Annotated in this window: 52 protein-coding genes, 3 pseudogenes and 1 riboswitch (1 of these 56 running past the window's edge); of the genes and pseudogenes, 16 read left to right on the forward strand and 39 right to left on the reverse strand. The window is 63.9% G+C overall.

Translation table 11 applies throughout. From position 1 onward, the window contains the following. Positions 1-285 precede the first annotated feature (285 nt). Together ompA and OKC41_RS06820 are read left to right on the forward strand one after the other, a co-directional pair. Positions 286-1,287 carry a porin OmpA gene (gene ompA / locus OKC41_RS06815; protein ID WP_039039303.1) on the forward strand — a complete coding sequence of 334 codons (1,002 nt, stop codon included), beginning with the start codon at positions 286-288 and terminating at the stop codon, positions 1,285-1,287. A gap of 219 nt (positions 1,288-1,506) precedes the next feature. Beyond that, complete coding sequence (locus tag OKC41_RS06820; protein WP_270671818.1) at positions 1,507-2,565, forward strand: OmpA family protein; 1,059 nt, start codon at positions 1,507-1,509, stop codon at positions 2,563-2,565. A 74-nt stretch (positions 2,566-2,639) separates the two neighbouring features. Here OKC41_RS06820 and OKC41_RS06825 read toward each other — a convergent pair whose 3' ends face one another. Both OKC41_RS06825 and OKC41_RS06830 read right to left on the reverse strand, forming a co-directional pair. After that, entirely contained in the window at positions 2,640-4,334 is a 1,695-nt protein-coding gene (locus tag OKC41_RS06825; protein ID WP_039039301.1) for an NAD-dependent malic enzyme, read from the reverse strand. Positions 4,335-4,389: 55 nt separating this feature from the next. After that, the gene (locus OKC41_RS06830) at positions 4,390-5,247 is read right to left on the reverse strand and encodes an AraC family transcriptional regulator (protein WP_270671819.1); all 858 of its coding nucleotides are present in this window, start codon (positions 5,245-5,247) and stop codon (positions 4,390-4,392) included. 120 nt (positions 5,248-5,367) lie between these two features. On the opposite strand from OKC41_RS06830, the gene OKC41_RS06835 reads away from it, so the two are divergent. Beyond that, on the forward strand, positions 5,368-6,747 hold the full coding sequence (locus OKC41_RS06835; RefSeq protein ID WP_143237886.1) for an MATE family efflux transporter: 1,380 nt from the start codon (positions 5,368-5,370) through the stop codon (positions 6,745-6,747). Between the two features lie 151 nt (positions 6,748-6,898). Beyond that, positions 6,899-7,147, forward strand: a complete 249-nt coding sequence (locus OKC41_RS06840) for a YciN family protein (protein WP_010673495.1) — start codon at positions 6,899-6,901, stop codon at positions 7,145-7,147. Positions 7,148-7,177: 30 nt separating this feature from the next. On the opposite strand, the gene OKC41_RS06845 is transcribed toward OKC41_RS06840, so the two are convergent. Then, a complete protein-coding gene (locus OKC41_RS06845; RefSeq protein WP_010673494.1) occupies positions 7,178-8,317 on the reverse strand; it encodes a diguanylate cyclase in 1,140 nt (379 codons plus the stop codon). Between the two features lie 243 nt (positions 8,318-8,560). Here OKC41_RS06845 and OKC41_RS06850 point away from each other — a divergent pair, with 243 nt between their 5' ends. Continuing rightward, the gene (locus tag OKC41_RS06850; RefSeq protein ID WP_270671820.1) at positions 8,561-9,958 is read left to right on the forward strand and encodes a nucleobase:cation symporter-2 family protein; all 1,398 of its coding nucleotides are present in this window, start codon (positions 8,561-8,563) and stop codon (positions 9,956-9,958) included. A 100-nt stretch (positions 9,959-10,058) separates the two neighbouring features. After that, positions 10,059-10,772, forward strand: coding sequence for a protein ligase (locus tag OKC41_RS06855; RefSeq protein ID WP_201894441.1), 714 nt, complete (start codon positions 10,059-10,061; stop codon positions 10,770-10,772). 201 nt (positions 10,773-10,973) lie between these two features. Here the strand turns inward: OKC41_RS06855 and OKC41_RS06860 are convergent, their stop codons facing one another. After that, positions 10,974-12,350: a sodium:alanine symporter family protein gene (locus OKC41_RS06860; RefSeq protein ID WP_043152385.1), complete on the reverse strand. Its 1,377-nt coding sequence runs from the start codon at positions 12,348-12,350 to the stop codon at positions 10,974-10,976. A gap of 250 nt (positions 12,351-12,600) precedes the next feature. After that, positions 12,601-12,711: riboswitch (glycine riboswitch) on the reverse strand. Positions 12,712-13,217: 506 nt separating this feature from the next. Here OKC41_RS06860 and OKC41_RS06865 point away from each other — a divergent pair. Further along, the gene (locus OKC41_RS06865) at positions 13,218-14,366 is read left to right on the forward strand and encodes a type III PLP-dependent enzyme (protein WP_010673490.1); all 1,149 of its coding nucleotides are present in this window, start codon (positions 13,218-13,220) and stop codon (positions 14,364-14,366) included. Positions 14,367-14,431: 65 nt separating this feature from the next. Here the strand turns inward: OKC41_RS06865 and OKC41_RS06870 are convergent, their stop codons facing one another. The 3 genes from OKC41_RS06870 to yfcD form a co-directional block, all read right to left on the reverse strand. Beyond that, positions 14,432-15,400, reverse strand: a complete 969-nt coding sequence (locus OKC41_RS06870) for a calcium/sodium antiporter (RefSeq protein ID WP_010673489.1) — start codon at positions 15,398-15,400, stop codon at positions 14,432-14,434. A gap of 124 nt (positions 15,401-15,524) precedes the next feature. Next, a complete protein-coding gene (locus tag OKC41_RS06875) occupies positions 15,525-15,995 on the reverse strand; it encodes a peroxiredoxin (protein ID WP_201894442.1) in 471 nt (156 codons plus the stop codon). A 111-nt stretch (positions 15,996-16,106) separates the two neighbouring features. Then, entirely contained in the window at positions 16,107-16,637 is a 531-nt protein-coding gene (gene yfcD / locus OKC41_RS06880; protein ID WP_080767893.1) for an NUDIX hydrolase YfcD, read from the reverse strand. A gap of 177 nt (positions 16,638-16,814) precedes the next feature. On the opposite strand from yfcD, the gene OKC41_RS06885 reads away from it, so the two are divergent. Then, positions 16,815-17,030, forward strand: coding sequence for a DUF1107 family protein (locus OKC41_RS06885; protein WP_010673486.1), 216 nt, complete (start codon positions 16,815-16,817; stop codon positions 17,028-17,030). A gap of 96 nt (positions 17,031-17,126) precedes the next feature. Here the strand turns inward: OKC41_RS06885 and OKC41_RS06890 are convergent, their stop codons facing one another. The 20 genes and pseudogenes from OKC41_RS06890 to OKC41_RS06985 all read right to left on the reverse strand — a co-directional run bounded on the left by OKC41_RS06890 (position 17,127) and on the right by OKC41_RS06985 (position 35,567). Continuing rightward, entirely contained in the window at positions 17,127-17,870 is a 744-nt protein-coding gene (locus OKC41_RS06890; protein ID WP_010673485.1) for an amino acid ABC transporter ATP-binding protein, read from the reverse strand. Positions 17,871-17,883: 13 nt separating this feature from the next. After that, positions 17,884-18,978: an amino acid ABC transporter permease gene (locus OKC41_RS06895; RefSeq protein ID WP_010673484.1), complete on the reverse strand. Its 1,095-nt coding sequence runs from the start codon at positions 18,976-18,978 to the stop codon at positions 17,884-17,886. A 9-nt stretch (positions 18,979-18,987) separates the two neighbouring features. After that, positions 18,988-20,175: an amino acid ABC transporter permease gene (locus tag OKC41_RS06900; RefSeq protein WP_048208147.1), complete on the reverse strand. Its 1,188-nt coding sequence runs from the start codon at positions 20,173-20,175 to the stop codon at positions 18,988-18,990. Between the two features lie 62 nt (positions 20,176-20,237). Beyond that, a complete protein-coding gene (locus OKC41_RS06905) occupies positions 20,238-21,257 on the reverse strand; it encodes an amino acid ABC transporter substrate-binding protein (RefSeq protein WP_010673482.1) in 1,020 nt (339 codons plus the stop codon). 460 nt (positions 21,258-21,717) lie between these two features. Beyond that, positions 21,718-22,029 (reverse strand): DUF2845 domain-containing protein, encoded by a 312-nt coding sequence (locus OKC41_RS06910; protein WP_029313965.1) that lies wholly within the window; start codon positions 22,027-22,029, stop codon positions 21,718-21,720. Further along, entirely contained in the window at positions 22,014-23,027 is a 1,014-nt protein-coding gene (locus OKC41_RS06915; protein ID WP_201894443.1) for an ABC transporter permease, read from the reverse strand. Before OKC41_RS06915 ends, OKC41_RS06910 begins: the two co-directional genes overlap by 16 nt. Before the next feature lie 79 nt (positions 23,028-23,106). Next, positions 23,107-23,988 (reverse strand): ABC transporter ATP-binding protein, encoded by an 882-nt coding sequence (locus tag OKC41_RS06920; protein WP_042015023.1) that lies wholly within the window; start codon positions 23,986-23,988, stop codon positions 23,107-23,109. A 137-nt stretch (positions 23,989-24,125) separates the two neighbouring features. Beyond that, positions 24,126-24,737, reverse strand: a complete 612-nt coding sequence (locus tag OKC41_RS06925; RefSeq protein ID WP_010673478.1) for an FKBP-type peptidyl-prolyl cis-trans isomerase — start codon at positions 24,735-24,737, stop codon at positions 24,126-24,128. A 199-nt stretch (positions 24,738-24,936) separates the two neighbouring features. Next, positions 24,937-25,026: pseudogene (locus tag OKC41_RS06930) on the reverse strand (copper homeostasis protein CutC); the annotation flags it as partial. Positions 25,027-25,064: 38 nt separating this feature from the next. Beyond that, positions 25,065-25,154 (reverse strand): annotated as a pseudogene (locus OKC41_RS06935) (copper homeostasis protein CutC); the annotation flags it as partial. A gap of 38 nt (positions 25,155-25,192) precedes the next feature. Next, positions 25,193-25,918, reverse strand: coding sequence for a copper homeostasis protein CutC (locus OKC41_RS06940; RefSeq protein ID WP_201894444.1), 726 nt, complete (start codon positions 25,916-25,918; stop codon positions 25,193-25,195). Between the two features lie 41 nt (positions 25,919-25,959). Beyond that, positions 25,960-26,862, reverse strand: a complete 903-nt coding sequence (locus OKC41_RS06945; protein ID WP_201894445.1) for an ROK family protein — start codon at positions 26,860-26,862, stop codon at positions 25,960-25,962. 109 nt (positions 26,863-26,971) lie between these two features. Beyond that, positions 26,972-27,478 carry a GNAT family N-acetyltransferase gene (locus tag OKC41_RS06950; protein WP_201894446.1) on the reverse strand — a complete coding sequence of 169 codons (507 nt, stop codon included), beginning with the start codon at positions 27,476-27,478 and terminating at the stop codon, positions 26,972-26,974. Then, a complete protein-coding gene (locus OKC41_RS06955) occupies positions 27,466-28,281 on the reverse strand; it encodes a M48 family metallopeptidase (protein WP_010673474.1) in 816 nt (271 codons plus the stop codon). The genes OKC41_RS06950 and OKC41_RS06955 overlap by 13 nt, the downstream gene beginning before the upstream one ends. 152 nt (positions 28,282-28,433) lie before the next feature. Continuing rightward, on the reverse strand, positions 28,434-29,408 hold the full coding sequence (locus OKC41_RS06960) for a PstS family phosphate ABC transporter substrate-binding protein (protein WP_039039286.1): 975 nt from the start codon (positions 29,406-29,408) through the stop codon (positions 28,434-28,436). 273 nt (positions 29,409-29,681) lie between these two features. Then, entirely contained in the window at positions 29,682-30,977 is a 1,296-nt protein-coding gene (gene phoR, locus OKC41_RS06965; RefSeq protein ID WP_010673472.1) for a phosphate regulon sensor histidine kinase PhoR, read from the reverse strand. 72 nt (positions 30,978-31,049) lie between these two features. Then, on the reverse strand, positions 31,050-31,739 hold the full coding sequence (phoB, locus tag OKC41_RS06970; protein WP_010673471.1) for a phosphate regulon transcriptional regulator PhoB: 690 nt from the start codon (positions 31,737-31,739) through the stop codon (positions 31,050-31,052). 102 nt (positions 31,740-31,841) lie between these two features. Then, entirely contained in the window at positions 31,842-32,252 is a 411-nt protein-coding gene (locus OKC41_RS06975; protein ID WP_049636300.1) for a VOC family protein, read from the reverse strand. Positions 32,253-32,320: 68 nt separating this feature from the next. Then, entirely contained in the window at positions 32,321-33,607 is a 1,287-nt protein-coding gene (locus OKC41_RS06980) for a diguanylate cyclase (protein WP_201894447.1), read from the reverse strand. A 283-nt stretch (positions 33,608-33,890) separates the two neighbouring features. Continuing rightward, on the reverse strand, positions 33,891-35,567 hold the full coding sequence (locus tag OKC41_RS06985) for a sigma-54-dependent Fis family transcriptional regulator (protein ID WP_201894448.1): 1,677 nt from the start codon (positions 35,565-35,567) through the stop codon (positions 33,891-33,893). A gap of 290 nt (positions 35,568-35,857) precedes the next feature. Between OKC41_RS06985 and OKC41_RS06990 the strand changes: the two genes are divergently transcribed. Continuing rightward, positions 35,858-37,375 (forward strand): aldehyde dehydrogenase family protein, encoded by a 1,518-nt coding sequence (locus tag OKC41_RS06990; protein ID WP_039039283.1) that lies wholly within the window; start codon positions 35,858-35,860, stop codon positions 37,373-37,375. Between the two features lie 51 nt (positions 37,376-37,426). On the opposite strand, the gene OKC41_RS06995 is transcribed toward OKC41_RS06990, so the two are convergent. Beyond that, positions 37,427-38,221 carry a helix-turn-helix transcriptional regulator gene (locus OKC41_RS06995; protein WP_010673466.1) on the reverse strand — a complete coding sequence of 265 codons (795 nt, stop codon included), beginning with the start codon at positions 38,219-38,221 and terminating at the stop codon, positions 37,427-37,429. A gap of 96 nt (positions 38,222-38,317) precedes the next feature. Between OKC41_RS06995 and OKC41_RS07000 the strand changes: the two genes are divergently transcribed. Then, positions 38,318-39,205, forward strand: coding sequence for a DMT family transporter (locus OKC41_RS07000; protein ID WP_201894555.1), 888 nt, complete (start codon positions 38,318-38,320; stop codon positions 39,203-39,205). Positions 39,206-39,403: 198 nt separating this feature from the next. On the opposite strand, the pseudogene OKC41_RS07005 reads toward OKC41_RS07000, so the two are convergent. After that, positions 39,404-39,703, reverse strand: a pseudogene (locus OKC41_RS07005) (carboxymuconolactone decarboxylase family protein); the annotation flags it as partial. After that, the gene (locus tag OKC41_RS07010) at positions 39,700-40,683 is read right to left on the reverse strand and encodes an aldo/keto reductase (protein ID WP_201894449.1); all 984 of its coding nucleotides are present in this window, start codon (positions 40,681-40,683) and stop codon (positions 39,700-39,702) included. The gene OKC41_RS07010 and the pseudogene OKC41_RS07005, both read right to left, overlap by 4 nt. Positions 40,684-40,782: 99 nt before the next feature. Between OKC41_RS07010 and OKC41_RS07015 the strand changes: the two genes are divergently transcribed. Further along, positions 40,783-41,691, forward strand: a complete 909-nt coding sequence (locus tag OKC41_RS07015) for a LysR family transcriptional regulator (RefSeq protein ID WP_201894450.1) — start codon at positions 40,783-40,785, stop codon at positions 41,689-41,691. Between the two features lie 114 nt (positions 41,692-41,805). Here the strand turns inward: OKC41_RS07015 and OKC41_RS07020 are convergent, their stop codons facing one another. Then, positions 41,806-42,498, reverse strand: a complete 693-nt coding sequence (locus tag OKC41_RS07020; RefSeq protein WP_201894451.1) for a response regulator — start codon at positions 42,496-42,498, stop codon at positions 41,806-41,808. A 3-nt stretch (positions 42,499-42,501) separates the two neighbouring features. After that, positions 42,502-44,067, reverse strand: coding sequence for a sensor histidine kinase (locus OKC41_RS07025; protein ID WP_010673460.1), 1,566 nt, complete (start codon positions 44,065-44,067; stop codon positions 42,502-42,504). Positions 44,068-44,325: 258 nt separating this feature from the next. On the opposite strand from OKC41_RS07025, the gene slyA reads away from it, so the two are divergent. The 4 genes from slyA to OKC41_RS07045 all read left to right on the forward strand — a co-directional run bounded on the left by slyA (position 44,326) and on the right by OKC41_RS07045 (position 47,438). Next, positions 44,326-44,799, forward strand: coding sequence for a transcriptional regulator SlyA (gene slyA / locus OKC41_RS07030; protein WP_010673459.1), 474 nt, complete (start codon positions 44,326-44,328; stop codon positions 44,797-44,799). A gap of 1 nt (position 44,800) precedes the next feature. Beyond that, positions 44,801-45,856 (forward strand): HlyD family secretion protein, encoded by a 1,056-nt coding sequence (locus OKC41_RS07035; protein WP_103260631.1) that lies wholly within the window; start codon positions 44,801-44,803, stop codon positions 45,854-45,856. Positions 45,857-45,866: 10 nt separating this feature from the next. Continuing rightward, positions 45,867-46,895 (forward strand): DUF2955 domain-containing protein, encoded by a 1,029-nt coding sequence (locus OKC41_RS07040; RefSeq protein WP_201894452.1) that lies wholly within the window; start codon positions 45,867-45,869, stop codon positions 46,893-46,895. Between the two features lie 183 nt (positions 46,896-47,078). After that, on the forward strand, positions 47,079-47,438 hold the full coding sequence (locus tag OKC41_RS07045) for an MliC family protein (RefSeq protein WP_201894453.1): 360 nt from the start codon (positions 47,079-47,081) through the stop codon (positions 47,436-47,438). A gap of 58 nt (positions 47,439-47,496) precedes the next feature. Here the strand turns inward: OKC41_RS07045 and OKC41_RS07050 are convergent, their stop codons facing one another. The 4 genes from OKC41_RS07050 to nrdD all read right to left on the reverse strand — a co-directional run bounded on the left by OKC41_RS07050 (position 47,497) and on the right by nrdD (position 50,989). Beyond that, positions 47,497-47,889 (reverse strand): energy transducer TonB, encoded by a 393-nt coding sequence (locus OKC41_RS07050; protein WP_234922260.1) that lies wholly within the window; start codon positions 47,887-47,889, stop codon positions 47,497-47,499. Between the two features lie 135 nt (positions 47,890-48,024). Next, positions 48,025-48,195 (reverse strand): YqaE/Pmp3 family membrane protein, encoded by a 171-nt coding sequence (locus OKC41_RS07055; RefSeq protein WP_010673454.1) that lies wholly within the window; start codon positions 48,193-48,195, stop codon positions 48,025-48,027. A gap of 57 nt (positions 48,196-48,252) precedes the next feature. Next, entirely contained in the window at positions 48,253-48,762 is a 510-nt protein-coding gene (gene nrdG, locus OKC41_RS07060; RefSeq protein ID WP_042882681.1) for an anaerobic ribonucleoside-triphosphate reductase-activating protein, read from the reverse strand. A 109-nt stretch (positions 48,763-48,871) separates the two neighbouring features. Beyond that, entirely contained in the window at positions 48,872-50,989 is a 2,118-nt protein-coding gene (gene nrdD / locus OKC41_RS07065; protein ID WP_042864245.1) for an anaerobic ribonucleoside-triphosphate reductase, read from the reverse strand. Positions 50,990-51,429: 440 nt separating this feature from the next. Between nrdD and OKC41_RS07070 the strand changes: the two genes are divergently transcribed. After that, positions 51,430-52,398 carry an ABC transporter substrate-binding protein gene (locus tag OKC41_RS07070; protein WP_201894454.1) on the forward strand — a complete coding sequence of 323 codons (969 nt, stop codon included), beginning with the start codon at positions 51,430-51,432 and terminating at the stop codon, positions 52,396-52,398. A 57-nt stretch (positions 52,399-52,455) separates the two neighbouring features. Here the strand turns inward: OKC41_RS07070 and ligA are convergent, their stop codons facing one another. The 3 genes from ligA to OKC41_RS07085 all read right to left on the reverse strand — a co-directional run. Continuing rightward, a complete protein-coding gene (gene ligA / locus OKC41_RS07075) occupies positions 52,456-54,462 on the reverse strand; it encodes an NAD-dependent DNA ligase LigA (RefSeq protein ID WP_270671821.1) in 2,007 nt (668 codons plus the stop codon). 99 nt (positions 54,463-54,561) lie between these two features. Further along, complete coding sequence (zipA, locus tag OKC41_RS07080) at positions 54,562-55,692, reverse strand: cell division protein ZipA (protein ID WP_039039273.1); 1,131 nt, start codon at positions 55,690-55,692, stop codon at positions 54,562-54,564. A gap of 15 nt (positions 55,693-55,707) precedes the next feature. Then, positions 55,708-56,192: the end of an AAA family ATPase gene (locus tag OKC41_RS07085; RefSeq protein ID WP_139700605.1), read on the reverse strand. Its footprint extends 2,890 nt past the window's final position; the window shows 485 of its 3,375 coding nt (coding positions 2,891-3,375); the start codon falls outside the window, past its right edge — the gene reads right to left on this strand; its stop codon occupies positions 55,708-55,710.

Raw genomic sequence — 56,192 nt, forward strand, 5'->3', positions numbered from 1 at the left:
TGCCGATGTGGAGCGGGTGATGTCACTTTGTAGCCGAGATTGGATAAAACTGACCTAATGTTTAATCCGATTGGTATAAGACATTGGATGAACTATTAAAAGTGCTCAGTGCCCGGTTAGTTGTCCATGGAGAAACAGCTTCATGAGAATCCAGGTTTCCATCCATTTTTTATTCAAGCCGTCCGTGATCCGCTCACGGTGTCGCACATGAAGTGTCATCTGCGACCGGTATAACAAAGAGTGCGCAGTACGCCCATAGCACGGCAACTCAACGAGGATAAAACGATGAAAATGAAAATGGCACCAACCCTGATTGCTCTGGCCATTGCAGCCATGGGAACCACCACCGCTCAGGCGGCCGACGACTGGTACACGGGTATGGGTGCAGGTTGGGCCTATGGCCACGACCTGGATACCTTCGGCCAGGATGCTGACAAGGACGCCACCGCGCTCTCCCTGTTCGGCGGTTACAACTTCACCGAGAACTTTGCAGCCGAGCTCGGCTATCTCTATGCCGGCAAGGCTGGCGTCGATGGCGTCGACTTCAAGACCCAGGGTGCCACCCTGTCCGGTATCGCACGCCTGCCCATGAATGACATCTTCTCCGTCTTCGCCGAAGGGGGTGCCTACTTCAACCACGTCAACGGCAATGGCCAGAGCGACAACGGGACCTCGCCGCTGGCGGGTCTGGGTCTGACTGCCAAGCTCTCCGACCTTATCGACCTGCAGGCCCGCTACCGCTACATGTGGGATCTGGGTGACGATCAGAAAACCTGGAAAACCGACATGAGCGTCGCCACCCTGGAACTGGTGATGCACCCGAACCGCACCACCTATGTGGCACCGGCCCCGGCACCGGCTCCCGAGCCGGTTCCCGAACCCGTCATGGTCGACAAGAACTTCTCCCTGAGCTCGGACGTGCTGTTTGCCTTCGGCAAATCCACCCTGAAGCCGGAAGGGGCTGCTGCGCTCAACACCCTGTATCAGCAGATCGTCGACGTCCAGCCGAAAGATGGCAGCGCCGTGGTGGTGGGTTACACCGACCGCATCGGCTCCGATGCCTACAACCTGAAGCTGTCTGAAGCCCGTGCCCGCACCGTGGCCGACTTCCTGGTTGGCAAGGGTCTGCCGGCTGGCAAGGTATCCATCGAAGGTCGTGGTGAAGCCAACCCGGTCACTGGTACCCAGTGTGACGGCATCAAGGCCAAGGCTCAGCTGATCGCCTGCCTGGCACCGGATCGCCGCGTCGAAGTGCGCGTCACCGGCGTACAGGAAGTGCAGCAATAAGAGGTTGACCACCTGTTGCAAAAAGGGGCCATTCCGGCCCCTTTTTTAATGCCCGCACGGCACCACCAACGCGGGCTGCCCACCTGCCTGCCCCACCGATTCTCCATACAGATGCGTCACTTAAATGGTTAAAGCGCTCACATCGCCTATACATAATGTTGGCTATACATAGCAAAGGGCTGGGAGCCCTATAACACCCAACATCGACGAGGATACGCGATGAACATAAGACTGAAACCTGTGTGGATTGCATTGGCACTGGCGACGAGTGCCGCCCAGGCGGCACCTGTTCACGACTGGTATGTGGGGGCTGGGGGTGGTTGGGCCTTTGCCCATGACATCGATGATTTCAGCCAGGACGTCGGCAAGGACGCAACCGCCATCAACGCCTTTGTCGGCTACAACTACAACGAGAATCTGGGGGCAGAGCTCGGCTACCTCTCCACCGGTGACTGGGATATTGCCGGCCAGGACTTCAACAGCAAGGGGGCCACCCTTTCGGTCATTGGCCGTTTGCCCCTGGGGGACATCTTCTCTGTCTTTGCCGAAGGGGGCGGTTATCTCTATCACGTCGACTCCGTCAACGGGGGAGATGACAATCTTGCTCCCCTGGCGGGTCTGGGCCTGACCGCCAGACTGAGCGACTGGGTAGACATCCAGACCCGCTACCGCTACATGGTGCGAGTCGGGGACGATCCTGACAACGACAAGGTGGGCAGCGGTACCAAACGCTGGGTCAACGACATCAGTACCGCCACCATCGAGCTGGTGCTTCACCCCAATCGCACCGTCGCCGCAGTGCCGGTGGCCGCGCCTCTGGTCGTGGCACCGCCGCCCCCGGCTCCCGAGCCGGTGGATCAGACCTTCAACCTGAGTTCGGATGTGCTGTTTGCCTTTGGCAAGGCGGAGCTCAAACCGGAGGGGATGCAGGCACTCGACGCCCTCTACCAGCAGATCGTCGACGTCAAACCCAAGGATGGCAACGCCATGGTGATGGGCTACACCGACCGCATCGGCTCGGATGCCAACAACCAGGCACTGTCGGAGGCCCGTGCAAGCACGGTCGCCAACTTCCTGATTGGCAAGGGGCTGCCCGCAGACAAGGTGAGCATCCAGGGCAATGGCGAGAGCAACCCGGTCACCGGCACCCAGTGTGATGCCATCAAGGCCAGGGCTGCCCTCATCGACTGCCTGGCCCCGGATCGCCGGGTCGAAATCCGGGTCACCGGTGTCAGCAATCCCGCCGAGCCCGCCCCCGCCGAGCAACCGGCACAATAACCTCCTCTTCCTTCACAGCCGTGCACAAAAAAGGGATGCCGAGGCATCCCTTCTGCATGTCTGTCCCCTTGGGATCAGAAGGAAGTACGACGATAGCGGCGGTACTCGGGGCGCCAGAAGTTCGCCTCGATGGCCTGATCGATCACATCATCGGGGGTCTGCACCGCCTTGCCCTGCAACATGGCGGTCTTGGCCACCATCTTGGCGATGTAGCGGGAGACCTGATGGATGTCCGCCAGATCCGGCAGCAAGGAGCCCTCTTCCCCCTTCACCAGGGGTGAACAATCCGCCAGGGCGCGGCTGGCCGACATCAGCATGGCATCGGTCACCCGGTTGGCACCGGAGGCGATCACCCCAAGGCCGATCCCCGGGAAGATGAAGGAGTTGTTGCACTGGGCGATGACGTAACGCTTGCCCTTGTACTCCACCGGTGCGAACGGGCTGCCGGTGGCGACCAGCACCTGGCCGTCGGTCCAGCGAATGAGATCAGCAGGTGTCGCCTCGACCCGGGAGGTGGGGTTGGAGAGCGGGAAGATGATGGGACGGGCACAGTGCTTGTGCATGGTCTTGACCACCTCTTCGGTAAACAGACCCGGCTGGCCGGAGACCCCGATCAGGATGTCCGGGCGACCGTGCTCCATCACCTCCAGCAGAGAGATGTTGTCCCCCACCGGCCACTCCTTGATCCGCTCGACCGGCTGGGAGAGCTTGCGCTGGAAGTCGAGCTGGTTGGGGATCTTGTCGGTGATGAGACCGAATCGGTCCACCATGAAGACCCGGCCCCGCGCCTCGGCGTCGGTCAGCCCTTCGGCCTTCATCTGCGCCACGATCTGCTCGGCGATGCCGCACCCGGCACTGCCCGCCCCGAGGAAGGCGACCCGCTTCTCGGAGAGTTTGGCACCGGAGGCCTTGCAGGCGGCGATGAGGCTGCCCAGGGTCACCGCGGCGGTCCCCTGAATGTCATCGTTGAAGCAGCACAGCTCATCCTTGTAGCGGTTGAGCAGCGGGGTGGCATTGCCCTGGGCGAAATCCTCGAACTGCAGCAGGATGTCCGGCCAGCGGCGCTTGACCGCCTGGATGAAGGCATCGACGAACTCGTCGTACTCTTCGCCGGAGATGCGCGGATGGCGCCACCCCATGTAGAAGGGGTCGTTCAGCAGCTGCTGGTTGTTGGTGCCCACATCCAGCACCACCGGCAGGCAGTAGGCCGGGGAGATGCCGCCACAGGCGGTGTAGAGGGAGAGCTTGCCGATGGGAATGCCCATGCCGCCGATGCCCTGATCCCCGAGGCCCAGGATGCGTTCGCCGTCGGTGACCACGATCACCTTGACGTTCTGCTTGGTGGCGTTTTGCAGCATGTCATCGATCCTGTCCTTGTCCGGATAGGAGATGAAGAGGCCGCGAGCACGACGATAGATGTTGGAGAACTCCTCGCACGCCTTGCCGACCGTCGGGGTGTAGATGACCGGCAGCATTTCGGTGAGGTGGTTGTTCAGCAGGCGGTAGAACAACGTTTCGTTGGTATCCTGGATGTTACGCAAATAGATGTGCTTGTCCATGTCGTTGCCAAACGCCATGAACTGGCGATAGGCACGCTCTGCCTGCTCTTCGATGGTTTCGATGTTCTGGGGCAGCAGACCCTCCAGATTGAAGCTGCTGCGTTCTTCGCTGGTGAAGGCGCTGCCCTTGTTGAGCAACGGCGTCTCCAGCAGGGCTGGACCTGCGTAGGGAATGTAGAGGGGACGTTTCTGATTATTATCTTCAAACATGGATCTGTACCTTGACTGTGTGGCTCGTCGATCCTATGGGCTTGAGCCAACAATTTCAAAGGGTTTGCACCTCCCTTGCGAAAGGTTTGCGACCCAGTCGACGAAAGGCCCCCGGAGTCTGACCCGTCAGACGTCGAAAACGGTTGGCAAAGTTGGCGCCGTCGCTGTATCCGACCCGGGCCGCCAGCTCGGCCAGCGGCCAGTTGGTGTAGAGCAGCAACTGGCGCGCCTTGTTCATGCGAAGCCCGGTGAGCCAGGCCATGGGGCCCATGCCGAACACCTGCTGGCAGAGCCGGTGCAGATGGGGCACCGAGCAGGCCATCTGGTCGGCCAGCAGGGCCACGCTCCAGGGCTCGTCCAGACGTGCCTCCACCCGCCGAAACAGCGCCTGTAGCCGCAACTCCGGCGTGCCGCGCACCTCCCCCTGCAGGGTCCGCTCCAAGAGTGCCAGCAGCAGGCTCAGCAGCTGGGGCTGAAGCGGCGAACGAATTCCCTCCCCCTGCATCAGGTTGAGCAGGTGGTAGAGCTGCTCCCCCTCCTCCCCCTGCCAGATGCGATGGCCAAGCCGGTGCAGATGCTGCCAGCGCGGCACGTCGTCCAGCAGGATCCAGCTGGTATGCCAGGCTTCCCCCACCAGCCTGAGGCCCCCCGGCACGGCGGCCGGGAGAAAGACCAGGGCTCCCGCCGGGATGGGCTGCTCCCCGCCATCGGTGAGCAGGGCGCCCCCCTCGTCATGGCTCACCATCAGGATGTGAAACTCCGGTCGGTTGCGGCGGATAAGGTAGTGCTCCCGTATCGTCGAGAGGCCGGTCAGGAAGACGCCCGCCTCCCCAAGCAGGGGCAGCCCTTCGCGTCCCAGCATCCGCTCTTCGCAGGCCGGGGCGATTTCCAGACACTCGCTGATAAATGGCATAGCACCTCAACAGGATAGTTTTGCACAAGAAAGCCGAGAGAGGCTCACAGTGAAGCCTCCCGATATCACCCCTATCATACCCACGACAAACCCTGATTTTTACCAACCCGGTTAACATAAATGAATTATTGGCAAGCGATTTTAAAACAAACCACCGATCGCGAGTTCATGACGCGACTGTGGCGACTGGCCCTGCCGGTTTCGCTGCAATCCATGATGTTCTCCCTGCTCGGCCTCATCGACATCATGATGGTGAGCCAGCTCGGCACCACGGCTGTGGCGGCGGTCGGCTTGGGCAACCGGGTCTTCTTCTTCAATCTGCTGGTGATAGCGGGGCTCTCGGGCGGGGTCTCGGTGTTGGCAGCACAATATTTCGGCCGTGGCGAGATGGCCGGGGTGCGCCGCTCCCTGGCCCTGGCCCTGGTGGGCGCCCTGGCGGTGAGCCTGCCCTTTGCCCTCGTCTATGTGCTCTCACCGGGCAGCGTGCTCGGCTTTGCCAGCCAGGAGCCTGCGCTGCGCGAGCTGGCCGACGAGTTCCTGATGATCACCGGCGCCACCATCCTCTGCACCGCCGTGGTGGTGCCCCTGGAGTCGGCCCTGCGCTCGGTGGGCAATGCCGCGGCGCCGACCCGTATCGGCATCATCGCCATCATCGCCAACGTCATCCTCAACTATGCCCTCATCTTCGGCCATTTCGGCGCCGAGGCCATGGGAGTAGCCGGTTCCGCCTGGGGCACCACCCTTTCGCGCCTGCTGCAGACCGCGCTGCTGCTTGCCTATGTGTGGCGTACCGAGCCCCGTCTCATCCCGCGCAAGCAAGACTGGCTCGCCGCCTTCAGGCGCAAGGAGGTGGTGCGCTTCACCCTGATCGCCCTGCCGCTGTTGCTGCACGACGGGCTCTGGGCCTTCGGCATGCTGCTCTACGGCTTCCTCTACGCGCACCTCGGCACCGACGCCCTGGCCATCATGACCACCCTCGGCACGCTGGAGAGCATCCTCATCTCCCTCTTCTTCGGGCTGGCGGTGGCCTGCTCCACCCTGCTCGGTCACCGGCTCGGGGCAGAGGAGTATGACGAAGCCTGGCAGCACTCCCAGCTCTTCCTGCTGCTGGCCCCCGTAGGCGCCCTGCTGGTGGGGACCGCCGTCTGGCTGATGCAGGGCAGCCTGCTGCAATGGGTCGGCAACCTGCCGGGCGAGCTGATGACTGAGGCCGGCCAGGTGCTCGCCATCCTGTGCCTCGGCATGCTGCTCAAGGTGTTCAACATGGTGGGGATCGTCGGGGTGCTGCGCTCGGGGGGGGACGTCAACTACAGCATCTTCATCGACATCGTCGGCATGTGGTGCATCGGCCTGCCGCTGGCCTGGGTGGCGGTCAGCCTGCTGGGCTGGCCCCTCTCCTGGGTGGTGGCGGTGGTCCTGCTGGAGGAGCTCTCCAAGGTGCTGCTGGTGCAGCGCCGCATTCGCCAGCGGCGCTGGCTGCGCAATCTGGTGCTGGGATAAGGGAAGAGCGCAAAGCGGGAAAATGCGGGGTCATATCAATGACAGAAAATCCCGCTTTGCAGTATGCTGGCCCCCTCTTCAATCAGAGGCGGGGTGCGCCGGCCATGCCGACCCTTGTGCCCCTGCCCAGTAGTCGTTTAAGGAGACGAGCATGCAACCACAAAAAGAGCGGATCACCGAGACTGCCCTGCTGGAGATGGCCAACAAGATCATTCGTGAACACGAGGACTTCATCCACGGCATGCGCGCCGACTCGGTGGAGCAGAAGGGGGACATTCTGGTGTTCAAGGGGGAGTTCTTCCTGGCTGAAGACGGCACCCCGACCGGCAAGACCATGGCGGTGTTCAACATGTTCAAGCTGCTGGCCCAGCAGCTCTCCGGCAAATACACCCTGGCCTGACGCCAGCCCCGTCATCACCGGATGCCGCCCTCAGGCGGCATCCGTTTTTGTGCGCCCTGCATCGCCCGCGGGTTTGCCGGCCTCGGCCACCACGCAGTTGCGACCCGCCATCTTGGCCATGTAGAGGCACTCGTCCGCCCGGTTGAGCAGATCCTCCACCCCCTCGCCACGCTGGGCCAGGGTCAGACCGATGCTCACCGTCACCTCCAGCAGCTCGTCGGAGGTGGGGCTTTTCACCAACCTCGCCTCCACCGCGACCCGCAGCCGCTCCGCCACCCGCTTGGCTTGTGCCAGATCCGTGCAACCGGGCAACAGGATGGCAAACTCCTCCCCGCCGTAACGCCCGAGCACCATGCCAGGCTCCAGTTGTTCCGACAGGGTGGCCGCCACCTCCTTGAGCACCGCATCCCCCGCCAGATGGCCGAAGGTGTCGTTGATGCGCTTGAAGCGGTCCAGATCCAGCAGCAGCACCGCGAAGGGAGCCTGTTTGCGGATCATGGCGGCCCTCGCCTTCTCGAGCTGCTTCATCAGCAGGCGGCGGTTCATCATGCCGGTCAGCTCGTCCGTGGTGGATTCCCGATAGAGTTGCAGCAGCATGTTGAGCTGGCCGCACTGCACCCAGGCGCTGGCGATGGCAAAGAGCCCCAGCAGCCAGACCTGGTTGAGGGTCTGCACGCTCCAGAGGGGTTGGCCCACCAGCAACCAGTTGCCCGCCAGCATGGTGGCCAGGATCCCCCCCGCCAGCTGCAGGCTGAGGGAGAGGGGAATGGGGAAGATGGCGAACAGGCTGATGAGCAGATAGGGGAAGGCCATGTAGCCCGCCTGCATCTCCTGATCCGCGCCGAAGCTGTGCAGGCAGATGAGGGAGAAGAGCATCATCACCGCCATCAGGTAGCCCAGCGCCAGCTTCATGCGCTCGCGCTTGAAGTGGATGAGATAGGAGAGGGGGATGAGGGGCGAGAGGGCCAGCAGGCAGAAGATCCTGACCTGGAACAGCGCCTCGAACTGGATGGCTGGCAGGGTCAGCCAGTCCACCAGGGCCCAGCTCGGGAGCCCCGCCATCAGCAGACAGGTGAGCAGCCGCAGCCGCACCGTCATGAAGCCCATCCGGGTCAGGGTAAAATCTTCGGAGTGGGCGCGGGCACTCCAGAACTCCGACAGCTTCAGCATCCAGAGTCTCCATCTTCGAACCGAGGGCTCATTCTACACCGTCCCCATCCTGATGCATCAGCCTCCCTCCCCTTTGTGAGGGATCGGTCTCACACAAACCGGCGGATCTTAATCGCCACAGGAAAACGTTTCAACCCATCAGGAAATAAACGAGTTTGCGCTCAATTAGCGCTGGAAAGCGCGATACCAATCACTAAAATAGCGCCCAATTTTCTCCCATCCCCCCACACATTCGAGGTATTTATGGAACAGGCTGCCGCCCCAAGCGCCATCCGAGAGGCCCATCCCCCCAGGCGAGCCCACAGCGAACTGGTCTACGGCATCGAGGATGTCCCCCCCCTGCCCCAGACCCTGTTCGCCGCCCTGCAGCATATGCTCGCCATGTTTGTCGCCATCATCACCCCGCCCCTCATCATCGCCAACGCCCTCGGCCTCCCTGCCGATGACACCCGCTACATCGTCTCCATGTCCCTGGTCATGTCCGGCATCGCCTCCTTCATCCAGACCCGCCGTTTCGGCCCCCTCGGTTCCGGCCTGCTCTCGGTACAGGGCACCAGCTTCAACTTCCTCGGTCCCATCATCGCCTCCGGCCTCGCCCTCAAGCAGGCGGCCATGCCCACCGACGATCTGCTGGGCACCCTGTTCGGCACCATGCTGGCAGCGGCCCTCACCATCGTCGTCATGAGCCGCTTCCTGCACCTGGTCAAACGGATCATCACCCCGCTGGTGACCGGCATCGTGGTATTGCTCATCGGCCTGACCCTCATCAAGGTAGGGCTCATCAGCATGGGGGGCGGCTACGGCGCCCTGGCGGACGGCAGCTTCGCCAGTCACACCAACCTCTTTCTCTCCCTGCTGGTGCTCGGCCTCATCGTGCTGATGCAGCGCAGTCGCAACCCCTGGCTGCGCCTCTCCGCCATCATGATCGCCATGCTGGCGGGCTATGCGGTGGCGCTGCTGCTGGGCAAGGTGGCAGCCCCCACCTTCGACGGCCCCCTGCTGATGGTGCCTGTTCCGCTCCACTACGGGCTCGGCTTTGACTGGCAGTTGTTCGTGCCGCTCGCCATCATCTTCGTGGTGACGGCGCTGGAGGCCATCGGCGACATGACCGCCACCTCCGACATCTCCGGCGAGCCGCTGGAAGGGCCGGTCTACATGGCGCGGATCAAGGGGGGCGTGCTGGCCGACGGCGCCAACTCCATGCTGGCGGCGGTCTTCTCCACCTTCCCCATGTCCACCTTCGCCCAGAACAACGGCGTCATCCAGCTGACCGGGGTGGCCAGCCGCCACGTCGGCCTCTTCATCGCCGCCATGCTGGCCCTGCTCGGCCTGTTCCCGGCGGTGGCGAGCCTGGTGCAACAAATACCTGAACCCGTGCTCGGCGGCGCCACCATCGTCATGTTCGGGACCATCGCCGCCGCCGGGGTGCGCATCATCTCCCGGGAGGAGCTGGACCGCCGTGCCCTGATGATCCTGGCGGTGTCGCTCGCCATGGGTCTCGGAGTGGCCCAGGTGCCCGAGGTGCTGCAACACCTGCCGGAGCTGGCCAGGAGCGTGCTCTCCTACGGCGTCGCCACCGGCGGCCTCACCGCCATCATCTTGAACCTGCTGCTGCCCAAGCGCACCGCCGTACAGGCCTGACCCTCCGCCATCCTTGCACCAAAGCCCCGCCATGCGGGGCTTTACCTTGTTTGCCCCCGCGCGTACTGTGCTTGGCAGCCTCTGCCAAAGGATGCCTCTCATGCCTTATACCCTGCTGCCCCCGCCGCTCGCCCACCAGACACCCGACCAGATCCTGGCCGAGGAGCAGCGCTGGCTGCGGGAGTGCGCCGGTGACGGCGAGCCCAGAGCCCTCCTCTGGCAGGGCCCCCAATGCCTCATCGTCACCCGCAAGGACACCCGTTTGCCCCGCTACCAGGCCGCCTGCGAGCAGTTGGCCGCCGAGGGCTGGCCGGTGTTCGTGCGCGACAGCGGCGGCACCGCCGTGCCCCACGGCGCCGGCATCCTCAACCTCTCCCTCATGCTGCCCCGCACCACCACGGATCTGGCCCACTACTACCGGCTGCTGGGGGCGCCCCTGCTCGCCCTGCTGGAGGAATACGGTCTTGCGGGCAGCTACGACTTCGTGCCCGGCTCGTTTTGCGACGGCCAGTACAACCTGGTGATCGGGGGGCGCAAGGTGACCGGCACCGCCCAGCGCTGGCTGGCGCCGGGCCGGGATCACGACGGCGCCGTGCTGGCCCAGGCCATGCTGCTGGTGGCCGGCGACGTGGACGAGGGCACCCGGATGGCGAGCCGCTTCTACGAACTGGCCGGGGGCGAGCTGCGCTTTGCTCGGGGCACCTCCACCACCCTGGCCCACGCCATTGGCTGGCAGGGGGATGAGGCGGCCCTGGTGAGCCGGGTGAGCAGGGCGCTGGCGCAGCGGCTTTCCGGAGATATTCCCTCCCCCTGACCCCCTGGGGGCAACAAGCGTCGCCATTCATTGCGTAAAATGCAAAAAAGCCACGATGAGCGTCGTGGCTTTTGCGTATTTCGCACAGATATTGTCAGAAGATCCGGGATCAAGCCCCGGGTTTTGCCATCCCAGCCCGGATCCCGGTTGACGCCATGGACAGGGACCCGGTGACAGGACTTCCCGCAGGCCCGCTTCTCATCAGGCCGTCTGCGGCTCGGGCTCGGATTCCGTATCCCGGTCGCGGCTGAAGTAGGCGCGGGTCTCGGCAATCACCACGTGGCGCAGGCCGATGAGGCCGATGAGGTTGGGCACCGCCATCAGGCCGTTGACGATGTCCGCCAAGAGCCAGATCAGGTCCAGATGGAGGAAGGCACCGCTCGCCACCAGCACCAGATAGATGAGGCGGTAGGGTTTGATCGCCTTCACCCCGAACAGGTACTCGGTGCAGCGCTCGCCGTAGTAGTTCCAGCCAAGGATGGTGGTAAAGGCGAAGAACAGGAGGCCGATGCTCACCAGATACTGGCCCACATGGGCATCCAGCCCCTGGGCAAAGGCCAGACTGGTCATGGCCGCACCGCTCGCATCGCCGCTCCACACCCCGGTCACCACCAGCGTCAGGCCGGTCATGGTGCAGATGATGAGAGTGTCGATGAAGGTGCCGGTCATGGAGACCAGCCCCTGCTCCACGCAGGAATCGGTCTTGGCCGCCGCCGCCGCGATGGGGGCCGAGCCCAGTCCCGACTCGTTGGAGAAGACCCCGCGCGCCACCCCGGACTGGATCGCCAGCATGATGCCGGCGCCGACGAAGCCGCCGGTGGCCGCATGGCCGGTGAAGGCGCTTCCGATCACCAGCATGACCGCATCGGGCAGGGCGCCTGCATTGTTCACCAGCACCCCGGCACAGGCGACGATGTAGAAGATGGCCATGAAGGGCACCACCTTGCTCGACACGCTGGAGATGGACTGAATACCCCCCAGGGTCACCAGCGCCACGATCAGGGTCAGCACCACGGCGGTCACTTCACGAGGTACCGAGAAGGAGAGGCTCATGGCATCACTGATGGCGTTGACCTGGGGGAAGGTACCGATGCCGAAAAAGGCGACGCCGATGCCGAACAGGGCAAACAGCTTGGCGAGCGGCCTGGAGCCGAGCCCCTTCTCCAGATAGTACATGGGGCCACCCGCCATCTGGCCGTTGGCGTCCTGCTGGCGATATTTCACCGCCAGCAGGCACTCGGCGTACTTGGTGGCCATGCCGAACAGGGCAGCCATCCACATCCAGAACAGGGCGCCGGGGCCGCCCAGCTTGATGGCGGTGGCGACCCCGACGATGTTGCCGGTGCCTATGGTGGCGGAGAGGGCGGTGCACAGGGCACCAAAGCTGGAAACATCCCCCTGCTTGCCCTGCCCCTGATCGCGGCCAAAGACCAGCTTGAGGGCCAGCGGCAAACGGACGATCTGAAGCAGACCCAGACGCAGGGTGAGATAGATACCGGTCCCGACCAGCAGGATCAGCAGGGGGGGACCCCAGATAAAGCTATCGATGGCGGCGAGCGCCGATTGAATTGATGACATGCATCCTCCTTAAAAAACAACGATTAAGGAGGAGAAGGATGATCTTCCCATAGGTGTCGCGATCGGCCAGAGGCGATCGGATGCGGGCCAAAAACGTGTTCACACTCTTGCTGCGAGGCCGTGATCAAGGCTCATGCGCTGCTCGAAAGCCTCATGTATTTACATACACTCCGGTTCCTGCGCTGCTCTTTACCTTGCTGACGACCTCTCGTTACAGACCGTGAACAGTTTCAAGCTCAGGTACAACCATCCCATCCCCTCTGTCCTTTTGCCTGAGAGTTTCCGGCGCCAGATTGCGATGCAATCACGGTGCCTTGCTCCTTCGGCGCCCGATTCAACGGGTCTCTCCAGAGTATCGTCCAGTAGCAGTCCACACCGGTTGCCCGGTACCTGAAAGATTCACTTCTTCGGTGGATGGTTGCCCATCGCTCTCCTGCTACCTTCATCCGAACTAGTTTGGATCAGGAAGCGGGCATGGTAATCCAAAAAATGTGAGCTGTCTCGCACTCCCTGGCCCCGGCGCCCCCTTTTTACCTGGCCTCAACCCCCAGGCCTGATGTTATTAGTTCGTTAACTATCAACAGCTTATCAAGCTCCCTTCGGGGGTGCTCCCCATCACGGCCCTGATCGCTTCCCGTATCAAGAGCCTGTTTCGTCTCGACCAGAAAAACTTGCCGACATATCCAATCAAAATGCTTGCACACAAACTCAATAAGCCGATAATCCCGCGCATAACTAAGCACTTTGCAAGGGAGTTATGCAATGTGCCTGGTGGGTCCCTCCGGACCGCTCGCCTGAGCCGGCCGTCGCCGGTTCAATCGCATATGGCTTGGGCATATCACGCCCCCTAAGGACTATCAAAAGAGAATGAACGAGACCCTGGTCGCACAAGATTACCGTCAGTTGGTTGAACAATTCGGCTCCCCCCTGCTGCTGCTCGACAAGGCAGCCGTCCGCAAACAGTATCGGGCCCTGGCGGCCGCCCTGCCCGATGTGCGCTTGCATTATGCACTCAAGCCCCTGCCCCACGAGGCGGTGGTCTCTGTCTTGAAGGAAGAGGGGGCCTGTTTCGATCTGGCCACCAATGGCGAAGTGGATCTGGTGCGCAGCCAAGGGGTTCGCCCGGGACGCTGCATCCATACCCATCCCATCAAGCGTGACAGCGACATCCGTTATGCCCTGGAATTCGGCTGCACCGTGTTTGTCTATGACAACCCGCTGGAGCTGGAAAAGTTCCTGCCCTACAAGGATGAAGTGAAACTGCTGCTGCGGGTCAGCTTCCCGAACCCCGAGACCAAGGTCGATCTTTCCAAGAAGTTCGGCTGCACCCCGGAGCAGGCACTGCCGTTGCTGCAACTGGCCCAGGCCAAGGGGATCAAGGTGATGGGGCTGTCGTTCCACGTCGGCTCCCAGGTGCCCCACGCCCGTCGCCACGTGCAGGCCATCGACGCCTGCCGCGAGATCATGGAGCAGGCCTGGGAGCTCGGGCTCAAGCCCTGGGTGCTGGATATCGGCGGCGGCTTCCCGGTGGACTATGACGGCGGCGAGTTCGACATCGACGGTTTCTGCGCCCCGATCCGCGAGGCCCTGGCCAAGCTGCCCGCCACGGTACAGAAGATTGCCGAGCCGGGCCGCTTCATCAGCGCGCCGGCCATGACCTCGGTCTCCAGCGTGATGGGCAAGGCCCACCGCGGCGACAAGATCTGGTACTACCTGGATGACGGTCTCTACGGCAGCTACAACGGCCAGCTCTACGACCACGTCACCTACCCGGTGAGCACGCCCTATGCCCACGGCGAACTGCACAATGCGGTGCTCTCCGGCCCCACCTGCGACAGCGTGGACGTCATCCGCGACAGCATCATGCTGCCGGATCTCGAGATCGGCGAGCTGGTGGTGGGTCGGGTGATGGGGGCCTACACCTGGGCCTCCGCGTCCACCTTCAACTTCTTCCCCAAGGCGAGCATCCTGATCCTGGACAGCGCCCAGAAGCAGAAGCTGGTTGCCGTGGCCTGAGACCAGGCCCCGCGCACAAAAAAGAGGGGACGCCGCGGCGTCCCCTCTTTCATTTCATCACCAGACTAGATGAACTGGCTCGTCAGCAGCCAGCCTGTGTAGGCGACGAAGCAGGCGAGCAGCACGCCCCCCTCCAGCCGGTTGATGCGCCCCTGCCCCTTGCGGCCCAGACACATCACCAGCAGCAACAGGGTCAGCCCCATCATGATGCTCCAGTCGCGGGAAAGCACTTCGGGCGCCACCTCGAGCGGGTGGATGCCGGCGGCGATGCCCACCACGGCCAGGGTGTTGAACAGGTTGGAACCCAGCACGTTGCCAAGGGCCAGATCGTGCTCGTTCTTACGAATGGCGATGAGGGAAGATGCCAGCTCCGGCAGGGAGGTCCCCACCGCGACTATGGTCAGGCCAATCACCAGATCGCTGATGCCAAAGCCCTGGGCGATGGTCACCGCCCCCCACACCAGCAGACGGGAAGCCCCGATCAGCAGCACCAGGCCGACGATGAGCCAGAGGATGGCGCTCTTGAGAGACATGCCCTCGGAGACGATGTCCTCCTCGGTATCTGTATCCAGCGCATCCCCCTTGCCGTTCATGCCGGCCCAGATGGACCAGCCCATCAGCACTGCGAACACGGCCCCCAGAATGGCGGCATCCATCCGGCCCAGATTGCCGTCGATGAGCAGGGCGCCGGAGAGCAGGGTGATGCCGAGCAGGATGGGGATCTCCTTGCGCACCACCTGGGAGGCGACGGCGATGGGGCTGATCAGGGCGGTCAGACCCAGGATCAGGGCAATATTGGTGATGTTGGAGCCATAGGCATTGCCGAGCGCGAGCCCGGGATTGCCCTGGGAGGCCGCCAGCGCGGAGACCACCATCTCGGGGGCCGAGGTACCAAAACCGATGATCACCATGCCGATCAGCAGCGGCGGCATACCGGCGTAACGGGCGGTGGCGGCGGCGCCGTCCACGAACTTGTCGGCACTCCAGACCAGCAACGCCAGTCCGGCAATCAGGGCAACAAAAGCCAGGGTCATATTGTTCTATCTCATCCACGGCAAACACGAGAGCCAGGCAAGTTGCCTGGCTCCATCCAAACGCGGCCTCAGTGTAACGGGGCCGCTTGCTATTTCAAGGTGTAATCAAACGCCGATTAATCTTTCACAGCGCCGCCAGCAGGCTCTGGGCATCCGACACCTCGAACTTGCCCGGCGCCTCCACGAAGAGCCGCTCCACCACACCATCGTTGGCGATGAGGGCAAAACGCTGGGCCCGCACGCCGCCGAAGGCCCCGGTCTCCTTGGCCAGACCCAGTGCCCGGGTCCAGCGGCCGTCGCCGTCCGCCAGCATGGTGATGTCAGCGGCGTTCTGTGCCTCCTGCCACGCCTTCATCACGAAGGCGTCGTTGACCGACAGACAGCACAGTTCCACCCCCTTGGCCCTGAACTGATCGGCCAGCACCACGTAGCCCGGCAGGTGGGCGTTGGAGCAGGTGGGGGTGAAGGCGCCGGGCACCGCAAAGAGCACCACCCGCTTGTCGGCAAACAGGGCCCGGGTATCCTTCACCTGCTTGCCCTCGGCGGTGATAAAGGTAAATTCCCCTGCGGGCAGGGATTGACCGACCGTGATCATGATGACGCATCCTTCTGTGGTTCAGAGAGGCCCAGTCTACCCCATTCCACCAGAAGGCGAAGGGGTCCATCGAGCAGCAACAACGCGATCGGGGGCGAACGCCTGTCGCCCCTATTTCTGGCCTGATGGCAGGCGCCTTGCCTGCCAGGTGGCGATGGCGAGCAGGGAGTCGGGCGTGAACTCGTCCGCCCGATCGGCTATCTCGCCCAGGCTCATCCAGTGCACCTCGCTCACCTCTTCGGCCTGCAGTTGCAGCGGCCCCTGATAGTGACAGCTGAACAGGCCGCCCCAGACCCGGTAGCGGCTGCCGCTCGCCTCCCCTTCGGCATAGAAGGTGCCGTAATCCTGCAGGGGCACGTCGCGGATCCCCAGCTCCTCGGCCAGCTCCCGCCGGGCGGAAAGGGCCATGGCCTCCCCCGTGGTCACCACGCCACCGGCGCAGGCATCCAGCATGCCGGGGCAAAAATCCTTGCTCGGGGTGCGCCGCTGCACCAGGATGCGCTCAGCCTCATCCAGCACCAGGATGTAGCTGGCACGATGGCGCAGGTTTTCCTGACGCACCCTGGCGCGCTCGGCCACCCCGATCACCCTGTCCTGCTCGTCTACTATGTCCACCCACTCCACGTGCGGCACCTTTGTCATGTCTGCAATGGCCGCAGTATATCGGGCCCCGGACCCGGACTCTCACTACTTTTTCAACGCCGGAGCTGCACGCCAGTCGATCACAAGGCAGATTCATACAAATCTTTATCAAGTGTCACATCAGTGTCACGGTCCGTCGGCATAGTGTGCCCTGTCCAAACAACAGGGTCTCTTGCCATGAAGGTGTTCAAGCAGTGGTCTCCCCGTCGAATTGCTCGATATATCAAGAGCTTCCATCATGGAAGTTTCATGGTTGAAGCACTGGGGCGGTTTGAGTTTCAAGGGGGGATCATCGATGTGAAGCCGTTGAGCTGTCATCAGGCGCTGAGCCTGGCCCGGCAGATCAACCTGGCCGTGCGCGATCTGCGCACCACCACCCTGTTGCCGGGCTGACATACTCCTTATCTGTCTGTCGTCGACTTCCATGTACACATTTGCCCGCCGCTCATTCGAGCGTGCGGGCTGTTTTTCTGAAGGTTGTGCCCTGCCTCAGTGCTGCAGGATCTGGGAGAGGAAGAGCTTGGTCCGATCGGACTGGGGGTTGTCAAAGAACTGATCCGGCACGTTCTCTTCTATGATCTGGCCCCGGTCCATGAAGATCACCCTGTCCGCCACCTGCTTGGCAAACCCCATCTCGTGGGTGACGCAGAGCATGGTCATCCCCTCGTGGGCCAGCTCCACCATCACATCCAGCACCTCCCGCACCATCTCGGGATCCAGCGCAGACGTCGGCTCGTCAAACAGCATCACCTGGGGATTCATGCACAGACTGCGGGCGATGGCGACCCGCTGCTGCTGGCCACCGGAGAGCTGCCCCGGATACTTGAGCGCCTGTTCGGGGATCCGCACCCGGCGCAGGAAGTTCATGGCGATCTCCTCGGCCTCCTTGCGCGGCAACTGCTTGACCCAGATGGGCGCCAGGCAACAGTTCTCCAGCACGGTCAGATGGGGGAAGAGGTTGAAGTGCTGGAACACCATGCCCACCTCCCGGCGCACCGTCTCGATGTTCTTGAGATCCGAGGTCAGGGCCGTGCCCTTGACCAGGATGTCTCCGCTCTGGTGCTCTTCCAGCCGGTTGATGCAGCGGATCATGGTGGACTTGCCCGAGCCCGATGGTCCGCAGATGACGATCTTCTCCCCTCTGCCCACCTGCAGGTTGATGTTGCGCAGCACGTGAAACTCACCGTACCACTTGTTGACCTCTTTCAGTTCGACAACTGCGTCCGTTTTCATATCAGAACGACTCCTAATGCTTGTGGCCCGTGTTGAGTTTGCGCTCCAGATAGATGGAGTAGCGGGACATACCAAAACAGAACATCCAGAAGATCATGGCGATAAAGACATAAGCTTCGGTGGAATACCCCAGCCAGGCCGGATCCGCCAGGGCCACCTTGGAGATGGCCAGCAGATCGAACAGCCCGATGATCAGCACCAGGCTGGTGTCCTTGAACAGGGAAATAAAGGTGTTCACCAGGGAAGGAATGGTGATCTTGAGGGCCTGGGGCATGATGATGAGGCCCATCACCTTCCAGTAGGAGAGCCCGAGGGCATCCCCCGCCTCATATTGCCCCTTGGGGATCGCCTGCAGCCCCCCTCTCACCACCTCGGCCACATAGGCCGCCTGGAACAGGATGATGCCGATGAGCGCCCGCAGCAGCTTGTCGAGCTCCACCTCGGTACTCATGAACAGTGGCAGCATGACGGACGCCATGAAGAGCACAGTAATGAGCGGCACAGCCCGCCAGAACTCGATGTAGACGGTACAGAGGCTGGAGATGACCGGCATGTGGGAGCGACGCCCCAGTGCCAGCAGGATACCGAACGGCAGTGCGACCACTATGCCCACCACCGCCAGCACCAGGGTGAGCATCAGCCCGCCCCAGCGGTTCGTTTCCACCACCTCCAGCCCCGCTCCCCCATGGATGAGGAAGAAGGCGATGACAGGGAACACCAGCAGGGTGAAGAGCGCCAGCCACCCCTTGCGCGGGGTCTTTGGCCAGATGAGCAAGGCCAGCAGCGCCGCCAGACCGGCGAAGGTCAGGTTGATGCGCCAGTACTGATCAGCCGGGTAGAAGCCATAGAGATACTGCCCCAGCCGGCTCTCGATGAAGATCCAGCAGGCACCGCCCTGGACGCAGGCCTCGCGGCTGCTCCCCTGCCAGGTGGCCGAGAACAGCGCCCAGTCCAGTGCAGACCAGATGAGTGGCAGCAACAGATAAGCCAGCACCAGGGTCAGCAGGCCGTTCCACCAGTTGGGGAAGAGGTTCTGCCTGATCCAGGCGAGCGGCCCCCGACGGTGGTTGGGAGGCGGCAGCGCCTCCTGCAATTCATTCACGAACATGACAGCTCCCTAGCGCTCAACCAGCGTCATTCTGCGGTTGTAGATGTTCATCAGCACCGAGGTGGTGATACTGATGACGAGATAGACCCCCATGGTCATGGCGATGACCTCAATGGCCTGCCCTGTCTGGTTGAGAGTCGTCCCCATGAACACCGAGACCAGATCCGGGTAGCCGATGGCGGTCGCCAGGGAGGAGTTCTTGGTGAGGTTCAGATACTGGCTGGTCAAGGGAGGAATGATGACCCGCATGGCCTGGGGAATGATCACCAGGCGCAGCGTCTTGGTGGGCGAGAGCCCGAGGGCGGAAGCCGCCTCAGTCTGCCCCTTGCTGATGGCCAGGATGCCGGATCGCACTATCTCGGCGATGAAGGCCGCCGTATAGATGGTGAGCGCCAGCAAGAGGGCCGCGAGCTCCGGCAGCACCGTCAGCCCCCCCCGGAAGTTGAACCCCTGCAGCGCGGGCACGCTCCAGCTGAGCGGGCTTCCCGCCAGCAGGAAGGTGATCCCCGGGAGCAGCATGACCAGGGCGGCCACACAGCGCCAGAACGGGAAGATCCTGCCGGTCAGGGCCTGACGGCGGCGAGCCCAGCGGCCCAGCCCCCAGCTCAGCAGCACCGCCAGTACCAGTGCCCAGAGCACGTAGCCGAATCCCTCTTCGAACAGGGGCTTGGGCAGATAGAAGCCCCGCACGTTGAGGAAGGCGAGCCCGCCTATATCCACGCTCTGACGCGGGGAAGGCAGGGTACGCAGCACCGAGAAGTACCAGAAGAAGATCTGCAGCAGCAGCGGGATGTTGCGAAACGTCTCTATGTAGACGGCCGCTATCTTGGCCACCAGCCAGTTGCGCGACAGGCGCGCGACCCCGAGTGCGAACCCGAGCAGGGTGGCAAACAGGATGCCGAGCACGGAGACCAGCAGGGTGTTGAGCAGGCCCACCACGAAGGTGCGACCGAAGGTATAGGTCTCGTCGTAGGGGATGAGGCTCTGCAAGATGCCGAAACCGGCCGTGTTGCCCAGAAAATCAAAGCCTGTGGTGATGCCACGGGTGGCCAGATTGGTCAGGGCATTGTTGACGATGTAGAACAGAAACCCGATAACCGCCGCGATGGCCAGGCACTGGAAGAGCAGCGCCCGCACCTTGGCGTCATACCACCAGCGGCCCTGTTCTTTCCTATGGTTTGATGCGTGTAACGCCATGAGGATGACTCCGACAAAGCCAGGGAAAACATGGGGGGCCAGGCCCCCCGGTGACTGTCGACTCAGCGGATGGGTGGCGCGTACATCAGACCGCCCTTGTTCCAGAGGGCATTGATGCCGCGATCAATCTTGAGGGGGGAGCCGGCACCGACGTTGCGATCGAAGGATTCACCGTAGTTGCCGACCTGTTTGACGATGTTGTAGGCCCATTTGTCATCCAGCCCCAGCACAGTCCCTTTGGGCTCTTCCAGCCCCAGCAGGCGACGGATGTCAGGGTTGGTGGACTTGAGCATCTCGTCCACGTTGGCAGAGGTGACCCCGGCCTCCTCGGCATTGAGCATGGCGTTGAGGCTCCAGCGCACCACCTTGAACCACTGATCGTCACCCTGACGCACGGCTGGGCCCAGCGGCTCCTTGGAGATGACCTCCGGCAGCACCACGGCTTCCTCTGGCTTGGTGAGCTTGATCTTGAGGGCATAGAGCTGGGACTGATCCGAGGTCAGCACGTCACAGCGGCCGGCTTCGAAGCCCTTGACGGTCTGATCCGAGGTATCGAACACCACTGGGGTGTACTTCATGCCGCCATTGGCGCGGAAATAGTCGGCCAGGTTGAGCTCGGTGGTGGTACCGGACTGGATGCAGACGGCGGCACCGTCAAGCTCCTTGGCGCTCTTGACCCCGAGGGACTGCTTGACCAGGAACCCCTGCCCGTCGTAGTAGTTCACCCCGGCGAACGTGAGGCCCAGCGACCCATCCCGGGTCAGGGTCCAGGTGGTGTTGCGCGAGAGCAGGTCCACCTCCCCGGACTGCAGGGCGGTAAAGCGCTCCTTGGCGGTGAGGGAGACATACTTGACCTTGCTGGCATCCCCCAGTACCGCGGCGGCCACGGCGCGGCACACGTCCACGTCGAGCCCGGTCCAGGTTCCCTTGGCATCCGGGTTGGAGAACCCGGGCAGGCCGTCACCGACCCCGCACTGCACGAATCCCTTCTTCTTGACGGCATCCAGCGTACCGTCCGCCCACGCATTGGCTGCCATCAGCGACAGCGCCATCACCATACCTGCCTTGTGTATCTGCTTCATGTCACTCTTCCCTGTGGTTTGATTCGAACAGGCATCAAAATCTAGCGAGATGCCATCGTTTCCCTGCTTTTTGGCAGCTTATCCAGCCGCAGAAAAACCTGTCAATCGGTGCAATCCGGCCCAACCATGGTGCAACAGAACAAAATATCTAAACGGGGGAATATGCACTCTCAGAATCAAAAGTAGACCCTTATTTGCCAAATAGCCTGCTGCTTAAAACCCTTCTTGGCATGAGGATTATTTTTCGAAAATAAATCGGCTGCACCGCATTGGGGCAGCCATTTCTGCTGACAACTGACTCATCAGATTCGGTTTTATGCCAAAAGCACCAGAGTGAGGCAGCATGATCCCATATGGAAAAATGGCGAAAACAGGCAGGGAAAAGCAAATAAACAGGAGCTAAAAGGCAGGGAAATGGCGACCTCATCTCCCGCAGGCTGGGCTTCAGAAAACCAGGAGGTCATCCTCCCCGTGGACCATCCGCAATGTCGGTGATGACGCCGTTTTCGACGGTGACAAACTGCATGAATTCCCGCTTGCCGAAGTTGTAGGTCCAGCGTTCGGCATACTTGACCGTCACTCTCGCCCCGAAGCCGTTCTCCTCGAAGCGGGTGAGATCTTCCTTGAGCATCGGCTGGCCGCAGCGAACCAGCAGCTCTGCCGTGGTGTCTCCCTCGGTCAGCAAGGCGTTCTTGCAACGCAGGGTACCTGCCTGCACAGGCAAGGCCGCCACCAGCAACAACCACAGAACAGGTTTCATTTTGCACTCCATTTGAACAGCATGGTTCCCAGCGAGATGCACACCAGGGCGAACACCATGACCTGGCCCAGAGGGCCTGCCACCTCCTGCCATCCCGCCCCTTCCAGCATCACGGAGCGGGCTGCTTCGATGATCTGGCTGAGGGGCAGCCTGGCCGCAAGCTGCTGCAGCCAGGCGGGCGCGCCTTCCAGCGAGAACCAGACACCGGATAAAAACATCATGGGCAAGCTGATGAGATTGAGCAAACCACTCGCCAGCTCCTCGTTCTGCAGGCGAGCCGCGATGAGCAGGCCAAGGGAGGCCATGGCCGTTCCTCCCGCCAGGGCGATCACCAGCAGCAGCCACCCCGACCCGATGAGGGGCACATCCAGCAGCCAGTAGGCCGCGCAGAAGACCAGCAGGCTCACCACCAGGGTGATCAGCACCCGTGACAGCAACTGGGCGAAAAGAAACTCCAGCGCGCCGAGCGGCGTGGCTCGCAGCCGTTTCAGCACCCCGTTCTTGCGATAACGCACGATGACAAACCCGACACCGAACAGGCCGGAGAACATCAGGTTCATGCCGATCACCCCGGGCAGCAGCCAGTCGCCGTAGCGGATGGCGCGCCCGCTCAGGGTATCTCTTTGCAAGGGCACCTGCACCGCCTGGCGCAGCAGATACTCGGCCATGGCCCCCTGAGGAGCGTCCGGATTTACCCAGTAACGCCCCCCGGCGGGTGAGAGCAGCAGGTCCAGCTGATGGTGACGGACCTTGAGCTGGCCTCTCGACGCCTCGTCATAGGGGATGATCTTGAGCAGCGGCACGGCGCGCAGCGGGGTATAGGCCGCAGGCAGCTCCCCCACCACCCCGATCTGCACCAGCGGTTTGGGCGGGCCGGAGAAGATGAGGGAGAAGCCGATGACCAGCAGGAGCGGGAAAAGCAGGTTCCACACCAGGGCCGCGCGATCGCGTACGAACTCGAGGGTACGGGCATAGAAGAGCGCCCCGATGCGCTTGAGAGACCCCTTCATCGTCCACTCCCGGGATTACATGTCGGCACGGCGCACCGCAGCCCGGAGGCTACGGTCAGACAGAACTCGGTCATCCCTCTCATGCGCCGCTCCGCAGGCTGTGGCCGGTCAGGTTCAGGAAGAGATCCTCCAGATTGGGGGAGCGCACCTGCATGCCGGTGAGGGGCACACCAAGATCCAGCAAGGCTGGCAGCAGTGTCGCCACGTCGGGACAACAGAGCTCCACCTGATCGCCGACCGGACGCAGGGGATAGCCGAGCCCAGCCAGGGCCGGGTGCCCCCCAAGACGCACCAGTACGCCGTCGAAGTGTTGAGCCAGCAGGGCAGCAGGCGTATCCAGACTGAGCAGGTGGCCGTGATCGACGATGGCAATCAGATCGCACAGCTGCTGCGCTTCATCCATGTAGTGGGTGGTGAGCACCACCGTCTTGCCCTGGGCCTTGATCGCCTCTATTCGCTGCCAGAAGTGGTGGCGCGCCTGGGGATCCAGTCCTGTAGTGGGCTCATCCAGAAACAGCAGTTCGGGATCCCCGAGCAGGGCCAGAGCCAGCAGCAGGCGCTGACGCTGGCCCCCCGAGAGCTTGCGACTGTCCCTGTCGATGAACTCGCCCAAGGCGCACAGATCGATGAGCAGCTCCCGTGGCAAGGGATTGGGGTAGAGGCTGGCGAACAGGCGCAGGGTATCGCGCACCGTCAGGAAATCCTGCAGCGCCGTGTGCTGGAACTGGATGCCGATGCGGGAGCGATAATCCGGGCCGCGCGGGGCGCCGTGAAACAGGATCTGGCCGCTGTCCGGGGTGAGGATCCCCTCCAGCAGCTCGATGGTCGTGGTCTTGCCCGCCCCGTTCGGGCCGAGCAGGCCAAAACAGCTGCCGGCGGGAATGGCAAAGCTGAGCCCGTCCACCGCCTTGACGCCGGGGAAGTGCTTGACGAGATCGACGACCTCGATGATGGCTGCCATGGCGTGTCTCCCTCACATGGCCGGAATGGACGACGCTCTGACTATATCCAAATCCCCGCCGAAGACACATGGCCCGTTTGGGCGGCCCAAAAACAAACGGCGACCCCAGGGTCGCCGTTTGCATCACGCCAGCCGGATCACAGGATGTCCAGCAGCTCCACTTCGAATACCAGAGCGGAGTACGGCGGGATGGAGCCGGCGCCACGGGCACCGTAGGCCAGATCCTGCGGAATGTAGAGCTTCCACTTGGAGCCAACCGGCATCATCTGCAGCGCTTCCACCCAACCGGCGATCACGCCGGTCACCGGGAACTCGGCCGGTTGGCCGCGCGCAACTGAGCTGTCGAACACGCCACCGTGGGTGAAGGTACCGTGGTAGTGCACGCGCACGGACTGACCGGCAACCGGCACGGCGCCATTGCCTTCGACCATGACTTCATATTGCAGACCGGAGTCGGTGGTCTTCACTTCGGCGCGCTTGGCGTTGTCGGCCAGGAAGGCTTCGCCTTCGGCAGCAGCGGCCTTGGCGGCAGCTTCCTGCTCTTCCTGCATGCGGGCGGTGATGACCTGGAAGGCATCGTTGATATCGTCACGGCTGACCGCGAACTCCAGACCGTTCAGGGCATCTGCCAGACCTTGTTGCAGGGCCGGGATATCCAGACCGGCGAAGGCTTGCTGAGCCAGTTGGTCGCCCATGTTGCGGCCGATGCCGTAGCTGGCCTTCTGTTCGATAGAGTCGTATTGGGACATTGAGAGGTTGCTCCGGGTCCTGATGGTAAAAGAGACGGGATGATAACAGACTTTTTTGCACCGTGCTGCCAAGACGCCCCTCAATTGCCCGCCGGTGGGAGACGCCTCACATCGGCCCCCTCATCCCCGCCCCCTCTCCCGCAAGGGGAGAAGGGAGGAAAAAAACAGCACAATCCCCCCTGCTCACATTCAAGCCGTATCAGGCCTTGTCCAGCAGTGCCCTCACCGCTGCGACCTTGGCGCCGTCGGTGATGTTGACCCGGCCATCGTCAGAGGTACCCATGTTGACGTCACAGAGAGCGGCACCATGGCGCCGCACGGCCTGTATCAGGCCCTGTCCAGCAGTGCCCGCACCGCTGCGACTTTGGCGCCGTCGGTGATGTTGACCCGGCCATCGTCCGAGGTACCCATGTTGACGTCACAGAGAGCGGCACCATGGCGCCGCACGGTCAGTATCAGGCCCTGTCCAACAGAGCCCGCACCGCCGCGACCTTGGCGCCGTCTGTGATGTTGACCCGACCATCGTCAGAGGTGCCCATGTTCACACCATGGGGCACCATGCCGCCGCGCCAGCCCATGCCGGACATGTGCACTTCATTGACCCCGGTGAATTCGATGATGGTGTGCACGTTGTCGGCGTTGACCCCGGCCCCCGGCATCAGGCTGGCCCGTCCCGCCAGCGCCTGGTGCATGGCTTGCAAGGTTTCGAGCCCCGCCAGCGCGGTCGGCGCATGGCCGGAGCTCAGAATGCGCTCGCAACCCGCCGCGACGATCGTCTCGAGATCCAGCCGCCAGTCGGAGGAGAGATCGATGGCCCGGTGGAAGGTGACGCCGAGCGGCCCCGCCGCCTCGACCAGTTGCCGGAGCTTGCCTTCGGGTACCCGTCCATCTTCATCCAGCAGACCGACCACCACCCCTTGCAGGCCGGCGGCACGGGCGGCGGCGATATCCTGCAGCATGATGTCGAACTCCCCCTCGCCAAAACAGAAATCCCCTGCACGTGGCCGGATCATGGCGTAGACGGGGATGGTGGCGTGGCGCGCCACCTGCTGCATGAAGCCATAGGAGGGGGTGAGACCGCCCAGCCCCAGCGCAGAGCAGAGTTCGATGCGATCGGCGCCGGCCGCCTGGGCGGTGAACAGGGATTCGAGGTTGTCGATACAGATTTCAAGACGGGTCATGATGACTCCTTGTTCGGGGAGATCAGACCCTCTGTCCGATCTCACAGATTGAGCAGGGCTGCACCGCGCACACCGCCGGCACCACCGAAGCGGGCCTCGCGGATCGCCGGCAGGGCGACACCGGGCAGCAGGTGGCCGGGCAGACGTTTGGGCAACTCCTCATAGAGGGCTGGCAGGGCGCTCAGGCCGCCCCCCAGCACCACCACATCGGGATCAATCACCGAGATGGCGGTGGCGAGGCCGGCGGCGATGATCTCGAGCCAGCAGTCGATGGTCGAGAGGGCCGCCGCCTCACGGGCATCGGCACGGGCGACGATCTGGTGGCCGCTCACCCGTTCCCCATGAACATGGTGGTATAGCCGCTCCAGGCCCGTGCCCGACGCATAAGTTTCGAAACAGACCAGGCGCCCGCAGCCACAGCGAGGACGGGGCAAATCCGGGTATTTCATCAGGATGGTGGCGGGCAGCGGGTAGTGACCTATCTCCCCCGCCAGCCAGTTGCGCCCCTGGATGAGCTTGTCCGCCAGATAGACGGCGCCGCCGATGCCGGTGCCTATGGTGACGCCGAGGGCGCTGCCAGCACCGTCTGCGGCCCCCTGATGCACTTCCGACCAGAGGAAACAGTTGGCGTCATTGTCGACCTTGACCGGTCGGCCCAGCAGCTCGGCCAGATCCGCCCCCAGATGGCGGCCATGGATGGCGGGCAGGTTGGCCGCCACTATGCTCCCGTCGAGGCGATTGAGGATCCCCGGAAACCCGATGCCGACGGCCCCTTTCACCCCGAAGCGCGCATCCGCCGCCTCGACCCGCTCGCGGATCAGCTGCTGCAACCCTTCGTAATCATTGCCGGGAGTGCTCATGCGCTCCTCGTGACAGAGATTCAAGGCGCCGTCATACACAGCGAACGCTATCTTGGTGCCGCCAATGTCAAATCCGTAGTACATGCCACACTCCCTTGTGGTGGACCCGGCCACCTCAGTCTGTCCAGATGGGGCACATTGTATTAATTCGCAAAAAAAATAAAGTGACCGAGGGCGAAAAACGGGAGCCAGCTCAAAGCAAACGGAACATTTGTCGCTGTTGGCAAGGTTGTCCGAGGCTCATCAGGGTGCGCTCCTGACCGTCGAACATGAAGCCGCGGCGCAGGTAGAATCCCTCGCCGATGTGATTGCCATCCAGCAGCCAGAGCCTGACGCACTCGCAACCGGCCCGGCGCATCTGCACCGCCACCGCCTGCCACAGCCGTTTGCCATGACCCTGACGCCAGTGATCGGGATGAAGGTAGAGCGCCCGGATCCGCGCCGTCATCAAGCCTTCCTCCAAAGAGGGCTGCCAGTAGAGCAGGCCGATGACCACGTCGTCCTGGCAGACCAGCATGGGAACGGGGCCGGGCTCGGCGAGGCGGTGTCGCCAGATCTGCAGGTGGTCGGTCACCGCCAGCTGGGTCAGCATGTCGGCCCCCAGCACCTCCCCGTAGGCTGCCAGCCAGCTCGCCCGCTGCATCACCGTCATGGCGGCGGCATCGGCGGGACGCGCCAGGCGCAGGCTTACGCCTTGCACTGGGGTACCAGCCCTGATGCTTTCGCCTGCTGGTACAGGGGCTGCACTTCGGCCTGCTGGGCCTGCAGGTTGGCGATCCGGCTCTGGTCGCTGGGGTGGGTGGAGAGCAGCTGGGGCGGTGCCTTGCCACCGGAGGCGGCGCTCATGTTCTGCCACAGGGTGACGGCTTCGGCAGGGTTGAACCCGGCGCGGGCCATCAGCTCGAGACCGAGCCGGTCCGCCTCGCTCTCCTGGGTTCTGCCATAAGGCAGGGCTATCCCCACCTGGACCCCGAGGCCCAGAGCGGCCATGGTGGCAGCGCCCCCGAGGCTGTCGCTGCTGCCGATGGCGGCGTCCGCCACCGCCAGCCCGATACCGGTCAGCTGATCCCGGGAGAGGCGCTCGTTGGAGTGCTGGGCCAGCACGTGGGTCAGCTCGTGACCGATGACGGTGGCGAGCTGGTCCTGATTCTTGGCGACTTTCAGCAGGCCGCTGTACACGCCTATCTTGCCGCCGGGCAGGGCGAAGGCGTTGATCTCCTTGGAGTCGAACACCACCACCTCCCAGCTGGTGATGCCATAGCTGGCAGGCACCTGGGCGGTCACCGCCTTGGCCACGCAGCCCACATAGGCATTCATCCTGGCATCCGTGCTCACCTTCTCCTGCTGCTTCATCTGGGTGAAGGAGTCGGCCCCCAGCTGGTTCATCTGCTGGGGGGAGAAGAGCAGCATCTGGTTGCGACCGGTCGGCGACTGGGCGCAGCCGGCCAGCAGGGCGCTGCACAAGGCCGTCAGGGCCAGTCTGGAGAGGGAAGATGCGCGCATGAGAGGGTCCTTTGCCGTGAAGTTGCCCTATTCTCGGAAATGCCGCCGCCCGGCGCAAGCCGGGCGCTGCGCCCTGCGACCAAAAAGATCCTGAAGCGCACCAATGAAAACGAGCCCGCATGGGGCTCGTTTTTCTGCAAGGGCATGTTCTGTTACATGATGCCCAGCTTCTTCAGGTCGGCCTGAACCACCTTGGCCGGGACCGGCACATAGCCGTCCTTGGCAACGATGGTCTGGCCCGCCTTGGAGAGCATCATCTTCACAAACTCCTGCTCCATCGGGGAGAGCGGCTTGTTCGGATGCTTGTTCACGTAGACGTACAGGAAGCGCGACAGCGGGTACTTGCCGGTGATGGCGTTGTCGGAGCTCGCCTCGATGAAGGTCTTGCCATCCTTGGAGAGCGGAACGGCGCGCACCCCGGAGGTGACGTAGCCGATACCGGAGTAGCCGATGCCGTTCAGGGAGGAGGAGACGGACTGTACCACGGAGGCGGAGCCCGGCTGCTCGTTCACGCCGCTCTTGAAGTCACCGTTGCACAGGGCGTGTTCCTTGAAGTAACCGTAGGTACCGGACACGGAGTTGCGACCGAACAGTTGCAGATCCTTGCCGGACCAGCTGCCGTCCAGACCCAGATCAGACCACTTGGTGGCCGCCTTGGCTTCGCCGCACTTGAGGGTGCTGGAGAAGATGGCGTCGATCTGCGACATGGTCAGCCCCTTGATGGGGTTGTCCTTGTTGACGAACACGGCCAGGGCATCGACGGCGACGCGGATGGCGGTCGGCTTGTAGCCGTAGCGCTTCTCGAATGCCTCCTCTTCACCGGCCTTCATGGCGCGGCTCATGGGGCCAAACTGGGCGACGCCCTCGGTCAGGGCAGTCGGTGCGGTGGAAGAACCGGCGGCCTGGATCTGCACGTTGACGTTGGGATACATGCGCTTAAATTCTTCGGCCCACAGGGTCATCATGTTGGCCAGGGTGTCCGAGCCGACAGAGGACAGGTTGCCCGAGATGCCGCTGGTCGGTGTGTATTCCGGCAGGTCTTTATCCACACCGGCAGCCAGAGCGCTGACAGAAAACAGGGTTGCTGCGGTGAATCCGATGACACCAGCCAGTTTGTTGAGTTTCATCCAATCTCTCCAAGTCCAAGGTTGCAGAAGGCAATCGTCAGGTTGACGTCTAAACGTGGTTGACACCCGATCGCAATGATCCGTGGGCCAGCACCACTCCTTCTCCAGTGTTACAGAAGGTCCGTTCTTTAAGACGGCGCCAGTATCTGGCCTGGCAGTGACAAATTTATGGAATTTATATGACACTTTGATGACATGGGCCGAGAGTGGCCCGGATGAAATAAGGGCTGCGATGCAGCCCTTCTATCGTTGCTAACACATTGACACAAAATATTATTTCACCAGCACCATACGGGCGGGAATGAGAAAGCTGAAGCGGCTGCCCGCACCGACCCGGCTCTCGATATCGAGATGGGCATCGTGATGACTCAGGGCATGCTTGACGATGGCAAGGCCGAGCCCGGACCCTCCGGTGTGGCGCGAGCGGGCCTTGTCGACCCGATAGAACCGCTCGGTGAGCCGCGCCAGATGCTCGGGAGGGATCCCCTCCCCCTCATCCTGCACCGCAAACAGCGCCATGCTCCCCTGCTTGCGCCACTCCACAGTGATCTTGCGCCCCGCCGGGGTGTAGTGGATGGCGTTGTAGACCAGGTTGGAGACGGCGCTGCGCAGTTGATCCTGATCCCCGCGCACCAGCAGATTGGGCTGAACCATGAAGACGATCTCGTGGGCCCGCTCGCCGGAGAGCGCCCGCGCTTCCTGCTCCAGCAGCCCCAACATGGCGGGCATGTCCACCAGATGGGAGAGATCCACGGTGGGCGCCGCCTCGATGCGCGACAGGGTGAGCAGCTGGTTGACCAGATTGTCCATGCGGATCGTCTGCTCCATCATCACCTTGTGCGCCTTGGCCCACATGGCGGGGGGCGGCGGCTCCTCGGTCATCTCCAGATAGCCCTTGAGCACGGTGAGGGGGGTGCGCAGCTCGTGAGAGACGTTGGAGACGAAGTGCTTGCGCGTCTTCTCCAGGCTGCGCAGCCGGGTGACGTCCCGCACCACCAGCATGGCCTGGTCCTCCGCATAGGGCATGATGCGAAATTCGAGGAACTTCTCCTCGTTGATGGGGGAGTGCATCTCGAACGGCTCGTCATACTGCCCCTTGCCCAGATAGGCGACGAAGGCGGGGTGACGGATCAGGTTGCCGATGTGCTGGCCGGCATCCTCGGGCCAGCGAAAGCCGAGCAGTTGCTCCGCCAGCCGGTTGCACCAGAGGATGCTGCCGTCGGTGCGAAACACCACGGCCGCATCGGGCAGCGCCTCCGCCCCTTCCCGAAAACGGCGGATGAGGCCCGCCAGCTCCCGGCGCCGGGCCCGGTGACGCTGTTGCAACTTGTAGATGCCGTTGAAGATGTGCTCCCAACTGCCGCTGCCGTGGGGCGGCACCAGGCTGCGATCGTGCCACAGCCAGTCCGACAGCCGCTTCTGGAAGCGGTAGTGCCAGACCAGGTGCACCACAGTGGCCACCAGCAGGCAAAGAACGAGATGATCGATTAACCAACCTACCAAGACGAAGGGGCTGTAGAAGAACGCCATTCGCCACAACTGTCGCCGCCAGGCGTAAGGTTGCAACATTAAGATCTCCTAGAGACAGCAAAGAGCCGGGTCCAATGCCCGCCGGCAGGAGCTGGCGGCACTGGCCCTGACCTAGAGACGGGTCGAGAAGCGGTAGCCGGCCCCGCGCACCGTCTGGATCAATCTGTCGTGCCCCGTCTCTTCGATGGCCTTGCGCAGGCGGCGAATGTGCACGTCCACCGTCCTGTCCTCGACATACACGTTGGTACCCCAGACGTTGTTGAGCAACTGCTCGCGGCTGTAGACCCGCTCGGGGTGGGTCATGAAGAAGTGCAGCAGCTTGAATTCGGTCGGCCCCATGTCGAGGGCCTTCTCCTCGGCACTGACCCGGTGGGAAACGGGATCCAGCTTGAGCCCCTGCACCTCGATCACCTCGTCCACCGAGGTGGGAGAGACGCGGCGCATCACGGCGTGCAGGCGGGCGGTGAGCTCCTTGGGGGAGAAGGGCTTGGTGATGTAGTCGTCGGCACCGGCCTCGAGCCCGCGCACCTTGTCCTCTTCCTCGCCCCGGGCGGTCAGCATCACCACCGGGATCTGGCGAGTCATCTCATCCTGCTTGAGCTGCTTGAGAAACTGGATACCGCTGCCGCCTGGCATCATCCAGTCCAGCACGATGAGTTCGGGGTAGGGTTCGCGCACCTTTGCCAGTCCATCGGCGTAATCTTCTGCTTCTACTGTTTCATATCCCTTCTGCTCAAGCACGAAGCAGAGCATTTCGCGGATCGGTGCCTCGTCCTCGACCACCAGAATTCGCTTAGCCATATCCCTTCTCTCTCCTCTGTGAAGATGGGTGCGCCAATTATTAGAACTTTCTGTGACACTTTTATGACTTTATGACGGGCGGGATGATAAACGTTTTCAGATTCAGTTGGCAGCAGCGAGTTGCAGCAGGTCCCAGCGATTGCCACTGATGTCCTCGAACACCACCACGGTGCCGTAGGGTTCGAGGCGCGGCTGTTCACAAAAATGAACACCATAGGCCTGCATCCGCTCGTAATCGCCCCAGAAGTCGTCGGTCTCGAGGAACAGGAAGACCCGACCGCCCCCCTGGCGACCGATGGCGGCGCGCTGCTCCTCGTTGGCCGCGCGCGCCAGCAGCAGGGCGGAACCGGGAGCACCCTTGGGAGCGACCCGCACCCAGCGTTTGCCCGGTTTGCCCGGCTCGTCGAGGGGGGTGTCTTCCAATAGCTCGAAGCCCATTCCCCGGGTGAAGAAGGTGATGGCCTCGTCGTAATCCGCCACCAGCAGCGTCAGGGCGCCAATGTGTTGTGCCATGGCATCTCTCCTCGGATGGATGATGGGGCGCATGATAGCCCCGCCCGGCCATGGGCTCCAGCGCCGGTTCAGTCGGGCGCCACCTCCACCCGGTTGCGACCATTCTGCTTGGCCTGATAGAGCGCCTCGTCGGCCCGCTTGAGCGCCTGCTCCAGGCTATCCTTGCGCCGCTCGGCCACCCCGAAGGAGGCGGTGATCCCGAGCCCCAGCGGCCAGTGCCTGTACCCCTCCAGCGCCCCTCTCAGCCGCTCCGCCAGGGCGGCGGCCCGTCCCTCGTCGTAATGGAGACAGACCAGCACGAACTCCTCCCCGCCCCAGCGCACCAGTCGGCACAGGCTGTCGCAATGGCGCAGCAGCTCGCTCACCATGTGCTTGAGCACCTCGTCCCCCACCGGGTGGCCGTGACCGTCGTTGACCCCCTTGAAGTGATCGATGTCGATATAGATGAAAGAGAGCGGCATCTCGCCGAGCTCCCCGAGCAGCTTTTCGCCGCCGAGCCGGTTGAGGGCCCCGGTCAGGGGATCGTAGCGGGCCTCCTCCTCGGTGCGCCGGTTCTGCTCGCACAGGCTCGCACTCAGGGCTTCAGCCGCGAGGCGCGCCTCCCTGGCCTTGCGCAGCCGATCGCCAAACATCAGATTCTGGACCAGGAAGAGCAGCACGCCGTAGACAAGCCACCCCAGCAGCAGGTAGCGATAGAAGTCCCCCGGCTTGCACCAGCGGCCATAGAACTCCAGCCGCTCGAGCCGCAACCGGTACTCCCCCGGCAACATCTTGTCATCGGAGGCGATCTCGATGGCGTAGACATGGTGCAGATCCGGCCCCTGCTGGACCAGCGGAATGTCGTACTGCTGCACCCACCAGGAGCTGGGGGCAAAGACATTCAGGGGGACATCCTGCTCACGACCAAAATCCCTGGCGGTGAAGAGCACTTCGTTGAACTTGTGGGAACTCTCGTCTTCCCGCGTCGAGTAGACGGGATCGTAGTTGCGCAGATAAAGGCGCCAGGCCTGTACCCCCTGCCCTTCTACATCCAGCCTCACCCGCACCCCGGTGAAGCCGGAAAGATCCAGCCCCTGCTCGGGGTCGGTCAGGGTCAGAACCAGCTCGCAGAAAGGATAGGCATATTGGCTTCGCAGGGTGCACTGGATGGCGGGTCTGTCGCCCCCCTGACTCAGGGTGGCGACGGAGGAGCCCTTGTGGGCCCTGTCATCCTGGGCACGCACGGACAAACCGGCCTGGCTCAGGATGTCGAACCGCCGCTCGGGTCCGAATTCGAATAACACCATGGCCAGCAGGCTCGCCGCCAGCAGGCACCAGAACAACAGCGTCGTCATGCGGGAATAGGAAGGGATCATCGACATCACACCTGAAAAAGGGCTTTTACCCTACACCTTGAAGCGCCGGACCGCGCTGATCCAGATCCAAGGTTATTACACGCGCCGCACCGGGCGCAGACGGGTGCCGACTAACCAGCACGGGCCCCATGGGGCGCAAGCGGCATCGGCCAGCTGGCGGGAGAGAGGCGGGGAGCCTCGTCGGTCGTAAGATGGATCATTGCGCACTCCCTGCGATGGAAACATAACGAAAAAACGTCCTTGCCACCGCAGTCTACACAAGCGCTGGATGGCGCGACACCCTTCACCCCTCCTCCCGCAGCGCCCGATAGAGGGTGGTGCGACTGATGCCGAGGCGGCGCGCCGCCTCGCTCACGTTGCCGCCGCACTCTGCCAGGGTCTGCTGCACCCGCTGCCGGCTCTGCTCGCGCAGGGTATTCCCTCCCAAAGGTGAGCTCGCTCCCCCCACCACGGCGGGCAGATGCAGATGGGCAGGTTCAATCCAGCCCTGCCCCTCTGCCAGTACACAGGCCACCTCCAGCGCCTGTTTGAGCTGGCGCACGTTGCCGGGCAGAGGGTGGGCCAGCAACCGCTGCTCCGCCTCCCGGCTCAGTTGCAGTGCCGGGTCCATCTGGGCGAGCAGGTTCAGGATCAGCCCCTGACGCTCGGGCACCGACCAGGCCCGCAGGGGTGCCAGTTGCTGGCGCCAGCCGCAGATGCGGTAGTAGAGATCTTCGCGAAAGGTGCCGGCCGCCACCATGGCCGCCAGATCCCGATGACTGGCGCTGACCAGCCAGAAATCCACCGCCTCGGGTCTGTGGCTGCCCACCGGGGTGACGACGCGCTCCTGCAACACCCGCAGTAGCCGGGTCTGGGCCTGGAGCGGCAGCTCGCCAATTTCATCCAGCATCAGGATGCCGCCGTGGGCGGCGCGCAGATAGCCCTGGCTGCCCTGGCTGCGGGCACCGCTGAAGGCCCCCCCCACGTAGCCGAACAGCTCGGCCTCCACCAGCTCCGCCGGCAGGGCGCCGCAGTTGACGCACACCAGAGGCCGCTCCCGACGGCTCGAACTGGCGTGCAGGGTACGCACCAGGTGCTCCTTGCCGCTGCCGGTCTCCCCCTCGATGAGCAATGAGATGCCCCGCTCCAGCATCTTGAGCGGCACCTGCTGCGCCTGCGATCCCCCCTCCTCAACCGCGCTCGGCAGGGGAAGCCTGGCGGCGCGCTCCCCCGCCTCCGGCACCAGCCGCAGGCCGCGGCGCTCGCGTAGCAACTGCTGACCGTCGAAGGGGTGCTGGCCGAGCCAGAGCCGACCGGCCCGGTTGGCCCCGAGCAGCTCGCCCCCCTCCCCCAGCAGCAGGCGGGCAGACCAGAGACTCTGGGGATCGAGATCCACCAGCCAGCCCGGCTGGCGGGCCAGCAGGGCGTTTTCCAGGGTCATGGCCAGGAGACGCACGGTGCCCAGCATGTCGCCGCCGTGGTGGGCCGCATCGGTGGAGATGTCGAGCACGCCGAGCAGTTGCCCGTCCGGCCCGAGCAGGGGGCAGGCGCTGCAACTGAGAAAGCTGTGCTGGGCGAAGAAGTGCTGCGCCCCCAGCACCTGCACCTCGCTCTGCTCGGCCAGCGCGGTGCCGATGGCGTTGGTGCCCTTGCTCGCCTCCCCCCAGCGGGCGCCGCTGCGCAAAAAAATGCGCTCGGCATGACGGGCAAACCGGTCGTCTCCGCTCACCGCAAGAATGGCCCCCTCGCCGTCACACAGCAGCAGACGACAGGGTCTCCCTGCCAGCAACTGGCCAAAGAGCGGCAGCACGAAGCGCTGGAAGCAGGCGATGAGCGTCCTGTGCTGCTCCTGGCGAGCCGACAGCTCCCCCTGGGGCAGCAAATCCAGCTCGGCGCTCTGCTGGCGGCTCAGCCCCTGATGCAGGCAGCGCTCCCAGGAGCGCTGGATTGGGCTGGCACCGGATTGAGGCAACTCGCTCATCACACCTCCTTCTACACACTCGCGAATAGGGCCGCCTTGGGGAAGCGCCTTCATCACGTCTCCTGTTCACAAACGGCACAGTGTCACACCCGATGTTCAGAAACGGCACAGTTCGGGGGCCGCCCTGGGGGGCACTGGTTAACCAAGATACCCCTTGGCACCCCGTTTGATAACGTTTTTGCAACCTTTTTGTGTAGAGCGCCGCCCGCTGGCACGCCCCTTGCGATGACAGGAAGCAACCGGACTGCCCGCCAGGCCGGTCAGGACCACACACACATAAGGATGATGAGATGATTTATACCGCTCCCGGTCAGGCAGGTGCCCTGGTCAGCTTCAAATCCCGTTATGACAACTTCATCGGTGGCGACTGGGTGGCGCCGCGCGCCGGCCGCTATTTCGAGAACATCTCGCCGGTGGATGGCCGGGTGTTCTGCGAGGTGGCCCGCTCCGACGCCGCCGACATCGAGCTCGCCCTGGACGCGGCCCACAAGGCGTTCGCCAGCTGGAGCAAGACCAGCGTCACCGAGCGCAGCAACCTGCTGCTGCGCATCGCCGATCGCATCGAACAGAACATTGAGCGGCTTGCCGTCGCCGAGACCTGGGAGAACGGCAAGGCGGTGCGCGAGACCCTGGCCGCCGACCTGCCCCTGGTGGTGGATCACTTCCGCTACTTCGCCGGCTGCATCCGCGCCCAGGAGGGCTCCGCCGCCGAGCTGGACCAGAACACCGTCAGCTACCACTTCAAGGAGCCCATCGGCGTGGTCGGCCAGATCATCCCGTGGAACTTCCCCCTGCTGATGGCCGCCTGGAAGCTGGCCCCGGTACTGGCGGCCGGCTGCTGCAGCGTGCTCAAGCCCGCCGAGCAGACCCCGGTCACCATCATGCTGATGATGGATCTCATCAAGGACATCCTGCCCCCTGGCGTAGTCAACGTGGTCAACGGCTTCGGCGCCGAGGCGGGCCAGGCGCTCGCCACCAGCAACCGGATCCAGAAGCTCGCCTTCACCGGTTCAACTGAGGTGGGCGCCCATATCCTGCGCTGCGCCGCCGACAAGCTGATCCCCTCCACCGTGGAGCTCGGTGGCAAGTCCCCCAACATCTACTTCGCCGACGTGATGCAGCATGAGAGCAGCTACATCGACAAGGCGGTGGAAGGGATGCTGATGACCTTCTTCAATCAGGGGGAGGTGTGTACCTGCCCCTCCCGCGCCCTGGTGCAGGCGAGCATCTATGACGACTTCATGGACCGGGTGCTGGCCCGCGCCCGCACCATAGTGCAGGGCAACCCCCTCGACACCACGACCCAGGTGGGGGCCCAGGCGTCCCGCGAGCAGTTCGACAAGATCCTGAGCTACATGGAGATCGGCCGCGGCGAAGGGGCCAAGATGCTGCTGGGCGGCGGCCCGGCCAAGGTGAGCGGACTGGAGGGGGGCTTCTACATCCAGCCCACCATCTTCTCGGGCCAGAACAAGATGCGGGTGTTCCAGGAGGAGATCTTCGGGCCGGCGCTCGGGGTCACCACCTTCAAGGACGAGGCGGATGCCCTGGCCATTGCCAACGACACCCAGTACGGGCTGGGGGCGGGCCTGTGGACCCGGGACAGCAACCTGGCCTGGCGCATGGGGCGCGGCATCCAGGCCGGCCGGGTCTGGGTCAACTGCTACCACGCCTACCCGGCCCACGCGGCCTTCGGCGGCTACAAGAAGTCGGGGATCGGTCGCGAGACCCACAAGATGATGCTGGACCACTACCAGAACACCAAGAACCTGCTGGTGAGCCACGACATCAACCCCCTCGGCTTCTTCTAAGCCCATCCCATGATCCACAAGGGCGCCTGCGGGCGCCCTTTTTCATGCGGTTCAGGCCACGGGTTGGCCCAGTTGCTGGCGATAGCGCTGGGGGGCGCAGCCCTGTTCCCGCTGGAACATGGCGATGAAAGCCGAGGTGGAGGCGTAACCGAGGCGCCAGGCGATCTCCTGCACCGGCATCTCGCCCCGCAGCCAGTCCAGCGCCTTCACCAGCCGCAGCCGGGTGCGCCACTGGCCGAGGCTCATGCCAAGCTCCTTCTGGCAGCGCCGCGCCAGGGTGCGCTCCGTGGTGTGCAGCGCCCTGGCCCACTCCACCAGCGTGCGGTTGTCCTCCGGCGCCGCCTGCAATGCCGCCAGCAAGGGGGCCAGCAGGCGATCCCGGCTCTGGGGCAGGTAGCTCGGCTGGCAACGGGTGCGGGCCAGTTTCTCGATGAAGAGCTCACCCTGACGGGCATCCCACTCATCCTCCATGTGCCCGACCCGGCGCTGGGTGAAATCCTCCAGCAGGGCCCGCAGCAAGGGGGTGAGGGCCAGCAGCTGGGGTTCCCGTGGCAAGCGCGGGGCCAGGGCGTGGCTCACGTAGATGGAGGTGTAATCCAGGGTCTGCTCGTTGAAGGCGGTGTGGGGCAGGTCCGCCGGCACCCAGATGAGGTAGTCCGGAGGCGCCACCAGCCGCTCTCCCCCCACCTCCACCACCATGACCCCCAGGCTGATGAGGCTGAGCTGACCCCAGGGGTGGGCGTGCTCGGCGCAGGCGTTGCCCCCCTGGATCTGGCTGTAGCGAAAGTAGAGGGGGTTGGGGTCGGCCAGCAGGCGATCCTGCTCGGCCAGGGTGAGGGTGCCCATGCAGATTGTCCCAAAGCGGTTATGACATGTCTTATTTACGCTACTTACCTCGTTCAAGACAAGGCTAGACTCTCCCCATCGTACCAAGGAGTGCCTATGCCTTTTCTCTTCCCCCTGCTCGCCATCCTGATCTGGGCCGCCAATACCGTGGTCTCCAAGGCCGCCGCCGGCGTGCTGGATCCCGCTGCCATCTCCTTCTATCGCTGGGTGATCGCCGCCCTCGCGCTCTCCCTCTTCTGCCTGCCGCAGCTCTGGCGCCGCCGGCGCGATCTCCGCCCCTGGCTCGGCAAGCTGCTGGTGCTCTCCCTGCTCGGCATGGTGCTCTACCAGTGCCTCGCCTACTACGCCGCCCACAGCACCTCGGCCACCAACATGGGGGTCATCGGCTCCCTGCTGCCCCTGCTCACCCTGCTCATCGGGGCCTGCTGCTTTGGCCAGAAGCCGGGCAAGCAGGCGCTGCTCGGCATGAGCCTCTCCCTGTTCGGGGTGCTCTGGCTGCTGGGTCAGGGCAATCCCCTGGCACTGCTGCACAGCGGCATCAACCCCGGCGACGGCATGATGCTGCTGGGGGCGGCCAGCTATGCCCTCTATGGCCTGCTGATCCGCCGCTGGCAACTGCCCTTCGGCCCCTGGCTCAACCTCTACCTGCAGATCCTGCTGGCGGTGCTGCTGCTCATCCCGGTGGCCCTCTCTGCCGACTCCCTGGCCATTCCCGCCCAGGGCTGGAGCATGGTACTGTTCGCCGGCCTCGCCTCCTCCATCTTCGCCGCCTACTGCTGGATGCGCGGCCTCGCCACCCTGGGGGCGGAGCGCACTTCGGTCTTCATGAACCTGATGCCCCTGTGCACGGCCCTCATCGCCGTCATCACCCTGGGGGAGCCCATCCACGGCTATCACCTGCTGGGGGGCGGCCTCATCCTGACCGGGGTCATGCTCTCCCAGCTCAAGCCGAGGGTACGCCGTCCTCTGCCGGAAGGTGCTTGAGCCGCCCAGCACCATGAAAGAAGGGAGCCTCGGCTCCCTTCTTGCTGCCCTCGTCAGGGCACACCTGACCTTTTCGCACTGGTGGCGTCTCCACCTAATCCCTGCCCCCCGCCCCTTGTCATGGGCGGCGAAGGCGCTGCGGGCCGCACGGATGCCATTCATGCAGGCGGGCACTCCGGCATAGACGGCGACCTGGAGCAGGATCTCGATGATGGTCTCCCGGCTGACCCCCACATTGAGGGCGGCCCGGATATGGAACTCGAGCTGTCCGGGCGCCGTGCCCATTCCCATCAGGGTCGCCACCGTGAGCATCTCGCGGGTGCAGAGATCGATGCCGGGACGGGCGAGCACATCGGCAAAGGCAAACCCCAGCACCAGCTCGGCAAGCTCCGGTGACAGGGCATCCAGGCTGGCGGCGACCCGCGTGGGCGCCTGGGGATCGAGCCGGGCCAGCAGCGCGAACGCCCGTTCACGACGATCCGTGTGCGAGCCGCTCATGCGTTCACCCCCTTCATCCCCTCGGCGGTATAGCGCTCCCCCGCCACCGGCAGGGTCCGGATGGCCTGTCCCAGGGCCCCGAGTTCCGCTGGGGAGAGGCGCACCAAGAGGGCGCCGAGGTTATCCGCCAGGTGGGTCAGGCGCCGGGTGCCGGGGATGGGCACTATCCCCTCCCATTGCGCCAGCAGCCAGGCCAGGGCTATCTGCGCCGCCGAGCATCCCTTCTGCTGCGCCAGGGCCATGACCGCCTGCACCAGGGTGCGGTTGGTGGCGAGGTTCTCCCCCTGAAAGCGCGGCAGACCGGCCCGAAAATCCCCTTCCTCGAACACCGCCTCCTGCTGGTAACGCCCGGTCAGAAACCCGCGCCCCAGGGGGGAGTAGGCCACCAGACCAATCCCCAGCTCCCGGCAGGCGGGCAGCACCGCCGCCTCCACCTCCCGCGTCCAGAGGGAGTATTCGGTCTGCACCGCCGCCACCGGGTGCACGGCATGGGCGCGCCTCAGGGTGGCCTCGCTCACCTCGCACAGACCGATGCGGGCTATCTTGCCCTCCTGTACCAGCTGCGCCAGCCCGGCCATGGTCTCCTCGACGGGATGGGCCGGATCGAGGCGGTGCACATAGTAGAGATCGATCTGCTCGATGCCGAGGCGGCGCAGGGAGCCCTCGCAGCTCTGGCGCGCATAGCGGGCACTGTTGTCGAGGGTACGCCTGTACTCCCCGTGCTGGCGCACGATGCCAAACTTGGTGGCGACCTTCACCTGCCCCCGCCGGGTCGCGAGAAAACGCCCGATCAGCGCCTCGTTGTGGTGGGGGCCGTACATGTCGGCGGTGTCGAGCAGGTCGATGCCCCGCTCCACCGCCTCCGCCAGCACCCGCAAGGACGTCTCATCGTCCCGCGGCCCGTAGAATTCGCTCATCCCCATGCAGCCCAGCCCCAGGGCAGAGACCTGCAGGTTGGCTCCCAGTGTTCGTCGTTGCATCGCATTTTCTCCCTGACAAGTTGCAGGGGAGTATGGCCTTCCGAAAATGAATGAGATATAGAGATAACTGGCAACCTATCTTCCGATTATGGAAAAACCATGCACGATCCCCTGCTCTGGGACGACGCCCGCGTCTTCCTGGCCATCGCCCGCAGCGGCACCCTGAGCGGTGCCGCCCACGCCCTTCGCATGGGGGTGGCCACCGTCTCCCGGCGCCTGGACAGGCTGGAGGCGGCCCTCGGCCTGCCCCTGTTCAGCCGCCACCAGCAGGGCTATCGCCTGACCGACGACGGTGAGGCCCTGCTGGAGCGGGCCGAGGCGCTGGAACATGCGGGGCTGGCCTTTGGCGAGGCGGGACAGCAGCAGGGGCAGGTGGCCGGCACAGTGCGCCTCGCCACCGCCGAGAACCTGGCCAATCCCCTTATCATCCCCTCCCTGCCGACGCTCTTTGCCCAGCATCCCGAGCTGAGGGTGGAGCTGGTCACCGGGGTGCAGACGGTGAACCTGCACCGGCGCGATGCCGATCTCGCGGTGCGCATGGTCAAGCCCGATGCCGGCAACCTCACCCTGCGGCGCCTGGGCACCCTGGGCTTTGGCCTCTACGGGACCGGCGCCTACCTGGATGCCCGCAGCCCCGGGGTGGATGCCGCCAGCTTCGATCAGGATGACTTCATCGGCTGGAACGAAACCCAGAGCCACCTGCCCGCCGCCAGATGGATGACCCGCATGCTGCGCGGCCGCCCCTGTCGGGTGGAGACCGGCACCCTGGCGGCCCAGCTCGCCGCCGCCAAAGCCGGCCTCGGGCTCGCGGTGCTGCCCCACTACCTGGCCCGCCAGACGGATCTGGTCTGCCTGCTGCCGGAGCTCGGGGTGGATCAGCCCATCTGGCTGGTGCTCCACAGCGATCTCGCCCACTCCCGGCGGGTGCGGGCCGTGGCGGATCACCTCATCGCCCTGTTCGAGCGCGCCCGCACCGCCCTGCACCCCTTCTCGGGCGACCCCAGATAGAGGGGCCGGGTCGCATCGGGGCGAAACAAAAGGGAGCTAAAAGGCTCCCTTTTATCTGCGCGGCCTGCGCAGCATGGTGTGCGCGGCCTCTTCGGCGTTGTGCCTGCGGCGGGGTCACGACTCCCGGCGCCAGTGGTAGCGCCGCTCCGGGCGGCCACGCTGGCCGTAGTTGAGCTCCACGTCCAGCCGATCTTCTGACTCCAGAAACTCCAGGTAACGGCGGGCCGTAGTGCGACTCAGGGAGAGGCGCAGGGCCACGGTGTCGGTGGAGAAGGTGTTGTCCGGCTCCCCCGCCAGCAGGTCCAGCACCTGGCGCAGGGTGATGGCGTCGATCCCCTTGGGGGTTTCCCGCGCCTCCCGCCCCTGGTTGCGCGCCTTGCCCATCAGGCGGTCCAGATCGCTCTGGGCCAACTCCCCCGGCTCGCACAGGCGGCGATGCAGGACCAGGATCTCCTCCAGGCTCTGCTGGATGCGAAACAACCGCAGCGGCTTGATGACGTAGTCCTGCACGCCCAGGTTGAGGGCCTGCTGTATGGTCTCCACGTCGCAGGAGGCGGTCACCATCATCACCATCACCTCCCGGTTATGGCTGCGCAGCCGGCTCACCCACTCCAGGCCCGAGCCATCTGGCAGGGAGATGTCGACCATCAGCAAGCGGGGCTCGCTCCCCGCCATCAGGCGATTCGCCTCGGCCAGGGTGCCGGCCCGCCCCATCAGGGAGAACCCGGCCGTGGAGGAGACCAGCTCCCCCAACATGGCGCCTATCCGCTCGTCATCCTCGATAATCAGCGTGAAGATTGGCTTCATGACTTACACCAATTGGTTTTTATTCAAATAGATACCGAACAGGGTCGTCTGCTCGGCGGTGCGGCGCCATTCTATCACGCCCCCCCGCCTGGCCACCGTCTTCTTGACCAGGAAGAGGCCGACCCCGTGATCCCCGGTCTGGCGGCTGACACCGTAGTCGAACAGGTGATCCGCCAGCGCCTCGTCCACCCCCTCGCCACTGTCCTCCACCTCGATCACCAGCCGCCGCCCCAGATCATCGAGGGAGAGCAGCACCCTGGGCGCGGCGTGCTCGCGGTTCCCCCAGGCGGCGCGAATGCCGTTGTCCAGCAGGTTGCCGATGCAGGTGATGAGATCCGCCGACACCTCGGCCGGATACTCCCCGAGGGCCGACCCCGCATCCAGCACCAGCTCTACCCCCAGCTCCCGCGCCCGGCTGAACTTGCCGAGGATGAGCCCGGCCACCGGTTTGTTCTCGATGACCCGCAGCAGATCCTGCAACATGTTCTGGCAGGCTTCGTTCTCCTGCTGGATGAGGTCTACCGCCTGATCCACGTGGCCGAGCTGGAGCAGGCCGGAGAGGCTGCTGAGCTTGTTGGCGAATTCATGGGTCTGGATGCGCAGCATCTCGCCGTACTGGCGCAGGTGGGTCACCTGCATGCCCAGGCTGCCGGTGCCGTCTGGCCGGCTGAAGATGAGCATGCGCCCCGGCTCGCGACCGCTGAGCTCCTGCCAGTGGCCGACGAAGTCATCCCCCTGCACGGTGAACCTGACCGCCCCCCCTTGCTGCAACGTGGGCACGAGGCCGGGGGCCAGCTCCGCCAGGGAGCGGCCCAGCAGGGCGTGGCGCCCGGTGCCGGGCAGTCGCAACTGATAGAAGGCGGCGCTGTTGAGCATGGTGATCCTGTGCTGGTTGTCCAGGGCCACTATCCCCTCCGAGATCCCCTCCAGCACCAGATCCTGCTGGGCGAAGCGATTGGCGATGGTTTCCGGCTCCAGATCCAGCAGGGTGCGGCGCAGCAGGTGCTGCACCCAGAGCGCCAGCAGCAGGCCGCACCCCAGCACCGCCGCGATGGCGCCGACCAGCAGGGCGATCCGCTCCTGATAGGTGCCCTCCACGGTGCGCATCAGATAACCCACCGCCACCGCACCGATGGCCTGGCCATCGGGCCCCACCACGGGAGCGAAGCAGCGGATGGCGGGACCCAGGGTGCCCACGTCCCGGGAGCAGTAGCTCTCGCGCGACTGGAGTGCAGGCCAGATGTCCTCCCCCCGGAAGGTCTGGCCCACCAGCTCGGGGGAGGGGTGGCTCAGGCGCCTGGCATGTTCGTCGGTCACCACCATGTAGGCGGCGTCGGTGCGGCTGCAGATCCCCTGCACATAATCCCGCAGCCCGGGATCGCTCCCCTTCTCCAGGGCCCGGACCACCCGACTGTCTGCCGCCAGCACCCGGGCCAGATCGCTCCCCTTCTCCTTCAGGTTGTTCTCCAGCAGGTGGCGCATGAAGAGGGCGAGCAGACAGCCCAGGATCAGGATCAGCAGCAGTGACAAGCCAAGCGAGAGGGTGACTAGCTGGTGGCGCAGTTTCATCGTTCAACCTTGCAGCGGACGGGGAAGCCCAGGGTGAGGGTGTCCCCCGGCCGGGTCAATGGCCAGCCTGGCGCACCTCAAAGGTGGCCACTCTAACGCCTCCTCCGGCCGTTGTCGGTTAGCTGGCCCGCAAAGCCATATAAAAACTTAAACACCACGGCCCGGGCAAAAAACCTGAACGTGAGCTGTATCACACTATTTACTTAGCCTGCGAAATAAATATAATGCTTCGCAAGCTAAGTAATTGAGGTGCCCGTCATGAAAAAGGATCTGGAGATGTTGCGAGAACTCTCCCTCGCCGAGCAGCTGGGGCGATTGCACCGGCTCTGGCGCACCGTGGCCGATCTCGAGCTGGCACCTCTGGGGCTCACCCATCCTCGCTGGACCGCCCTGTGGAAACTCAGCCGCCTCGGCGGCCACCTCAGCCAGAAGACCCTGGCCGAGGCCCTGGAGATAGAGCTCCCCTCCCTGATGCGGACCCTGGGTCAGCTCGAGGAGCAGGGGCTGATCGAGCGCCATTGCTGCAGCCAGGACAAGCGGGCCCGCATCGTCACCCTGACCCCGGCGGGCAAGGCACTGCTCGATCAGATCGAGGGCCGCATCATCGCCGTGCGCCGGGAGCTGCTCACCGGCATCAGCCAGCAGGAGCTGGCCCAGTTTGAAGACATTGTGCACCGCATCTCCGCCAACGCCCTCGGCAAGATAGCCGCACAGCACGAAGAGAGAGAATAAGATGACACCGGATCAACAATTCAAGCGCTGGATAAAGTGGGCCATCGCCTGCTTCGTCCTGGTGTTTGGCTACTTTCTGCTGGCCGACATCAAGATGCCCCTGACCCCCCAGGCCATGGCCACCCGGGTCGTCACCCGGATGGCCCCCCAGGTCAGCGGCAAGGTGGTCGAAGTCGCCGTCGCCAACAACCAGCACGTCAAGCAGGGGGATCTGCTGTTCGCCCTCGACCCGGAGCCCTTCCAGCTCGCCGTGGATCAGGCCAGGCTCGCCCTGGATCAGGCCAGGCAGCAGAACCGCCAGCTGGACGCGACCCTGACCGCCTACGAGGCGGAGTACAGCTCGCTGCGCACCCAGGCCGACCAAAAACAGCGGGAAGCGGCGCGCATCGACGCCCTCTACCGCCGTCACATGGTCTCTGAACAGCAGAAAGATGACGCCGACAGCGCCGCCCGCACCGCCCGTGCCAACCTGCTAGGCAGCCAGGCCCGGGTAGAGCAGGCCCGCGTCAACCGCGGCTTGCCAGGGGAAGACAACCTGCTGCTGCGCCAGGCCCGCAACCGCCTCGCCCAGGCCGAGCTCAACCTCGCCTACAGCCGGGTTCATGCGAGCCAGGACGGCATCATCACCAACCTGCAGCTCAAGCCTGGCAGCGTGGCCAATGCAGGCTCCCCCCTGCTGGCCCTGGTCTCCGAGCAGGTGGACGTGATCGCCGATTTTCGCGAGAAGAGCCTGCGCCACGTCAGCGCCGGCAGTCAGGCCCTCGTCGCCTTCGACGGCGAGCCCGGTCGCCTCTATCCGGCCCGCGTCGCCAGCCTGGATGCCGGGGTCAGCGCCGGCCAGTTTGACGCCAACGGCCAGCTTGCGAACCCTGTCGAGTCCGATCGCTGGGTGCGGGATGCCCAGCGCCTGCGCCTGCACCTGACCCTGGAGCAACTGCCCGCCCACCTGCCGGCCGGGGCCCGCGCCACGGTGCAGCTGCTGCCGGACAACACCCTGACCGGGCTGCTGGCCCGCGGCCAGATCCGTCTGCTCAGCCTGCTGCACTACATCTATTGAGATGACGACCATGAACCTGTGGCACAGACCCCTCACCCCCAACGAACTGCGCCAGTGTCTGCGCATCGCCTTTGGCTGTACCCTGGGGTTTGTGCTGTGCAAGATCTTCGGCTGGAGCAACGGGGTCTTCTTCACCGTCACCCCGGTGCTGCTGCTCGGCCTGGTGCCGGTGATGAACGGTCACGCCGCCCGCCAGCTCATCGCCTCCGCCGCCATGTGCGGTCTGGAAGTGGGGCTGCTCGGCGGCCTGTTTGGCGGCCACCCGGGGCTCATGACTCCCCTGGTCTTTTTGCTCTTCCTCTACCGTTTCGCCGCCATGTCCCGGGGCAGCCTGTTCCTGTTCGGTGCCAACGGGGTGCTCAGCCTCAGCATCATGCTGCACTTTGCCAGCTACCCCGGGATTGATCTGAACGACCTCATCTTCAGCAACCTCTGGGCCAGCGTCCTGTCGGTGCTCATCGCCTATCTGATGACGGCCCTCATTCCGGACGTGGAGGAGCGCCCCAGGCCGGCCCCCTCCCCCAAGGCGCCGCACCGGATGCGACACGAAGCCCTGCTGGGGGCGTCCATCGCGACCTTCTCGTTCCTGGTGTTCCAGATCTTCGATCTGCGCGACTCCATGTCCGCCCAGGCCACCACCCTGCTGCTGCTCTTCCCCATGCACTGGAACGGCGCCCTGGACTATGCCCGCAAGCGGGCCATGGGCACCCTGCTGGGGGTGAGTTTCGGCATCCTGGGGCAGCTGGTGCTCTATGACTGGTCCGGCTTGCTGCTGCTGGTGACCCCGGTGCTCTGGCTCGGCGCCATGCTGTTCAGCTATGCCCATGTGAAGGAGGCGAGCGGCTCCGGAGTCGGCTTCGGTGCCCTCACCACCCTCGGCATCCTGTTCGGCCAGTACCTGACCCCGGGCAACGACCTGGTGTTCAGCGCCCTCTATCGGGTGAGCAGCATCCTCTTTGCCATCGTGGTCACCCTGCTCGCCTGCTACCTCATCCACCGGCTGCTCAATCGCTTCGAGGCGACACGGTTCGGCCACTGACCCTTTTCTGCAGCCATTGGACGGCTCCCTTTCGCCCCGCTTGCCTGCCGGGGCGTTTTTTTGCCTGCTCCACGGACCGGAGGGAGACGGACGCATCCCGACGCAGGGCTCCCGCCACGAGGTTGCAGTTGTGCCTCATCCTGTTAGGCTCAAGGCCATATGACACCGTTGTGAGGATCAAACATGAAATACGCCAAGCTCTTTCTACTGGGGGCGGGCGCCATCACCCTGCTCGGCGGCTGCGATCTGGGCAGCGGCAAGCTGGGAGTGACCGGCGGCGATCCCGTCACCTATCTGTGTGAACAGAACCAGAAAGTGCAGGTTCGCTACTTCTCCCTCTCGGACGAGAGCCTGAACTTCGTCAAGCTCTCCCTCCCCGATGGCAAGGATTACACCCTGCCCCAGGCGGTTTCCGCCTCCGGTGCACGCTATACCGACGATCACGAGGTGGTCTGGTGGAACAAGGGCAAGGAGGGGTTCGTCGAGATGCGCGATGACGCCGGGGAGTGGCAGAGCCGCTACAACGACTGCAAGGAGCAGTGATCCGCGCCGTCATGGCACACCGCCCACACGAAACACCCCGGCCTGGCCGGGGTGTTTGTCATTTCACTTCCACTTCGAATCGGGCCACAACCCGAGCCGGAATGGCTTGCTGATTCTGCTCCGATGGCCGGTAGCGCAGCTGCGCCAGCCCGGAGATGGCGATGAGATCCAGCACGCCGGGGGGCTGGGACTCCAGTACCTCTGGGCTGAACAACGTGCCATTGGAATCGATGAGGTAGCGAAGGGTCACATACCCCTTGACCGGCCTCTTCGCCGGCAGCCCCCCGACCGGGTTAAAAGTGATGGCATCCCCCACCAACACCCAGTATTCGGGCAGCGTTTCCCAGGTGACATCCACCGGAGGCCGATTCAGCTTGGCGGTGGGGCTGGCACAGCCCCCGAGCAGGGCCAGGGCGGCCCACAGCAACAACCCTTTCACACGCACTGACATTCCCTCTTCGTTGTATCGCTCGACTCCATGAGCGACGCGCCAGTGTCAGGCAAAGGGGCTCATCCGGGAAGCCCCCATCTGGCAGGCAAAAAAAAAAGCCAACCCCGGAGGGCTGGCCTTGTGATCTCTCACGGCTCAGGCGCGCTTGTCGCTTACCACCAGCCAGAGGGCATGTACCATGCCGGGCAGACCGCCCAGCAGGGTCAGCACTATGTTGATGAGGAAATGGAGGCTGAAGCCTACCTGGATAAAGGCGCAGACCGGGGGGAGAAAGATGGCCAGCAGGATCTTGAGCAGATTGTTCATCGGGATTCCTCGTGTAAACAGCGCTTGGGGTTGGCCTAACCATAAACACCCAAGGCCTCAACTGCAAACCAGACAGGGGATCCGCTCTCCTCCTTTCCGCCAGGCGTTGAGGTCGTGAACCATCTGATTGCGGCTGCCACGCCAGAGCAGACCGGGATCCGCCAGGGCCTTCTCGAACCTGCCATCCACCAGCACGTCCAGCAAGGCCACCAGCTCCCGCTGGGCCGGGCTGAGATCGGCCAGCAGATAGCCGGTCCAGCACCAGATGTCCTTGCCGGGGCACTCGGTTCGCACCCGCTTCACCAGCGCCAGCACATGCGGCACGTTGGCGGGGTGGAGCGGATCGCCGCCGGAGAGCGACAGTCCGCGCCGCTTGATGCGGCTGTCGTTGAGATCGTGAATGATGCGATCGCTCATCGCCTCATCGAACGGCTTGCCCCCATCGAGCCGCCAGGTGCTCTGGTTGTAGCAACCGGGGCACTGGTGCTCGCAACCCGACACGAACAGGGTGGCGCGGGTGCCGGGGCCGTTGATCACATCGACCGGGTAGTACTGGTGGTAGTGCATTCGAGTTCTCTGGGTTAACGGCCAACCCCCTCCCAACCTCCCCCTTCGAAAGGGGGAGGAGCTTCTTTGCCCCCCTGCCAAGGGGAGGGCTGGGGTGGGGTCTGCTCGCTTACATATGCTTGACGCGGCGCTTCACCTCTTCCTGCTTGCCCGCGTTGAAGGGGCGCGCATCCGGGCTGCCGAGATAGCCGCACACCCGGCGGGTCACCGACACCTTGGCCGGGTCGTGGTTGCCGCAACGCGGGCAGGTGAAGCCCTTGGAGGTGCACTCGAACTCGCCGGTGAAGCCGCAGTCGTAGCACTCGTCGATGGGGGTGTTGGTGCCGTAGTAGGGCACCTTGTCATAGCTGTAGTCCCAGACGTTCTCCAACGCCTCCAGGTTGTGCTGGATGTTGGGGTACTCGCCGTAGCAGATGAAGCCGCCGCTGGCGATGGGCGGATAGGGCGCCTCGAAGTCCAGCTTGTCGTAGGGGTTCACCTGCTTCTCCACGTCCAGGTGGAAGCTGTTGGTGTAGTAGCCCTTGTCGGTCACCCCGGCCACCACGCCAAACTCCTTGGCGTCGATGCGGCAGAAACGGGTGCAGAGGTTCTCGCTCGGGGTGGAGTAGAGGCTGAAGCCGTAGCCGGTCTCCTCCTTCCACTCGTCGGTGGCCGCCTTGAGCCGCGCGATGATGGCGATGGCCTTCTGGCGCAGGGTCTCGCTGTCGAACAGGTGGACGTCTGTGCCATAGAGGGCGTTGATGGTCTCGTGTACCCCGATGTAACCCAGCGAAATGGAGGCGCGGCCATGTTTGAAGATCTCGCTGATGTTGTCATCGGCCTTGAGGCGCACCCCGCAGGCCCCCTCCATGTAGAGGATGGGGGCGACCCGGGCCTTGACCCCGTCCAGGCGCTTGATGCGGTACATGAGCGCTGTCTTGGCCACCCGCAGGGCGGCGTCCAGCTTGTCCCAGAAGTCCGCTTCATCGCGGGATTTCAGGGCAATGCGCGGCAGGTTGAGGCTCACAACACCTAAGTTGTTGCGCCCTTCGTGGACCAGCTCGCCATTCTCTTCGTAGGCACCGAGGAAGGAGCGGCACCCCATGGGGGTCTTGAAGGAGCCGGTCACCTTGACCACCTGGTCGTGGTTGAGGATGTCCGGGTACATCCGCTTGGAGGCGCACTCCAGCGCCAGCTGCTTGATGTCGTAGTTGGGATCCCCCTGCTTGTGGTTCAGGCCATCCTTGATGGCGAACACCAGTTTCGGGAAGACGGCGGTCTTCCTGTTCTTGCCAAGGCCGGCGATGCGGTTTCCAAGGATGGCGCGCTGGATGAGGCGCGATTCCCAACTGTCCCCCAGGCCAAAGCCGAAGGTGACGAACGGCGTCTGACCGTTGGCGGTGTGCAGGGTATTGACCTCGTATTCGAGGGACTGGAAGGCGTCGTGGCACTCCTTCTCGGTGCGGGCCATGGCATAGGCATCCACGTCCCGGATCCCCCACTCCTCGGCCACCTCCCGGTGCTTGTGCCAGCTGATGGTCACATAGGGTGCCAGCACTTCGTCGATGCGGTTGATGGTGGTGCCGCCATAGATATGGCTCGCCACCTGGGCGATGATCTGGGCGGTCACCGCGGTGGCGGTGCTGATGGATTTGGGAGTGTCTATCTCCGCGTTGCCCATCTTGAAGCCGTGGGTCAGCATCCCCTGCAGATCGATCAGCATGCAGTTGAACATGGGGAAGAAGGGGGAGTAGTCGAGATCGTGGAAGTGCAGGTCGCCGCTCTCGTGGGCCTGCACCACGTCACGGGGCAGCATGTGACTGATGGCGTAATGCTTGGCGACGATGCCCGCCAGCAGGTCACGCTGGGTCGGGATCACCTTGGAGTCCTTGTTGGCGTTCTCGTTGAGCAGGGCCGCGTTGGTCTGCTCCACCAGGCCGCGGATCTCCTGGGCCAGGCGACCCCGGGCCTCGCGGGCCTGATCCCGGTCGTGACGGTATTCGATGTAGGCACGGGCGATGGCCTTGTCGTCGGAGGCCATCAGGTGGTTCTCGACCCGGTTCTGGATCTCGTGGATGTCTACCTCCCCTCGCCCCTCCAGCTCCTGGCTGACGGCGGCGGCAATGCGCTCTGCCAACGCCGGACTGGCCTGATTGACCGCTGCCGCCGCCCGGCTGACCGCATCGCGGATCAGTTGGCCATTGAATGGTGCACGACATCCATCGCGTTTGATCACTACCGGTTTCATCGATTTTCCCCGTATTGAAAGACCTGGTGGCCACCCTCGGCTCACCCTCGTTGAGTCCCCTTCTCCACGCCCGTCCCCGGCGCAAACAAGGTCAGCCAAGGCTTGAAACACCTGGGCTGACACTGAGAGGGCGACCACTTATGCACAGCTTTATGACACTATATATGGGTGTTTTTTTTTATGCTTACCCCTATATGTGGGGTCTATTAGGCACCAAAGCGGTACCCTGTTTCTTGATCCAGAACAGGTTTTGGAAGGAGTGGGGCAGTTCACGACCAGCGCCAAAAGGCGCTCTTTTTGCTCACCCCAGACGGGATGCGGGCTCCCGCCCGGCAAGGGATAAAAAGAGAGGGGCACGCCTTCCGACAACAATTGACCGAGGCGCCAGAGAGCGGGAGAGCACATACTGGGGAACAGTCTCTCCCTTGCGGAAAACACACGTGACCAAGGTCTTGCTCCTGCTCTCCCTCCTCTCCCTCCCGCTGCTGGCCGCCGAGATCCTGGTGATCAGCAGCTATCACCAGAGCAACCAGTGGGATCAGAGCTACAGTGCCGGCCTCGAGAAACACCTCAAGCAGGCGCATCACCTCGGCTATCTCTATCTGGACACCAAGCGCCAGCCCGGCCAGACCCGTGACGAACTGCTCGCCAAGGGAATGGCCGCCTACCGGACCCACCAGCCGGCGCTGGTGATCCTGGGGGATGACAACGCCATCAACGCCCTCGCCCGACCCATCGCCGCCCGGGGAACACCCGTGGTGTTTCTCGGGATGAACGAGAATCCGCGCCCCAAGGGGCTGGTCGGCCACCCCCTGATCACCGGCGTCCTGGAACGCCCCCTGCTCAAGCGCAGCATCAGCGAGATGAGTCAGTTGATGGGAGGGCTGGAGCGTGCCCTGGTGCTGTTTGACGAAAGCGAGGTGTCCCGCACCGCCGTCGCCCACGAGTTCAAGGGGCGAGGCGAGCTGACGATCGGCCAAACCCGGGTCAGCAGCCGCCAGTTCACCGACTACGGACGCTGGCAGGAGGCAGTGCTCGCCAGCCGGGAAAATGGCTATCAGGCGCTCTTCCTCGGCCTCTACCACACTCTCACCGACGCGCAGGGCCAGCATGTGAGCGAGCAGCAAGTGCTGGCATGGACCAGCGCCAACAGCCCGGTGCCACTGTTCTGCTTCTGGGCCTTTGCGGTGGGCAGGGGAGCCACCATCGGCGGCCTGGTGCTCGACGGCCACAGTCAGGGAGAGAGAGCCGCCGAACTGGCCAATGCCATCCTCTCGGGCACGGCGCCCGGCGCCCTCTCCCCCCGCGCAGCATCCCGCGGGGAATACCTGTTCAGCAAGAGCGAACTGGCACGCTGGCACCTGACGGCTCCCGATGCCTGGCAGGACAAGGTGAGTTACGTCGAGTGAGCCCACCAACGACAAACCCGGCCAATGGGCCGGGTTTGTCTGCTCAAACGTGCATCCTCAGGGCTGAATGGCCGCCTGCAACTCGGCTTCGGTCCAGATGGTGATCCCCAGCTCCTGGGCCTTGGCGAGCTTGGAGCCTGCCGCCTCCCCCGCCACCAGCACGTCGGTCTTGGCCGACACCGAGCCCGCCACCTTGGCCCCCAGGGCCTGCAGCGCCGCCTTGGCGTCGTTGCGGGACAAGGCGGTGAGGGTGCCGGTCAGCACGAAGGTCTTGCCGGCAAAGGGCTGATCGCTTGCCTCTTTCTTCTCGATGGCCGGCCAGTGGATACCGGCGGCCAGCAGGGCGTCGAGCACTTCGATGTTGTGGGTCTGGCGCAGGAAGTAGTAGACGTGCTTGGCCACTATGTCTCCCACGTCGGCCACTTCCAGCAACTGCTCCACCGAGGCGGCGCGCAGGGCATCCAGGGTGAGGAAGTGGTTGGCGAGGTTCAAGGCGGTCGCCTCCCCTACTTCGCGGATCCCCAGGGCAAACAGGAAGCGGGGCAGGGTGGTGCTGCGGGCGGCATCGATGGCCGCCACCAGGTTGAGGGCCGATTTTTGCCCCATCCGCTCAAGCCCGGCCAGCTGGATGGCGTTGAGGCTGAACAGGTCTGCCGGGGTCTTCACCAGCCCCTTGTCCACCAGCTGCTCCACTATCTTGTCGCCAAGGCCATCCACATCCATGGCGCGACGCGCCGCGAAGTGCTTGATGGCGGCCGCCCGCTGGGCCTCGCAGAAGAGACCGCCGGAACAGCGGGCCACGGCCTCCCCTTCCAGCCGCTCCACCGCCGAGCCGCACACCGGGCACTGGGTGGGGAAGAGGATTTCGCGGGCATCGGCCGGGCGCTGCGCCTCCACCACAGCCACGACCTGGGGGATCACATCCCCGGCACGGCGCACGATCACGGTGTCGCCGATCATCACGCCAAGGCGCGCGATCTCGTCCGCATTGTGCAGGGTAGCGTTGGAAACGGTGACGCCGCCGACAAACACCGGCTTGAGCTTGGCCACCGGGGTGATGGCACCGGTGCGGCCCACCTGGAACTCGACGTTCTCAAGCGCCGTCATCTCCTCTTCTGCCGGGAACTTGTGGGCGGTGGCCCAGCGCGGCGCGCGGGCCACGAAACCGAGCTCCCCTTGCAGGGCGATGTCATCCACTTTGTAGACCACGCCGTCGATCTCGTAGGGGAGATCCCCGCGACGCGCCAGGATATCATCGTGAAACGCCTGGCAGCCGGCGGCCCCCTCTTTGAGCTTCACCTCGGGGCTGAGCGGCAGACCCCAGGCCTTGAGCTGATTGAGGCGACCGAAGTGGGAATCCCCCAGCTCGTCGCCACCGACTCCCACGCCGTAGGCATAGAAGCTGAGGGGGCGGCTGGCGGTGATGCGTGAATCGAGCTGGCGCAGGCTGCCGGCAGCGGCGTTGCGCGGGTTGACGAACACCTTCTCCCCCGCCGCCAGCGCATCGCGGTTCATCGCCTCGAACCCCGCCTTGGGCATGAAGACCTCCCCACGCACCTCCAGCCGCGCAGGCCACCCCTGGCCGCGCAGAGTCAGGGGAATGGCCTTGATGGTGCGCACGTTCTCGGTGATCTCCTCCCCCGTGGTACCGTCCCCGCGAGTGGCGGCCTGTACCAGCTGGCCATCCACGTAGAGCAGGCTCACCGCCAGACCGTCGAGCTTGGGTTCGCAACAGAAGGTGAAAGTCACCTCCCGCTTGAGGCGATCACTCATGCGTTGCTCGAACGCCTGCAACTCCTCGCTGCTGAAGACGTTGTCCAGACTCAGCATGGGGATCTCGTGGCGTACCTGCTTGAAGGCGGTCAGCGGCTGGCCCCCCACCCGCACGCTCGGCGAGGCCGGGGTTTTCAGCTCGGGATGCTCGGCCTCCAGCGCGATGAGCTCGCGCATCAGGCGATCGTATTCGGCGTCCGGCACCGTGGGGTTGTCCAGCACATAGTACTGATGGCCGTACTCGGTCAGCAGCTCACACAGTTGACGGTGGCGGGAGAGGATATCGCTCATGAAAAAGTCTCGAAGTGTGATGGAACATTCAGTCTGGGGCAGAAACAAAAATGCGGCACCGGGGTACCGCACTTTTCATTGTTCAAGCCCCATGGCGCATCAGTCGCGGCTGGCCTCGTAGGCCGCCAGCTCGTGACGGTAGCGGGCGATGTCGTCGTCGCTGAGGGGACTGCGCGAGGCGTCGGTCAGCATGGCATCGAGATCGCTCGCCAGCTGATCCGCGGCCTGCAACATGTGCTCGAAGGCGAAGGCGGCATTGCTGCGAAGGGGCAGTTGCATGAAGAGGGACACACCCGGGGTGCTGAACTGCTCCATGCGATAGGGGTTGAAGGTACCCGGCTTGACCATGTTGATCATGGAGAAGAGCACTTCACCCTTGCCGCCCAGATCTTCGTGACGGTGGAAGATGTCCATCTCGCCAAACTTGAAGCCCAACGCCAGCAGGGAAGAGAGCAGGGTCGCACCTTGCAGATCGTGGCCGGGACGGGCCATCAGGTTGATGACATAGACATCCTGCCAGATCTTCTCAACCGGGGCCGGGGCGGGTTCTGGCTCGGCTGCGTGAACCGGCTCTTCATAGGCTGGCTCGTCATCGTAAGCGGGCTCTTCATAAGCCGGCTGGGCGTAGCGGGGAGCCTGCTGGGCAACCGGTGCCGGCTCGCGTGCACCGAAGGTCGGCGCCTGGGCATAGGCCGGCTCCACCAGCGGCTCTTCGTCCAGCGGCTGCATCATGGGCTCGCGCTGCGGACGGGAACGGTGTACCGGCGTACGGCGGATCACCTGTGCAGGTTTGCGCACCGGCGCGGCAGGGGCCTCTTCAACAGGGGCGGCAACCGGCTCGTCATAGTCCTCTTCTTCCTCATACACAGGCTGAGGGGGGACAGGGCGAGCGGCAGGCTTGCGCACCACGGGAGGCGGCAGATCGGCGTCGTCATCTTCATCATCGAAGGCGGGAACGGGGGCGACACGGCGGGGTTCGGGCTGACGGGCCTCGTCGCTGCGCAGTTTGGGCTCGGCACGACGGCCACCGCTCACCACACGCACCTGACCGATGCCATCGCTGTCGAAGGCGTCGTTGTCACGCTCACGGGACTTGGACTCCATCCGACCCAGGGGTTTCTCCTTGATCGGTGCCTGACGATTCTTTCTGTTGCTCCACAACCCGTGAATGAGCAATGCCGCGATGGCAATACCGCCCAGGGCAACCAAGATGTAACGCAATTCCTGCATTAGCTGCTTCTCTTTCTAGTTTTGCTCAGCCAAAGCGACGGCTTCACCGATATCGACCGACACTATGCGCGAAACCCCGGGCTCTTGCATCGTGACGCCAACCAGCTGCTCGGCCATCTCCATGGAGACCTTATTATGACTGATGTAAACGAACTGTACTGTGCTCGACATCTCTTTGACAAGAGAACAGAAGCGACCGACGTTCACTTCATCGAGCGGTGCATCCACCTCATCCAGCAGACAAAATGGTGCTGGATTGAGTCTGAAGATGGCAAAAACCAGCGCAAGGGCGGTTAGCGCCTTCTCCCCCCCGGAAAGCAGGGCAATGGTAGCATTCTTCTTGCCCGGAGGTCTTGCCATGATGCTCACTCCGGCCTCCAAAAGATCATCCGAGGTCAGCTCAAGCCAGGCACTGCCCCCCCCGAACACTTTTGGGAACAGGGATTTTAAATCTTCATTGACCTTATCGAAAGTGTCGCGGAAGCGTATTTGTGTTTCTT

Origin of the sequence: Aeromonas sp. QDB17 (assembly GCF_027705305.1) — a bacterium.
GTDB lineage: Bacteria > Pseudomonadota > Gammaproteobacteria > Enterobacterales > Aeromonadaceae > Aeromonas > Aeromonas caviae.

What these genes read in the sequence shown, in the direction of transcription:
- OKC41_RS06945 (WP_201894445.1), bottom strand. Translation starts at nt 26,862, where the DNA reads ATGTACTACGGATTTGACATTGGCGGCACCAAGATAGCGTTCGCTGTG.
- OKC41_RS06995 (WP_010673466.1), bottom strand. Translation starts at nt 38,221, where the DNA reads ATGGGCACCCTCACCCTGGCCGAGCAGGATCGCCTGCTGGCCGACCCC.
- phoB (WP_010673471.1), bottom strand. Translation starts at nt 31,739, where the DNA reads ATGGCTAAGCGAATTCTGGTGGTCGAGGACGAGGCACCGATCCGCGAA.
- OKC41_RS07015 (WP_201894450.1), top strand. Translation starts at nt 40,783, where the DNA reads ATGCACGATCCCCTGCTCTGGGACGACGCCCGCGTCTTCCTGGCCATC.
- OKC41_RS06980 (WP_201894447.1), bottom strand. Translation starts at nt 33,607, where the DNA reads ATGATCCCTTCCTATTCCCGCATGACGACGCTGTTGTTCTGGTGCCTG.
- OKC41_RS06885 (WP_010673486.1), top strand. Translation starts at nt 16,815, where the DNA reads ATGAAGGTGTTCAAGCAGTGGTCTCCCCGTCGAATTGCTCGATATATC.
- nrdD (WP_042864245.1), bottom strand. Translation starts at nt 50,989, where the DNA reads ATGAAACCGGTAGTGATCAAACGCGATGGATGTCGTGCACCATTCAAT.
- OKC41_RS06985 (WP_201894448.1), bottom strand. Translation starts at nt 35,567, where the DNA reads ATGAGCGAGTTGCCTCAATCCGGTGCCAGCCCAATCCAGCGCTCCTGG.
- OKC41_RS07000 (WP_201894555.1), top strand. Translation starts at nt 38,318, where the DNA reads ATGCCTTTTCTCTTCCCCCTGCTCGCCATCCTGATCTGGGCCGCCAAT.
- ligA (WP_270671821.1), bottom strand. Translation starts at nt 54,462, where the DNA reads ATGAGCGATATCCTCTCCCGCCACCGTCAACTGTGTGAGCTGCTGACC.
- OKC41_RS07010 (WP_201894449.1), bottom strand. Translation starts at nt 40,683, where the DNA reads ATGCAACGACGAACACTGGGAGCCAACCTGCAGGTCTCTGCCCTGGGG.
- OKC41_RS06940 (WP_201894444.1), bottom strand. Translation starts at nt 25,918, where the DNA reads ATGACCCGTCTTGAAATCTGTATCGACAACCTCGAATCCCTGTTCACC.
- OKC41_RS06990 (WP_039039283.1), top strand. Translation starts at nt 35,858, where the DNA reads ATGATTTATACCGCTCCCGGTCAGGCAGGTGCCCTGGTCAGCTTCAAA.
- OKC41_RS06975 (WP_049636300.1), bottom strand. Translation starts at nt 32,252, where the DNA reads ATGGCACAACACATTGGCGCCCTGACGCTGCTGGTGGCGGATTACGAC.
- OKC41_RS06835 (WP_143237886.1), top strand. Translation starts at nt 5,368, where the DNA reads ATGAATTATTGGCAAGCGATTTTAAAACAAACCACCGATCGCGAGTTC.
- OKC41_RS06860 (WP_043152385.1), bottom strand. Translation starts at nt 12,350, where the DNA reads ATGTCATCAATTCAATCGGCGCTCGCCGCCATCGATAGCTTTATCTGG.
- OKC41_RS06895 (WP_010673484.1), bottom strand. Translation starts at nt 18,978, where the DNA reads ATGTTCGTGAATGAATTGCAGGAGGCGCTGCCGCCTCCCAACCACCGT.
- OKC41_RS06850 (WP_270671820.1), top strand. Translation starts at nt 8,561, where the DNA reads ATGGAACAGGCTGCCGCCCCAAGCGCCATCCGAGAGGCCCATCCCCCC.
- OKC41_RS06955 (WP_010673474.1), bottom strand. Translation starts at nt 28,281, where the DNA reads ATGCGCGCATCTTCCCTCTCCAGACTGGCCCTGACGGCCTTGTGCAGC.
- nrdG (WP_042882681.1), bottom strand. Translation starts at nt 48,762, where the DNA reads ATGCACTACCACCAGTACTACCCGGTCGATGTGATCAACGGCCCCGGC.
- OKC41_RS07025 (WP_010673460.1), bottom strand. Translation starts at nt 44,067, where the DNA reads ATGAAACTGCGCCACCAGCTAGTCACCCTCTCGCTTGGCTTGTCACTG.
- OKC41_RS06890 (WP_010673485.1), bottom strand. Translation starts at nt 17,870, where the DNA reads ATGAAAACGGACGCAGTTGTCGAACTGAAAGAGGTCAACAAGTGGTAC.
- OKC41_RS06820 (WP_270671818.1), top strand. Translation starts at nt 1,507, where the DNA reads ATGAACATAAGACTGAAACCTGTGTGGATTGCATTGGCACTGGCGACG.
- OKC41_RS06855 (WP_201894441.1), top strand. Translation starts at nt 10,059, where the DNA reads ATGCCTTATACCCTGCTGCCCCCGCCGCTCGCCCACCAGACACCCGAC.
- OKC41_RS06840 (WP_010673495.1), top strand. Translation starts at nt 6,899, where the DNA reads ATGCAACCACAAAAAGAGCGGATCACCGAGACTGCCCTGCTGGAGATG.
- OKC41_RS07020 (WP_201894451.1), bottom strand. Translation starts at nt 42,498, where the DNA reads ATGAAGCCAATCTTCACGCTGATTATCGAGGATGACGAGCGGATAGGC.
- OKC41_RS06960 (WP_039039286.1), bottom strand. Translation starts at nt 29,408, where the DNA reads ATGAAACTCAACAAACTGGCTGGTGTCATCGGATTCACCGCAGCAACC.
- OKC41_RS06825 (WP_039039301.1), bottom strand. Translation starts at nt 4,334, where the DNA reads ATGTTTGAAGATAATAATCAGAAACGTCCCCTCTACATTCCCTACGCA.
- zipA (WP_039039273.1), bottom strand. Translation starts at nt 55,692, where the DNA reads ATGCAGGAATTGCGTTACATCTTGGTTGCCCTGGGCGGTATTGCCATC.
- OKC41_RS07035 (WP_103260631.1), top strand. Translation starts at nt 44,801, where the DNA reads ATGACACCGGATCAACAATTCAAGCGCTGGATAAAGTGGGCCATCGCC.
- OKC41_RS07045 (WP_201894453.1), top strand. Translation starts at nt 47,079, where the DNA reads ATGAAATACGCCAAGCTCTTTCTACTGGGGGCGGGCGCCATCACCCTG.
- ompA (WP_039039303.1), top strand. Translation starts at nt 286, where the DNA reads ATGAAAATGAAAATGGCACCAACCCTGATTGCTCTGGCCATTGCAGCC.
- OKC41_RS06865 (WP_010673490.1), top strand. Translation starts at nt 13,218, where the DNA reads ATGAACGAGACCCTGGTCGCACAAGATTACCGTCAGTTGGTTGAACAA.
- OKC41_RS07040 (WP_201894452.1), top strand. Translation starts at nt 45,867, where the DNA reads ATGAACCTGTGGCACAGACCCCTCACCCCCAACGAACTGCGCCAGTGT.
- OKC41_RS06870 (WP_010673489.1), bottom strand. Translation starts at nt 15,400, where the DNA reads ATGACCCTGGCTTTTGTTGCCCTGATTGCCGGACTGGCGTTGCTGGTC.
- OKC41_RS06905 (WP_010673482.1), bottom strand. Translation starts at nt 21,257, where the DNA reads ATGAAGCAGATACACAAGGCAGGTATGGTGATGGCGCTGTCGCTGATG.
- OKC41_RS07055 (WP_010673454.1), bottom strand. Translation starts at nt 48,195, where the DNA reads ATGAACAATCTGCTCAAGATCCTGCTGGCCATCTTTCTCCCCCCGGTC.
- OKC41_RS06875 (WP_201894442.1), bottom strand. Translation starts at nt 15,995, where the DNA reads ATGATCACGGTCGGTCAATCCCTGCCCGCAGGGGAATTTACCTTTATC.
- OKC41_RS06900 (WP_048208147.1), bottom strand. Translation starts at nt 20,175, where the DNA reads ATGGCGTTACACGCATCAAACCATAGGAAAGAACAGGGCCGCTGGTGG.
- OKC41_RS06845 (WP_010673494.1), bottom strand. Translation starts at nt 8,317, where the DNA reads ATGCTGAAGCTGTCGGAGTTCTGGAGTGCCCGCGCCCACTCCGAAGAT.
- phoR (WP_010673472.1), bottom strand. Translation starts at nt 30,977, where the DNA reads ATGTTGCAACCTTACGCCTGGCGGCGACAGTTGTGGCGAATGGCGTTC.
- OKC41_RS06910 (WP_029313965.1), bottom strand. Translation starts at nt 22,029, where the DNA reads ATGGAGTGCAAAATGAAACCTGTTCTGTGGTTGTTGCTGGTGGCGGCC.
- OKC41_RS06915 (WP_201894443.1), bottom strand. Translation starts at nt 23,027, where the DNA reads ATGAAGGGGTCTCTCAAGCGCATCGGGGCGCTCTTCTATGCCCGTACC.
- OKC41_RS06830 (WP_270671819.1), bottom strand. Translation starts at nt 5,247, where the DNA reads ATGCCATTTATCAGCGAGTGTCTGGAAATCGCCCCGGCCTGCGAAGAG.
- OKC41_RS07050 (WP_234922260.1), bottom strand. Translation starts at nt 47,889, where the DNA reads ATGTCAGTGCGTGTGAAAGGGTTGTTGCTGTGGGCCGCCCTGGCCCTG.
- slyA (WP_010673459.1), top strand. Translation starts at nt 44,326, where the DNA reads ATGAAAAAGGATCTGGAGATGTTGCGAGAACTCTCCCTCGCCGAGCAG.
- OKC41_RS06925 (WP_010673478.1), bottom strand. Translation starts at nt 24,737, where the DNA reads ATGTCCCAATACGACTCTATCGAACAGAAGGCCAGCTACGGCATCGGC.
- OKC41_RS06920 (WP_042015023.1), bottom strand. Translation starts at nt 23,988, where the DNA reads ATGGCAGCCATCATCGAGGTCGTCGATCTCGTCAAGCACTTCCCCGGC.
- yfcD (WP_080767893.1), bottom strand. Translation starts at nt 16,637, where the DNA reads ATGACAAAGGTGCCGCACGTGGAGTGGGTGGACATAGTAGACGAGCAG.